This window comes from Pantoea allii (genome assembly GCF_046529425.1).
GTDB lineage: Bacteria > Pseudomonadota > Gammaproteobacteria > Enterobacterales > Enterobacteriaceae > Pantoea > Pantoea allii.
In genome coordinates this window covers 173015-230685 of the sequence record NZ_CP125959.1, presented here as the reverse complement: position 1 = coordinate 230685, position 57671 = coordinate 173015, and the positions used below count along the sequence as shown (strand labels likewise).

53 protein-coding genes (2 of these 53 running past the window's edge) are annotated in these 57671 nt (G+C 51.1%); 30 read left to right on the top strand and 23 right to left on the bottom strand.

The window, feature by feature from the left end; genetic code table 11:
• Positions 1-764, bottom strand: partial view of a DUF2534 family protein gene (locus QNH99_RS22420; RefSeq protein ID WP_283355767.1) — the 5' end (the start) only. The gene continues 979 nt to the left of window position 1, outside the view; only the first 764 of its 1743 coding nucleotides appear in the window; the start codon lies at positions 762-764; its stop codon lies off the left edge, out of view.
• 61 nt (positions 765-825) lie between these two features.
• A complete protein-coding gene (locus QNH99_RS22415; protein WP_063877032.1) occupies positions 826-1236 on the bottom strand; it encodes a DUF2946 domain-containing protein in 411 nt (136 codons plus the stop codon).
• 209 nt (positions 1237-1445) lie between these two features.
• Between QNH99_RS22415 and QNH99_RS22410 the strand changes: the two genes are divergently transcribed.
• Complete coding sequence (locus QNH99_RS22410; RefSeq protein WP_063877033.1) at positions 1446-2387, top strand: D-2-hydroxyacid dehydrogenase; 942 nt, start codon at positions 1446-1448, stop codon at positions 2385-2387.
• A 1-nt stretch (position 2388) separates the two neighbouring features.
• Here QNH99_RS22410 and glsB read toward each other — a convergent pair whose 3' ends face one another.
• Positions 2389-3309, bottom strand: a complete 921-nt coding sequence (glsB, locus tag QNH99_RS22405; RefSeq protein ID WP_109717735.1) for a glutaminase B — start codon at positions 3307-3309, stop codon at positions 2389-2391.
• A gap of 22 nt (positions 3310-3331) precedes the next feature.
• On the opposite strand from glsB, the gene QNH99_RS22400 reads away from it, so the two are divergent.
• Positions 3332-3475, top strand: a complete 144-nt coding sequence (locus tag QNH99_RS22400; protein WP_186440818.1) for a hypothetical protein — start codon at positions 3332-3334, stop codon at positions 3473-3475.
• A gap of 93 nt (positions 3476-3568) precedes the next feature.
• On the top strand, positions 3569-4987 hold the full coding sequence (gene clcA, locus QNH99_RS22395) for a H(+)/Cl(-) exchange transporter ClcA (RefSeq protein WP_372340340.1): 1419 nt from the start codon (positions 3569-3571) through the stop codon (positions 4985-4987).
• Between the two features lie 113 nt (positions 4988-5100).
• On the opposite strand, the gene QNH99_RS22390 is transcribed toward clcA, so the two are convergent.
• Together QNH99_RS22390 and QNH99_RS22385 are read right to left on the bottom strand one after the other, a co-directional pair.
• Positions 5101-6036, bottom strand: coding sequence for an Rpn family recombination-promoting nuclease/putative transposase (locus QNH99_RS22390; RefSeq protein ID WP_256852862.1), 936 nt, complete (start codon positions 6034-6036; stop codon positions 5101-5103).
• A 311-nt stretch (positions 6037-6347) separates the two neighbouring features.
• Positions 6348-6521 carry a GhoT/OrtT family toxin gene (locus QNH99_RS22385; RefSeq protein WP_074180956.1) on the bottom strand — a complete coding sequence of 58 codons (174 nt, stop codon included), beginning with the start codon at positions 6519-6521 and terminating at the stop codon, positions 6348-6350.
• Between the two features lie 363 nt (positions 6522-6884).
• Between QNH99_RS22385 and QNH99_RS22380 the strand changes: the two genes are divergently transcribed.
• Entirely contained in the window at positions 6885-7421 is a 537-nt protein-coding gene (locus tag QNH99_RS22380) for a YbhB/YbcL family Raf kinase inhibitor-like protein (protein ID WP_063877036.1), read from the top strand.
• A 65-nt stretch (positions 7422-7486) separates the two neighbouring features.
• Here QNH99_RS22380 and proP read toward each other — a convergent pair whose 3' ends face one another.
• The 4 genes from proP to QNH99_RS22360 form a co-directional block, all read right to left on the bottom strand.
• Positions 7487-8962, bottom strand: coding sequence for a glycine betaine/L-proline transporter ProP (proP, locus tag QNH99_RS22375; protein ID WP_410517725.1), 1476 nt, complete (start codon positions 8960-8962; stop codon positions 7487-7489).
• A 368-nt stretch (positions 8963-9330) separates the two neighbouring features.
• Complete coding sequence (locus QNH99_RS22370) at positions 9331-10533, bottom strand: MFS transporter (RefSeq protein ID WP_063877038.1); 1203 nt, start codon at positions 10531-10533, stop codon at positions 9331-9333.
• A 228-nt stretch (positions 10534-10761) separates the two neighbouring features.
• A complete protein-coding gene (locus QNH99_RS22365; RefSeq protein WP_063877039.1) occupies positions 10762-11586 on the bottom strand; it encodes a CDP-diacylglycerol diphosphatase in 825 nt (274 codons plus the stop codon).
• Positions 11587-11866: 280 nt separating this feature from the next.
• Positions 11867-12769 carry a LysR family transcriptional regulator gene (locus tag QNH99_RS22360; RefSeq protein WP_410517724.1) on the bottom strand — a complete coding sequence of 301 codons (903 nt, stop codon included), beginning with the start codon at positions 12767-12769 and terminating at the stop codon, positions 11867-11869.
• Positions 12770-12868: 99 nt separating this feature from the next.
• Between QNH99_RS22360 and QNH99_RS22355 the strand changes: the two genes are divergently transcribed.
• Both QNH99_RS22355 and QNH99_RS22350 read left to right on the top strand, forming a co-directional pair.
• The gene (locus tag QNH99_RS22355) at positions 12869-13936 is read left to right on the top strand and encodes an SDR family oxidoreductase (protein ID WP_096011708.1); all 1068 of its coding nucleotides are present in this window, start codon (positions 12869-12871) and stop codon (positions 13934-13936) included.
• 91 nt (positions 13937-14027) lie between these two features.
• A complete protein-coding gene (locus QNH99_RS22350) occupies positions 14028-14684 on the top strand; it encodes an SDR family oxidoreductase (protein ID WP_172896970.1) in 657 nt (218 codons plus the stop codon).
• Between the two features lie 50 nt (positions 14685-14734).
• Here the strand turns inward: QNH99_RS22350 and fumA are convergent, their stop codons facing one another.
• Both fumA and QNH99_RS22340 read right to left on the bottom strand, forming a co-directional pair.
• Complete coding sequence (fumA, locus tag QNH99_RS22345) at positions 14735-16381, bottom strand: class I fumarate hydratase FumA (protein WP_256852866.1); 1647 nt, start codon at positions 16379-16381, stop codon at positions 14735-14737.
• Positions 16382-16537: 156 nt separating this feature from the next.
• Complete coding sequence (locus QNH99_RS22340) at positions 16538-18046, bottom strand: DASS family sodium-coupled anion symporter (RefSeq protein WP_063877044.1); 1509 nt, start codon at positions 18044-18046, stop codon at positions 16538-16540.
• A 587-nt stretch (positions 18047-18633) separates the two neighbouring features.
• On the opposite strand from QNH99_RS22340, the gene QNH99_RS22335 reads away from it, so the two are divergent.
• Positions 18634-21411, top strand: a complete 2778-nt coding sequence (locus QNH99_RS22335) for a flavocytochrome c (RefSeq protein WP_410517723.1) — start codon at positions 18634-18636, stop codon at positions 21409-21411.
• 66 nt (positions 21412-21477) lie between these two features.
• Entirely contained in the window at positions 21478-22446 is a 969-nt protein-coding gene (locus QNH99_RS22330; RefSeq protein ID WP_063877046.1) for an FAD:protein FMN transferase, read from the top strand.
• Here QNH99_RS22330 and dcuR read toward each other — a convergent pair.
• Both dcuR and QNH99_RS22320 read right to left on the bottom strand, forming a co-directional pair.
• Complete coding sequence (gene dcuR / locus QNH99_RS22325) at positions 22440-23159, bottom strand: two-component system response regulator DcuR (protein WP_063877047.1); 720 nt, start codon at positions 23157-23159, stop codon at positions 22440-22442. The two genes, QNH99_RS22330 and dcuR, sit on opposite strands and share 7 nt — an antisense overlap.
• The gene (locus QNH99_RS22320) at positions 23156-24796 is read right to left on the bottom strand and encodes a sensor histidine kinase (RefSeq protein ID WP_371873637.1); all 1641 of its coding nucleotides are present in this window, start codon (positions 24794-24796) and stop codon (positions 23156-23158) included. Before QNH99_RS22320 ends, dcuR begins: the two co-directional genes overlap by 4 nt.
• Before the next feature lie 258 nt (positions 24797-25054).
• Between QNH99_RS22320 and QNH99_RS22315 the strand changes: the two genes are divergently transcribed.
• Together QNH99_RS22315 and mqo are read left to right on the top strand one after the other, a co-directional pair.
• A complete protein-coding gene (locus tag QNH99_RS22315) occupies positions 25055-25999 on the top strand; it encodes an Rpn family recombination-promoting nuclease/putative transposase (RefSeq protein WP_410517722.1) in 945 nt (314 codons plus the stop codon).
• 382 nt (positions 26000-26381) lie between these two features.
• Positions 26382-28037, top strand: a complete 1656-nt coding sequence (mqo, locus tag QNH99_RS22310; protein WP_218995544.1) for a malate dehydrogenase (quinone) — start codon at positions 26382-26384, stop codon at positions 28035-28037.
• Positions 28038-28117: 80 nt separating this feature from the next.
• On the opposite strand, the gene QNH99_RS22305 is transcribed toward mqo, so the two are convergent.
• The 5 genes from QNH99_RS22305 to QNH99_RS22285 all read right to left on the bottom strand — a co-directional run bounded on the left by QNH99_RS22305 (position 28118) and on the right by QNH99_RS22285 (position 33427).
• Positions 28118-28405 carry a VF530 family DNA-binding protein gene (locus QNH99_RS22305; RefSeq protein WP_063877050.1) on the bottom strand — a complete coding sequence of 96 codons (288 nt, stop codon included), beginning with the start codon at positions 28403-28405 and terminating at the stop codon, positions 28118-28120.
• Between the two features lie 121 nt (positions 28406-28526).
• Positions 28527-28997 carry a DUF1203 domain-containing protein gene (locus tag QNH99_RS22300; protein ID WP_410517721.1) on the bottom strand — a complete coding sequence of 157 codons (471 nt, stop codon included), beginning with the start codon at positions 28995-28997 and terminating at the stop codon, positions 28527-28529.
• 515 nt (positions 28998-29512) lie between these two features.
• Positions 29513-30979, bottom strand: a complete 1467-nt coding sequence (locus tag QNH99_RS22295) for a pyridoxal phosphate-dependent decarboxylase family protein (protein ID WP_145394326.1) — start codon at positions 30977-30979, stop codon at positions 29513-29515.
• Positions 30980-30993: 14 nt separating this feature from the next.
• Complete coding sequence (locus QNH99_RS22290; RefSeq protein WP_172896980.1) at positions 30994-32376, bottom strand: diaminobutyrate--2-oxoglutarate transaminase; 1383 nt, start codon at positions 32374-32376, stop codon at positions 30994-30996.
• A gap of 466 nt (positions 32377-32842) precedes the next feature.
• Entirely contained in the window at positions 32843-33427 is a 585-nt protein-coding gene (locus tag QNH99_RS22285) for a TetR/AcrR family transcriptional regulator (protein ID WP_096011547.1), read from the bottom strand.
• 94 nt (positions 33428-33521) lie between these two features.
• On the opposite strand from QNH99_RS22285, the gene QNH99_RS22280 reads away from it, so the two are divergent.
• Positions 33522-34412, top strand: coding sequence for an ABC transporter six-transmembrane domain-containing protein (locus QNH99_RS22280; RefSeq protein WP_283378511.1), 891 nt, complete (start codon positions 33522-33524; stop codon positions 34410-34412).
• A gap of 89 nt (positions 34413-34501) precedes the next feature.
• Here the strand turns inward: QNH99_RS22280 and QNH99_RS22275 are convergent, their stop codons facing one another.
• Positions 34502-35518 (bottom strand): lipoate--protein ligase A, encoded by a 1017-nt coding sequence (locus tag QNH99_RS22275; RefSeq protein ID WP_256852870.1) that lies wholly within the window; start codon positions 35516-35518, stop codon positions 34502-34504.
• Between the two features lie 492 nt (positions 35519-36010).
• Here QNH99_RS22275 and QNH99_RS22270 point away from each other — a divergent pair, with 492 nt between their 5' ends.
• The 4 genes from QNH99_RS22270 to QNH99_RS22255 all read left to right on the top strand — a co-directional run bounded on the left by QNH99_RS22270 (position 36011) and on the right by QNH99_RS22255 (position 41296).
• Positions 36011-36514 (top strand): sugar dehydrogenase complex small subunit, encoded by a 504-nt coding sequence (locus tag QNH99_RS22270; protein ID WP_063877058.1) that lies wholly within the window; start codon positions 36011-36013, stop codon positions 36512-36514.
• Between the two features lie 24 nt (positions 36515-36538).
• Entirely contained in the window at positions 36539-38143 is a 1605-nt protein-coding gene (locus tag QNH99_RS22265; RefSeq protein ID WP_410517720.1) for a GMC family oxidoreductase, read from the top strand.
• Positions 38136-39494 carry a c-type cytochrome gene (locus QNH99_RS22260; RefSeq protein WP_410517719.1) on the top strand — a complete coding sequence of 453 codons (1359 nt, stop codon included), beginning with the start codon at positions 38136-38138 and terminating at the stop codon, positions 39492-39494. The genes QNH99_RS22265 and QNH99_RS22260 overlap by 8 nt, the downstream gene beginning before the upstream one ends.
• A 260-nt stretch (positions 39495-39754) precedes the next feature.
• Entirely contained in the window at positions 39755-41296 is a 1542-nt protein-coding gene (locus QNH99_RS22255; RefSeq protein WP_063877061.1) for a sensor domain-containing diguanylate cyclase, read from the top strand.
• A 58-nt stretch (positions 41297-41354) separates the two neighbouring features.
• Here QNH99_RS22255 and QNH99_RS22250 read toward each other — a convergent pair whose 3' ends face one another.
• The gene (locus QNH99_RS22250; protein WP_410517718.1) at positions 41355-42095 is read right to left on the bottom strand and encodes a nitroreductase family protein; all 741 of its coding nucleotides are present in this window, start codon (positions 42093-42095) and stop codon (positions 41355-41357) included.
• A gap of 403 nt (positions 42096-42498) precedes the next feature.
• On the opposite strand from QNH99_RS22250, the gene QNH99_RS22245 reads away from it, so the two are divergent.
• Genes QNH99_RS22245 through QNH99_RS22225 form a run of 5 tightly spaced genes read left to right on the top strand, consistent with a single transcriptional unit; the run spans position 42499 to position 47582 of the window.
• Complete coding sequence (locus QNH99_RS22245; protein ID WP_145394332.1) at positions 42499-43602, top strand: ABC transporter ATP-binding protein; 1104 nt, start codon at positions 42499-42501, stop codon at positions 43600-43602.
• 25 nt (positions 43603-43627) lie between these two features.
• Complete coding sequence (locus QNH99_RS22240; RefSeq protein ID WP_241568072.1) at positions 43628-44905, top strand: ABC transporter substrate-binding protein; 1278 nt, start codon at positions 43628-43630, stop codon at positions 44903-44905.
• 10 nt (positions 44906-44915) lie between these two features.
• Positions 44916-45827, top strand: a complete 912-nt coding sequence (locus tag QNH99_RS22235) for a carbohydrate ABC transporter permease (RefSeq protein ID WP_145394434.1) — start codon at positions 44916-44918, stop codon at positions 45825-45827.
• Positions 45824-46642, top strand: coding sequence for a carbohydrate ABC transporter permease (locus QNH99_RS22230; protein ID WP_063877066.1), 819 nt, complete (start codon positions 45824-45826; stop codon positions 46640-46642). Before QNH99_RS22235 ends, QNH99_RS22230 begins: the two co-directional genes overlap by 4 nt.
• Before the next feature lie 10 nt (positions 46643-46652).
• Positions 46653-47582, top strand: coding sequence for a metallophosphoesterase (locus QNH99_RS22225; protein WP_241568073.1), 930 nt, complete (start codon positions 46653-46655; stop codon positions 47580-47582).
• Between the two features lie 395 nt (positions 47583-47977).
• Here QNH99_RS22225 and QNH99_RS22220 read toward each other — a convergent pair whose 3' ends face one another.
• Positions 47978-48865, bottom strand: a complete 888-nt coding sequence (locus QNH99_RS22220; protein WP_063877068.1) for a LysR substrate-binding domain-containing protein — start codon at positions 48863-48865, stop codon at positions 47978-47980.
• Between the two features lie 99 nt (positions 48866-48964).
• Between QNH99_RS22220 and QNH99_RS22215 the strand changes: the two genes are divergently transcribed.
• From QNH99_RS22215 to QNH99_RS22190, 6 genes are all read left to right on the top strand, one after another.
• A complete protein-coding gene (locus QNH99_RS22215; protein ID WP_241568074.1) occupies positions 48965-49279 on the top strand; it encodes a carboxymuconolactone decarboxylase family protein in 315 nt (104 codons plus the stop codon).
• Between the two features lie 9 nt (positions 49280-49288).
• A complete protein-coding gene (locus tag QNH99_RS22210; RefSeq protein ID WP_241568075.1) occupies positions 49289-49696 on the top strand; it encodes a tautomerase family protein in 408 nt (135 codons plus the stop codon).
• Between the two features lie 10 nt (positions 49697-49706).
• Positions 49707-50243: a DUF4865 family protein gene (locus QNH99_RS22205; protein WP_241568076.1), complete on the top strand. Its 537-nt coding sequence runs from the start codon at positions 49707-49709 to the stop codon at positions 50241-50243.
• Between the two features lie 220 nt (positions 50244-50463).
• On the top strand, positions 50464-51027 hold the full coding sequence (locus QNH99_RS22200) for a peroxiredoxin (protein ID WP_410517717.1): 564 nt from the start codon (positions 50464-50466) through the stop codon (positions 51025-51027).
• Positions 51028-51050: 23 nt separating this feature from the next.
• The gene (locus tag QNH99_RS22195; protein WP_109717764.1) at positions 51051-52286 is read left to right on the top strand and encodes a protein-disulfide reductase DsbD family protein; all 1236 of its coding nucleotides are present in this window, start codon (positions 51051-51053) and stop codon (positions 52284-52286) included.
• Positions 52287-52396: 110 nt separating this feature from the next.
• Entirely contained in the window at positions 52397-53089 is a 693-nt protein-coding gene (locus QNH99_RS22190) for an aspartate/glutamate racemase (protein WP_109717765.1), read from the top strand.
• 34 nt (positions 53090-53123) lie between these two features.
• Here QNH99_RS22190 and QNH99_RS22185 read toward each other — a convergent pair whose 3' ends face one another.
• On the bottom strand, positions 53124-53480 hold the full coding sequence (locus QNH99_RS22185) for a cupin domain-containing protein (protein WP_063877101.1): 357 nt from the start codon (positions 53478-53480) through the stop codon (positions 53124-53126).
• 538 nt (positions 53481-54018) lie between these two features.
• Between QNH99_RS22185 and QNH99_RS22180 the strand changes: the two genes are divergently transcribed.
• Together QNH99_RS22180 and QNH99_RS22175 are read left to right on the top strand one after the other, a co-directional pair.
• Positions 54019-54306: a hypothetical protein gene (locus QNH99_RS22180; RefSeq protein WP_410517716.1), complete on the top strand. Its 288-nt coding sequence runs from the start codon at positions 54019-54021 to the stop codon at positions 54304-54306.
• Positions 54307-54636: 330 nt separating this feature from the next.
• Positions 54637-54867 (top strand): hypothetical protein, encoded by a 231-nt coding sequence (locus QNH99_RS22175; RefSeq protein ID WP_096011561.1) that lies wholly within the window; start codon positions 54637-54639, stop codon positions 54865-54867.
• Between the two features lie 142 nt (positions 54868-55009).
• Here the strand turns inward: QNH99_RS22175 and QNH99_RS22170 are convergent, their stop codons facing one another.
• The gene (locus QNH99_RS22170; RefSeq protein WP_218995555.1) at positions 55010-55669 is read right to left on the bottom strand and encodes a DUF1345 domain-containing protein; all 660 of its coding nucleotides are present in this window, start codon (positions 55667-55669) and stop codon (positions 55010-55012) included.
• Positions 55670-56766: 1097 nt separating this feature from the next.
• Between QNH99_RS22170 and aepX the strand changes: the two genes are divergently transcribed.
• Together aepX and QNH99_RS22160 are read left to right on the top strand one after the other, a co-directional pair.
• Positions 56767-57621, top strand: a complete 855-nt coding sequence (aepX, locus tag QNH99_RS22165) for a phosphoenolpyruvate mutase (RefSeq protein ID WP_241568078.1) — start codon at positions 56767-56769, stop codon at positions 57619-57621.
• Between the two features lie 11 nt (positions 57622-57632).
• A protein-coding gene (locus tag QNH99_RS22160; RefSeq protein ID WP_410517715.1) for an LLM class flavin-dependent oxidoreductase crosses the window boundary here: on the top strand, positions 57633-57671 show its 5' portion. The gene runs 1290 nt beyond the window's last position; only the first 39 of its 1329 coding nucleotides appear in the window; its start codon is at positions 57633-57635; its stop codon lies beyond the right edge, outside the window.

Here is a 57671-nt window from a genome sequence, read left to right as displayed (position 1 = left end):
GCATCACCGTTTAACGCGGTTCTGACCTGAGGCGTCAACCAGCCAAAGTCGCTACGCATTTTATCGATATTATTGCCAGCCCATTGTGACCAGGTTAATCCCGTTACGGAGAAAAACACCAGACCCAGCGACAGCACTAAGCCAAGTGTGACGTGCCAGGAACGCGTTAAAGCAAAACCAGCACCTGTCTTTTTGACCTTACGACGGGGACGTGTGCCCAGCCACAATACGATGCCGCCCAATGCCGCTACCCATAACCACGACGCCGCCAGCTCACTGTAATTACGGCCGATATCACCCAGCAGCAAACCGCGATGAACCTGATCGAGCCACATGCGCAGTGGCAACACGCCGCTGGTGCCATAAACCGTCATATCGCCTTTCACACCAAGCGTATAAGGATCGATAAAAATCGAACGCGATTCTGAAGGGCCTAACTGCGGATCTGAGAATTGCACACGTGTTGTATCCTGTGCGCCAGGGGCAGGACGAACGGCATAGATCCGTAAATTACCCGCATAATGTCGTGCCGCATTAATTTGCGCAGAAAGGGGTTTGGCATGGCCCTGCGCCTGCGCGTCAGTGGTTAATGCGTCTTTATAAATAAAGTTCTCTAATTGCGGCGTTATGACATACAAGGTGCCGGTTAATGCGGCAATAAAAATAAATGGCGCAATAAACAGGCCAATATAAAAATGTAGACGACGAAGTACAGTCAGTACCGCCCCGCGAGGAGGTGGATTGTTTTCCCGTGAAAAGGTCATAGCTATTCCCTATTTTCAGAATACCGGGGTTTTCTTCCCGCACGCTGGCGTGAAAAAAAGATCACATAAAGGAGATAAACAATCGGGACAACGGGGGCGCGCGAGGCCGATAACTCCCCTTCAGGCGTGGCAACGCAAGGTGTACAATGTGTTGCGGCGGAGGGGCGCGGCTGATAAGGCACATTAGCCAGATGAAGGGAATAAACACCCACAACATTAACGGGACATGTACCAACAGATCACAATAACCGCAGGCGACGCCATCATCCATCATCATGCTGTGATCGGCCATCGCCCTGTCGCTGTGATGATCCATCATCGGCATATCCGCACTCATGCCCGACATGACCATGGCATCATGGTGTTCAACAAGATTTTTAGATACCACCGGTGCAATAAACAACAGCAGTACGGCCAGTATCGCAATACAGGCGCTCAGGCGTTGTCGTTTATAGCGGGTGGATTTCATCATCAAAACGAGGACAGTTATTTACAATTTAAGGGCGGCAGTGTAACGCGGCGTAGATAAAAGGGTTAAAAAAAATGGCACTTAAGACATAAAAATTAGCACCTTTTGAACACCTTCACCTTAATTAGCTTTGAGGTTAACTTTCTTGTTACTCATGTCGTACATTTAAATAACATTATTAATCTGTGTTGTTGTTATTTGAGAGGGACTTAATGAAAATTGTAACGCTGGATGGCGGCACGTTGCCCGTACCCCCACCGCAACCCACCTGGTGTAGTGACTGGCAATTTCGTCATGACACGGCAGAGGACGAGATTGTTATGGCGCTCAAGGGCGCGACCATTGCCATTACTAATAAGGTACCCTTGCGCGCAGCAACGCTGGCAGCGCTGCCTGAGCTACGCTACATCTGTGTGACGGCAACCGGCTATGACTGTATTGATATCGCGGCCTGCAAAGAACGCGGTATTGTGGTCAGCAACATTCCGGGCTATTCAACGCAGAGCGTTTCCGAGGGCGTGATCGCGTTCATTTTTGCCCTGCGACGCCAGATAGTGGAATACGCTAACAGCACGCGTCATTTATGGCCTGAATCCTCTCATTTTTGCCTGCACCAGACGCCGATACAAGATATCGCTGGCGCGACGTTGGGTATCGTGGGTAAGGGCGATATTGGCACCGCTGTAGGCAGGCTGGCACAGGCGCTGGGAATGCGAGTTGTTTATGCTGAACGCAAGGGCAGCAGCAAGGTACGTGACGGCTATGTAAGCTTTGACGAGATGCTGGCCTCCAGCGATATCATTTCATTGCACTGCCCTTTGAGTGAGCAAACCCGGCAACTGATCGATCGTGACACGCTGAGCAAAATGAAACCCCAGGCGCTACTGATCAATACTGCGCGAGGCGGTTTAATTCATGAAGCCCATCTGGCGGAGGCGCTACGAAATGGTACGCTTGCCGGTGCTGCACTGGATGTGCTCACCAGTGAACCGCCTGCAGCGGATCATCCCTTACTCCAGCCCGATATCCCGAATCTGATCCTGACGCCGCATGTTGCCTGGGCGAGTCATAGCGGTATGCATAACCTGCTACAGGGCATCATGGTCAATCTGGCTGGCTTCGAACAGAACCGTCCTGTCAATGTAGTAAGCTAAGTCAGAAAATCGAGCGTCCTAGTTTATCGGTCAGGCACTCCAGCGCGGCAGTGCCGGCTAATGAATTACCTGCATTGTCTAAACCCGGTGACCAGACAGCGATACTCATTTCACCGGGGATCACGGCAATGATGCCACCTCCTACGCCTGATTTAGCCGGCATTCCCACCCGCCAGGCAAATTCGCCTGCTCCGTCATACATACCACTGGTGATCATCAGTGCATTGATTTGTCGGGCCTGACGGGAGGTGATCAAGGCTGAACCCTCCAGCGTTTTTCCCTGGTTAGCCAAATAAATAAAACTGCGAGCCAGTTCAATACAGTTCATAGACAGCGAGCAATAGTGGAAGTAGGTCTGCATCACGCTGGTGACGTCGTTATTAAAATTCCCAAACGACTTCATCAGCCAGGCGATCGCCGCATTGCGGGCAGAGTGTTCATATTCTGAGCGGGCGACATGGCGATCATACTGAATATCGGGTTGCTGACTGAGTTGACGGATGATCTCAAGCATGCGCTGACGAGGCGCAGTCAGCCGTGTCTCCAGCAAATCGCAGATCACCAGTGCCCCAGCGTTAATAAAGGGGTTGCGCGGCTTTCCCTGCTCCAGTTCAAGTTGAACCAGTGAATTAAAAGGTTGGCCGGACGGTTCCTTACCCACGCGCTGCCATATCTCGGCATCGTCATAGCGTGTCAGAGCAACGCTCAAAGAGAGCACTTTGGAAATTGACTGGATCGAAAAACGTGTTTCAGCATCGCCTGCCTGAAAAACAGTGCCATCACGCAAACACACTGCTATACCCAGGTTATCCGCTGCGACGTCAGCCAGTGCCGGAATATAGTCGGCGACCTTACCTTGATGAACCAATGGACGAACCTGATCAAGAACGGCTTCCAGCAATGTATTACTAAGAGTGGTCACACACGTCTCTCCAGAAGAATGGATGATGGCGCAGGATGATGAGCGTCCTGAAGCCGCAAATCAATGGGTTGCCGGTAAAATTGCCAGACGACATCTGAAATCTATGCACAGGTTGCCATTGCGGCTCATCATTCATTTTGCCGTAGTGGGTTTGCTGATTTACTAAAATTCGGAAATAAATAAAAGCGAGGAATTATGGCGGAGATGCGATAACCTCTGGATTTAATTTGCTTTGTGGGTGCTGTTTAGCACGCTAATTTTGAGGTCAGGCATGCGCGCTTTTGTTTCAAATCGACCCGGAATCTTCCGTCCCCGTCGGTTGCGGTTGTTGCAATACCTTATACGACGTGACAAAACGCCGATCGCATTGCTGCTGCTGGCCGCGCTGGTGGGGGTACTGACGGGATTAACGGCAGTGGCATTTGATAAAGCGGTGAGCTGGGTCATTCATTCCCGTCTCAACTGGCTTAGCCAATTCGAGAATCAGGACATATTACTGGGATTGTACGCCTTTATTTTCTCTGCCGTCCTGGCGGCGATAGGGTATTTCCTCGTCAGACGCTTTGCCCCTGAAGCGGGAGGTTCAGGCATTCCCGAAATTGAAGGGGCGCTGGAAGAACTGCGACCGGTACGCTGGTGGCGGGTTCTACCGGTTAAATTTGTGGGTGGTTTGGGCGCGTTAGGGTCGGGAATGGTGCTGGGACGTGAAGGGCCGACGGTACAAATCGGTGGGAATATCGGTCGCATGTGTCTGGATATTTTTCGCATGCGCTCGTCTGAATCGCGCCATACTATTCTGGCGACCGGTGCCGCCTCTGGGCTGGCCGCCGCCTTCAATGCGCCACTGGCTGGCATTCTGTTCATCATCGAAGAAATGCGCCTGCAGTTTCGTTTTAGCCTGATATCCATCAAAGCCGTGTTTGTTGGCGTGATTACATCAAGTATCGTTTTTCGCACACTGAACGGTAACGAGCCCATTATTGATATCGGACAGCTGAAAGATGCGCCGATACAAACCCTCTGGTTATATTTACTGTTGGGGATTTTGTTTGGTGGCTGCGGTGTTGCCTTTAATCGCCTGATATTTACGCTTCAGGATCTGTTTCAAAAGCTACATAAGGGCCAGACGTCACGTTGGGTGCTGGGTGGCGCGGTGTTGGGGGGATTGTGCGGTTTGCTGGGGTTAATCCTGCCTCAGGCCGTCACTGGCGGTATTACGCTTATCCCTGATTTTTCAGCGGGTCATTACACATCAACGGCATTACTTTGCCTGTTTTTATTGCGAGCCTTAACCACCTTATTGTGTTTTGCGTCCGGAGCGCCCGGCGGCATCTTTGCACCCATGCTGACGCTTGGTACGTTACTTGGCATCAGCGTGGGTCAACTCTGTGTCGCGATGTTCCCAGAATATCACCTTGAAGCCGCAACCTTTGCGGTAGCGGGCATGGGGGCGTTATTTGCGGCCTCGGTACGCGCTCCGCTGACCGGCATTATTTTGGTGCTGGAAATGACCAATAATTACCAACTGATCCTGCCCATGATTATTACCTGCCTTGGCGCTACCTTGTCCGCACAATACTTCGGAGGAACGCCATTGTATTCCACCCTTCTTGCGCGGACGCTGGCTAAGCAGCAACAAAACGACCCAGAGGATAATACAAGGCGCGAGCGAGCCTGAGGGTTGCAGCGAAGGAGTATTTAAAAGCGAAACGGAAGATGTATTTAGGTGACAGCCTGGCTGCAGGTCTGGCTGTCCAGGTTAAGACAATCAGCCCTGACTGATAGACCGTCTTACAGCCCTGTTGACCCCTGGCATAGCTGGGCCAGCGCGTCTTCACTCAGACCCGTTGCTTCCCTAATAGCGTCATGTGGCATGCCCATGTTGAGCAGGCTACGGGCGACTTCACGCTTCCCTTCGTTCCTGCCAATCTGCACGCCTTGCTCAAGGCCTTTCTCAATACCTTTCTGCTCAAGCTGTTGGGCAATGGTCATTAGCGCATCTCCGTGCTGCGGCACGCGTTGTGCCAGTTCGCGAACAAAGGCTTCGGAGTCCGCTGACTCACCTGCCTGAACTAAATAGTGTACCAGTGTGGTTACCTGTGGTGAAGAAAGATGATTCGCCATTAAGAGCGTGACCAGGCGATCGGTCAGTGTCGCGATATCACGCCGGTGTATATGCTTTTGTAGCAACGTGAGTGCGGCCATGCTGCGATGGTGCATAATCTCGTCATCCGGTATTACCGTGACATCCACTAATGGAAATTCCCTGCTGTAGAATTTTCCCGCCAGCTCTGGATATTCAAATCCATCCAGCCATCGGGTGGAATAGGGATAGGGGCTGCGCTTCCCTGCATAAAAAAGTATCGGAATGACCAGCGGCAGTTTTTTATGCCCGGCGGCAAGATGGCGCTGCATTGCCGCTACCGCATAGCGTAACAATCTGAAGGCCATATGTTTGTCCGGGGTGGACTGATGCTCAATGAGCACATGGATATAACCCTCTCCGCCGGTCGTTGTTTTCATGCGATATAGCACATCGCTGAAATACTGACGCAGGTCGTCTTCAATGAACGATCCCGATTCAAGCTTTAATGAACTGAGGTCGCAAATCGCACGTAATCCCGCAGGAAGATGCAGTTCGATAAAATCTCGTGCAATCTCTGGCTGCGTCAGAAACTGGCGAAAGGTGGCATCGTGAGGCGTCGGTGTACTGTGCTTTTTTTTCACGGTTTATCGTCCTTAACCGGATACCCTAGGGTATGTCCCTTTGGCATCGCGTCATCAAACCTGGCGTGGTCTGAAAACCCGAAATAATCAGGCATGACGCGCGGCAACGATCCGTTCGCAAGGGCTGGAACCTGTGAGTCGTTGCGTTGAGGTGCCGGAGGTCAGTAAAAGGCGATTTAGTGTGGCTGTAAAGCCTGCAGATTTAGCGCTGTGCAACTTCACGCAAAATGGGTCGGGGAGTGCACCTCAGCGTGATAAGGGCGAAGCGCAAGAGGTGAATGGGCCCTGGAAAGGCTTAAAAATTAAGATGACTAAAATAATGCAAACATCAGCGCGACGGGGAAGCTCATAGGCCAGGTTGCGCCGACCAAAAGAGCACTCAGTAATTTTATGCTGAGTTTATCTTTGGCGATAAAGAAGGTAATTAATGCCGCTACCGAGGCAACAACGCCGTAGAAGACCAACATATGTTGATAAAGTGTCATTTTAGCCCCGCCGTCTGTTTCGTTGTCTGGTACAGATCATGCGGAATTTTGTGACTCAGATCAAGTATCCGGCCTTTTGTGTAAATAAAAAAATGGCAGCTTAGCTGGGGTGTTGTTGCCTGCCTGCTGGCCATCACTGGCGATTTCACCCTGAAACGTTGCCGTTTAACGCGGCTTTATCCCTGCTCGCAGGCCGATCCTCAATGCCGAGGTTGTCTGGCGAATGACAGGTTTTAACGTTCGCTAGCCCTCTGTTCCCTGAGTGCCTGTTACTATTACGGGGCCGATTTTGAGACATATACTGTTTCAACGCGGGGCTAACCTATCGTCGCCCCTCAGGTCTCGATAACACAGGAGTATCAGGTGAATAAACTTTCCTATCTGTTGTTAATCCTTTTATGTCCTTCGGCTTTTGCTTTGACGCTGCAATCAAAAGACTTCAGTGATAATGGTCTGTTAGACAAAAAGTTTGCGGGTGCCAATAAAAGTAACGCCGCCTGTACCGGTGATAACGTATCGCCTGAACTTAACTGGTCTGAAATACCGGCAGGCACCAAAAGCTTTGCTTTAGTGATGACCGATCCTGTCGGCGCTAAAGGATTGGGTGTAACCCATATGGTGGCCTATAACATTGCCGCCGATCGTACCGCTTTTGCCCAGGGTGAACTGACGCAAGGAAAGGGGTACACCGGAGGGAAAAACTCACCAGGCACTGCGCATTATTACGGACCTTGCCCACCTGTGGGCTCAGGTATGCATCATTATAATTTCGTGCTTATCGCTACCGATCTGGCGCCGTCGGTGCTTGAAGCCGGATTAACACAGGATCAGCTACTGAACAAACTTAAAGGCCATTCTCTTGGTGCGGCCAGCACGGTGGCCCGCTTTGGCAATGACTGAGTCTGTAAGTAGCGCATAAAAAAAAAACACCCTGCGGACAGGGTGTTTTTATCGAGATCGACAGCTTATTTCGCGTCAGCTGACGCTGGCTGACCGGGGTCAGGCTTTTTATCCAGTTTACTGATCAGGCTATGGGCTTCGGCTTCACTTGCCACGGCGGGAGAAGAGCCACTTAATGGTTTACGGGCCGTTTCCCGAACCGTCAGAATCGTCAGCAACCCAATAACGCCTGCGACCATCATGTAATAGGCGGGCATCATGGTGTTCTGCGTCGTATCAACCAGCCATGCGGTCAGTAAAGGTGTGGTACCACCAAACAGCGAGACCGAAAGATTAAAGCCAATCGCCAGAGCACTGTAACGAATATCAGTGGTAAAGAGCGCAGGGAGCGTTGAAGGCATGGTGCCACTAAAGCAGGTATGTAATATGCCCAATATCAGCAGCCCGGCAAAAACGGCCCACATGTTATGTGTACCGATCAATATAAAGCTTGGAATCGCGAGCAGGATCAGTCCTACCGCACCAAAACCAATCACAGGACGACGACCAATGCGATCGGTCCAGCGGCCCCACATGAGCGTCAGCGGCATCATGACAAACATCACCACCATCACCAGCAGCAGTCCGCTGAGTTCGGGTAAACCCAGTACGCCAGTAAGGTAGCTGGGCATGTATGAGGTCAGCATATAGTTTGAAACGTTAAACAACAGGACCAGCCCAATACACTTCATCATTGGCACGCGGTGCTTGCTTAACATCTTGAGGAGAGTCAGACGGGGTTTACTTTGCTCCAGCTCCTCCTGTTTTTGCATGTGTTGCTTGAAGGCCGGTGTTTCTTCGAGCTTCAGACGGACATACAGGCCGAACAAACCCAGTGGTGCGGCGATAAAGAAGGGCACGCGCCAGCCCCATGACATCATGGCTTCAGGCGAGATAACGGTCGTCATAACCGTCACCAAGCAGGCACCCAGCAGATAACCGCCTAAGGTCCCGAACTCCAGGAAGCTGCCCATGAAACCGCGGCGTTTATCAGTTGAATATTCAGCGATAAAGGTTGCTGCACCGCCATATTCTCCTCCTGTAGAAAATCCCTGAACAAGTCTTGCAACCAGCAGAAGGATTGGCGCCATGATACCGATTGAGGCATAGGACGGGATGATGCCGATGCAGAACGTGCCTATCGACATCATTATCATGGTTATCGCCAGCACTTTCTGGCGCCCGATGCGGTCGCCCAGGGGACCGAATACCATACCGCCCAGCGGTCGCACCAAAAAGGCTGCGGCAAAGGTACCAAACGTAGCGATTAACTGGATGGCCGTATTGGCATCGGGGAAGAAAACTTTGCCGATAATGACAGCCAGATAGCTGTAAACACCGAAGTCAAACCACTCCATGGCATTGCCTAATGCGGCTGCACCGACAGCACGTTTCAACATTCCGTTATCGATAACGGTGATGTCATCGAACGTGAGCTTTTTTGGTTTTTTATTCCAGAAATGTTTTTTAGGCCTGGGTGACGATGAACGATTGGTATCCATATTTTCCTCATACTACTTAAATGAAGACGACCTATAGCTTTCGCAGCCAGTCAGCGAGGTTAACGGAAAAAAAGGAAGTGAAAGCTATAAGAGGCCAGTTACATTAATGATAGAGCGTTCTTAACCGCAGCGAGAAAACATAGTACATGAATGTAATTTTTTGCAAGTAATCAGCAAAAAAGACTGTCTTATAAAAGAGATAGCCATACATTATTTTTTACTTTTGTTTACATATTGAGATGTTTTGGGCGGCGTAAATGCCTTTTTATGCACATCAATGCTGTCACAGAAGCACGGTGAGTCGCGGATAACATCCTTGGTAGGGGTTCATCGATCTGCCAGCACAGGTGCTGGCAGATCGATTTGATTTATGCTGGTTCTGCAGCTGGTGTTCGTCCGCTGCTCCACCACAGCAGTAACGCCACCAGGGCGATGCAACCTAATGCGCTAAAGGCAATGCTGTAGGAATAGCGCGCCACGATCAGTCCGGTCATCGCCGGGCTCATTGATGCGCCAACGCCTTGCATCAGCATCACCACGCTCTGACCGGCATTAACGTGCCCGCTTCCACGCAGCAGCGACACAATATAACCCGGGACGGCAACGCCGAGGATGCCGGCCGCAATACCATCGAGGATTTGCACAGGGATCACAAATAACGTCTCTGGAAACTCTGCCGCAATAAGCGCACGAAGCGGCATCATTAACAGGGCGGTCATAATTAAATGGCGATAGCCAATTTTATCCACGCGTCGTGAGACATAAATCGCTACCGGGATCATGACCAGTTGGGAAATCACCACGGTCGCCGCAGCGTATAAGCCGGGGTCAACCGCATGTGGTCCGGTAGAGGAAGCAACGCGCATACTCAGCATGGGCAGCAGGGCGGCGTTGGCCAGATGAAACAGCAATAAAGTCAGGCCGGTAATCAACAGTGCCGGTTTACGTGCCAGTATCCACAGGCTCAGAGTAGGCTTGTGCGACTGATTATCTTCTAATCCGCGCGCCACCTCATGATTGATATCCTGCCCCCGGATCGCCATCGTCGCGATAGCTGCAAAGACGGCCATGATCATCATTAAAATAAATACCGCCCCCAGCCCCCATTTCCAGGCTGCAAATCCTGCCAGGACAGCCGCCAGCGTGTTTCCTGCATGGTTGTAGGCCTCATTGCGGCCCATCTGGTGGTTAAATCCCTTTTGTCCGGTCAAACCCAGCGTTATTCCTGCTACGGTTGGGCCAATAAAGGCGGCAGCAATACCAGCAACGATTTGTGAAATGATCGCTGTCCAGGACTGATCGCTGTACCAGAGCAATAAAGTGGCAACGGTAATCACGATGCATCCGACCAGTATGACAAGTCGTTTATACCGCGTCGCATCCGCCACCACGCCAGCGGGTAAGGTTGACAGAAGTCCGGCGATGCCGCCCGACGTCATCACCAGGCCTATTTCATCCGGGCTCCAGTGGCGCTCTGTCAAAAAAATGCCTAAAAAGGGCCCCAGACCGTCTCTGACGTCGGCCAGAAAAAAACTCATCAGACACAGTGCCTGAAGTGACCGTTGTGACATGTGATTTTCCCTGTAGCAATAGTAAGGGTTGAGTGACCAACACATTTCAATAAGTAACCTGGTGAATCATGGCAGCAAAAACACGAAGTAACATAACGTTAAAGTTACAAAATGAAAAAATTCACTTTTTATGCAATTTGTTCTAACGACTTCCCGGATAAGTGCTGAGCGCCTGCGGCAGGATTGTGCCTCTTGAGGATTTACGCCGTCGTTAAGATGAAAGCCCGGTTAAGGTTTGGGGAAATCGTCAGTGCGACCCGATGATGGACTGACGCTGACCGCGGGCGGCAAAACAAGACCGCGCAGAATACGGCATTCCTTGTCCAGCAAAGACTCAACTGATGCTCTGTTGCCCTTATCCCAGCCGCGGCGGGTTGCCAGCAGGATAAAGCCTTTTTCACCCCAGAAGGTCGTTGGCACCAAGGCGATACCATATTCCGCCAGCATAGGAGGCGACAGGCGAAAGTGGCTGGCAACAGAGGCAATGGGGTAAATGCCCATGGCTGTGGGTTGCAGCACACGACGGGCGTAGTAGGTATGAGTGAGCAGCTTATCGGGCAGGGGATGCCACGCATCCTGAATATAGGGACGCTCGGCCTTCAACTGCCTGTAAACATCTTCTCGCAGGCAGGTGAGGTGGATGTGTAATTGATTCTGGCTGCGGCCCCAGGCTGAATTGATCGCCATCCCGAGCCTGTCTTCGGGCACCGGCCTGCCGTAAACCGACGTTAACTGATAACGCATCAGCCAGGCGTAGCCAAAATAGTCTGGTCGGTTACGCACCGACAGCAACGGGCTTTCAATACCGGACATCGGAATCGTGGGAACCAGAATGAAATGATAGGGATAGCGTGGGTTTTGAATCAGGGTAAAACCCTGCTGTTTTCCTTTTGGAATATAAACTTGCTGGCAAGGGGAGGGATGGCCGGTGTACTGATAGTTCACCATGCAAAGGTTGTCCGTCACCGCCCACAACGCATCTGAGCGAGCGCATCCCGCCAGCGTGAGCGCCATTCCAGCCAGTATCATCAGGCGACAGAGCAGCGTCAGCATAAACTTAGCCGTTCACAGCCAGGAATAACCTGTGGGGATCGGAAAAGCGTTCACTGCCTCTGCTACCTGTACCGCTCAATCCTTCCCATGCCATATCGCGTTTGTCCTTTCGTCTGAGCGGTCTGCTATCCCGTAAGTTAGCGCCACTCGGTAATGAACACCACTGGAAACGCCAGAAAAGACTGAAAAATGATGAGATAACGTGTTTTGTCCATTTCTGAAAGGGCCGGCATAAACCCGCCTGGCAAGGTGGCAACGGAGACATCGTGTGCTGACAGGATCAACGAATGGTCAACTGGGTTAATGCCGTTAATAACACATCCACTTTGGGCAGGAGCTGTTTACGTCGTGGCCAAATGACACTCAGCGGCAGACCATCAGGTTGCAGTTGCGGTAATACGATTTCCAGTTCACCGCGGGCGACGGCGCTCTCCACCAGCCACGATGGCATTTGCGCGACGCCCAACCCGGCAATGACTGCCTGAAGTTGCGCATCCACATCAGCCAGTGCCATGCGAAAAGGCACGTCGCGCCAGTAGGTATGTCCGTCTTTGCCGGTAAACAACCACGGCTTTGGCGTATTATCGGCACGTTCATACAGAATCGCCCGATGCTGCATCAGCGCCTGTTCGCTTTGCGGCCGCCCTTCGCGCGCCAGCCAGTCAGGCGAAGCACAAAACACCATTCGTTCACGTCCTATGTGACGACAACCCATTGAGGCAGGCAAATCGTCTGATCCCCCAATTCTGACCGCAACATCAATCCCTTCATCAAACAGATCGGTGAAGCGATCCGAAAAACGCATTCTCAACTCAAGTTCAGGATGTTGCTGACAAAACGGAATCAGCAACGGCATCACCTTCAGTCGACCATAAGTATGAGGTACCGCAAGCCGCAGACGTCCAGAAGGAATAATACGTTGCGCTGCCAGTACGGCTTCCGCTTCAGCCAGCTCTTCCATAATACGTAAGCAGGTCTGGTAATAGGCGCTGCCCGCATCGGTCAGTTGCAGTTTACGGGTTGTGCGTTCAAGCAGACGCGATCCCAGACGCGTCTCCAGCCGGCTGACGCTTTTGCTTACGGCTGAGCCGGTAACATGTAAACGCGCAGCGGCAGCGGTAAAACTTCCGCTTTCTACGCTGGCCACAAAAGGGACAATGTCCTTCAAACGTTGATCGTGCATGATTGATGAACTCAGGTTGATAATGGTGTGAATTATTACCCGAAATGGGAATGAAATTCTCTATTACCCTTAGCATTACGTAAAACGAGGAGAATTAACATGCAAAAACAGGCTTTGATTGTCGGCATTAGTGGCGTGATCGGTCGGGCGTTAGCTGAAAGACTACACAATGAGGGCTGGCAGGTCAGCGGACTGTCGCGCGGCCGCGGCGCAGTGCCCGAAGGCTGCAGCAGCTTAACGGCCGATCTCACCGATCCTGAAGCCGTACGGGCGGCACTAAAAGCGATCAAACCCGATGCGGTTTTCTTCAGCGTGTGGGCACGACAGGATACGGAAAAAGAGAATATTCGTGTTAATGGCGGCATGATTCGCAACGTTATCGAAGCACTCGGCGAACGACTGCAGGGTGCCCATGTGGCGCTGGTGACGGGCCTTAAGCACTATCTGGGGCCATTTGAAGCTTACGGAAAAGGTGCCGTTCCGGTAACACCTTTCCGTGAAGAACAAGGCCGTCAGCCGGTAGACAATTTCTATTATGCGCAAGAAGACGAAGTCTTTGCTGGCGCAGACAAGTATGGCTATCGCTGGAGCGTACATCGTCCACACACCATCATTGGTTATGCGCTGGGGAATGCCATGAACATGGGGCAAACCCTCGCCGTCTATGCGACGTTGTGTAAAGAGAAAGGCTGGCCGTTTATCTTCCCTGGCTCGCCTGAGCAGTGGAATGGCGTGGTTGACATGACCGACGCTGGCCTTCTGGCGGAGCAACTCGCGTGGGCCGCGACCAGCCCCGCTGCCGCTAACCAGGATTTTAATGCGGTGAATGGTGACGTTTTCCGCTGGAACTGGATGTGGCCAAAACTGGCTGAGTATTTTGGTGTAGAGGCCGCAGATTATCCGGCGAAGATGATGCCGCTTGACGGGCGCATGCAGGAGGCCGCCAGTGTATGGCAGGAACTTGCCCAGCGCGAGAACCTGCGTGAGAAAGATATTACCCGACTGGCTTCCTGGTGGCACACCGATGCCGATCTAGGCCGCCCAATGGAAGCCTTTACTGACATGAGCAAAAGTCGCAAAGCGGGCTTCACCGGCTACCGGAGTACTCTGGACGCGTTTATTCAGCTTTTCGATAAGCTGAAGCAAGAGAAAATCATTCCGTCATAACGCCTTACAGAGCGCCTTATCCGGCGCTCATTTATCGTTGTGCTTATGTCTATACTGATTGTCTGACTGATGTGAGATAAGGAGCAGAATGATGACGACATGTTTTATTATTGGCGCAGCTGGCAAAGTCGGCTCTCATCTGACGAAGCAGCTCAGTGCTAAGCAACATGCGGTTTCTGCACTGCATCGCAAACCCGAGCAGGCCGAAGCACTTAAGTTAGCGGGTGCTGTTCCTGTGGCTGGCGACATTCAGCAACTGACTGTGGATCAACTGGCGCAAAAAATGGCACATCATGAAGTGGTGATTTTTAGCGCGGGCGCGGGTGGCGCGGGCATTGAACTGACTAATGCCATTGATGGTGAGGGCCTGGCTCTCGCCGTCGACGCAGCAGAAAAAGCCCATGTGAAGCGCTTTATGCTGGTTTCGGCCTTCCCGGATGCCGGTCGTGGTGAAAAAACCTCCGAGGGATTCGAGAACTATATGCGCGTGAAGCGACTTGCCGATGTGCGTTTAGTTGAAAGCGCGCTTGACTGGGTTATTCTTCGGCCCGGTACGTTAACCGATGTTGCGGGCACGGGCAGGGTACGTGCAGATTTAGCTATCCCTTACGGGTCGGTCCCGCGCGAGGACGTAGCCGCCACGCTGGTGGCGCTGGTCGAAACACCGCAAATTTCACACAAAATTATCGAGCTGACCGAAGGTGATGAAAGGATAAGCGACGCAATGCATCGCCTGCAGCGCGATTAAAAAAAACGGCCCCGTAACAGGGGCCGTTTCGTATTGCTGCCTGCGTAAGTTTATTTCACACAGCGCGAGCAGTGTTCACGTTCAATATGCTGGAAGAAGTCATTTCCTTTGTCATCAACCAGAATGAAGGCCGGGAAATTCTCTACCTCAATTTTCCAGATGGCTTCCATTCCCAGCTCTGCATACTCCACGCACTCCAGACTCTTGATGCTCTGTTGCGCCAGAACGGCAGCGGGTCCACCAATACTGCCAAGATAGAAACCGCCATGTTTATGACAGGCATCGGTGACCTGCTGGCTACGGTTGCCTTTTGCCAGCATGACTTTGCTGCCGCCATTGGCCTGCAGAAGGTCGACATAGGAATCCATACGGCCTGCGGTGGTTGGGCCCAGTGAACCCGACGCATAGCCTTCCGGTGTTTTTGCCGGGCCAGCATAATAGACCGGGTGATCTTTAATGTACTGCGGCAGCCCTTCGCCGTTATCAATACGTTCTTTTAATTTGGCATGTGCAATGTCGCGGGCAACAATAATGGTGCCGGTCAGAGACAAACGCGTTGAAACCGGGTATTCCGAAAGCTGAGCAAGGATTTCATTCATTGGACGGTTCAGGTCGATATGAACCACTTCGCCTTCACCCTGCTTGCGCAATGCTTCAGGGATAAAGCGTCCCGGATTGGCTTCCAGTTTTTCAATCCAGATACCGTCGCGGTTGATTTTTGCTTTGATATTGCGGTCGGCGGAACATGAAACACCCATGCCAATGGGGCAGGATGCGCCGTGGCGAGGCAAGCGGACTACGCGGATGTCATGCGCAAAATATTTGCCGCCAAACTGTGCTCCCAGCCCAAGCTGCTGCGCCGCTTCCAGTAACTCCTGCTCAAGCTGAACATCGCGGAACGCCTGACCATGCTCGTTACCTTCTGTTGGCAAGCCATCGTAGTAATGGGTCGAGGCCAGCTTTACGGTTTTCAGCGTACTTTCAGCAGAGGTGCCACCTATCACAAAGGCGATATGATAAGGAGGACAAGCCGCCGTACCCAGCGTGCGCATTTTATCAACCAGATAATTTTTCAACTTGCCCGGGCTGAGCAGCGCTTTGGTTTCCTGATACAAATACGTTTTGTTCGCGGAACCGCCGCCTTTGGCAATACAAAGGAATTTGTATTCATCACCGTCCACGCTGTACAGGTCAATCTGCGCCGGAAGGTTGGTGCCGGTATTCACTTCTTTGTACATATCCAGCGCGGCGTTTTGCGAGTAACGCAGGTTATCTTCGATATAGGTATTGTAGATACCTTGTGACAGCGCCGCCTCATCACCCCCGCCGGTCCAGACTCGCTGGCCTTTTTTCCCCATAATGATGGCCGTGCCCGTGTCCTGACAGGTGGGCAATACACCTTTAGCCGCAATCTCTGAATTGCGTAAAAACTGCAGCGCAACGTACTTATCGTTATCGCTGGCTTCAGGATCGGCCAGAATTGACGCAACCTGCTGCTGGTGGGCGGGGCGCAACATAAAAGAGGCATCATGAAATGCCTGTTGTGCCAACAGGGTCAATGCCTGTGGGTCCACTTTTAAGATGGACTGGCCGTCAAACTCAGCAACGGAAACATAATCAGGGCTGAGCAGATAGTATTCGGTGTCCTCGTGGGTAAGAGGAAAGGGGTTCTGATAAAAAAAAGGTTTGTTCGACATAGTATCTCACTTAATGACGTGCTGGCTCCATTAAGGCAGGCTGACAGGAGCAACATCAAAGGCGAATGAGTTGTTTATTATGCTTGCCAGCCTTTAACACAGGCTGGCAAGTGTTGGCATGTTATCTTATGACGCGTCGAATTGCATTTGGCACCATCAGAACATCCACACCATCCAGGGATAGGCGATTAGCATCATAGCAATCAGGAAGATAGCGCCAAAGATGGTACCCAACCGCCAGTAATCCTTCGTTGGTAAGTAGCCGCTGCCGTAATAAATGGGGCTTGGGCCAGTACCGTAAGGTGTGATGATGCCCATGACACCCAGCGAAGTACACAGCATCAGGCAGAACACCGGCATATTGATACCTGGAATTGAGGCCGCAATGGTCAACATGGCAGGCAGCAACGCGGTAGTGTGCGCGGTGGTACTGGCAAACAGATAGTGCAAGAGGAAGAAGGCAATCAGCAGTACCACAGCGGATATTTGTGGGTCGTACCCTTGCAGCAACATTCCCCCTTCTTTGCCCAGCCAGGCGATAAAGCCTACACGGGCTAAACCATCAGCCAGGGCAACCAGCGTGGCAAACCAGGCAAAGGTGTTCCAGGCGGCTTTATTGCTGGTGATGTCATTCCAGTTGAGAACGCCGGTCCACAGCATCAGGATAATGACCAGCAGGGCTGCCATCGCCGGTTCGATCCAGGCGGTGGCAAAAATCCACATCAGCAGCGCACAGACCACAAACACCAGTAACAGAATTTCATTGCGGGTCAGCTTACCCAGTTTTTCCAGCTCAGCGATGGCCCAGCGAGGCACTTCATCATTCACTTTCACTTCCGGCGGGTAGAACCAGTACGCCAGCAGCGGCATCGTCAGAATCAGCAGCAGACCCAGTGGCAGAAAGGCAAGGAACCACATTCCCCATGAAATATCAAAACCAATAACGCTTTTGACTAACGCAAGGGCGAGCAGGTTGGGAGCCAGAGCAGACAGAAACATAGAGCTGGTGATACAGGCGGCAGTGATAGCAACCCACATCAGATAAGATCCAATTTTACGCGCACTGGGATCATTGGGTTTTGAACCATACAGCGGTGGCAGGTTAGCTATGATGGGATAAATGGTGCCGCCACTGCGCGCCGTATTAGACGGGGTGAAAGGGGCCAGCAGTAAGTCAGCGAAGGTAATGGCATAGCCCAGGGTTAAACTCCGGCGGCCCAGATATTTCACCAGAATCAGTGCCAGACGTCGACCAAACTGGGTTTTGTCATAGCCGGCGGCAAACATAAATGCGCCGAAAATCAGCCACACCGTTGAGTTACCAAAGCCACTCACTGCCCATTTGAATGACTCGGTGGCCAGCTTAAATTTGGGATTGGCCAGCTCTGCCGGGCTAAAAAGTAGAAACTGACTGAACAGGGCAATGACGACCACCCCGGTCAGGCCAATTACTGCGCCGGGTAACGGTTCAAAAATCAGCCCGACGATAACGCCAACGAAGATAGCAAAGAAGTGCCATGCATAAGGCTCAAGACCTGATGGCACGGGAACAAGTAATAAAAGCACGGCTACCACAATCGGTAGAATTAACATCAGCGCTTTATTTTTGCCCGCAGCTGCAGGGGCTGCTTTTGGGGGCTCTTTGACGTTTGAGAGTGTTTTCATAGTATTTTTCTACGTGTTAAGGATAATTCGATCTGCGTCCCGGCTATTCATCAATACTTGCCTTTTTATTCTTGTTTATGCGAATAAACCGTGATGCTTTATATTTTTTAAGCGTTTCCACGAGTGCGATGCAGAAACTTTAAGAGGTCATGTCGATATGATGCGATTTATTCCAAATAAAATATTGATCCAGATCAAGTAAGTTAAATTATATTTTTAATTTTTTAACAATCATATTTTTTATAACGTATAAATAGATTAAATATATTAATTAATAAAGTTTTTTGGCGTTTTTTTGAATGATGGCTAACAAAAATACTTTTTTAATATGTTGTTTTTATTGGTTATTTTTTAATTTTATGCTTTCAATTGATTTTAGTTAACTATTGGTTAACAATAAATATACATTACGATTTCGTTTTTCGCAAATAGCCAGGCAGAAATATTTAAAAGTTAAATAATTAAAATTATAGCTTATGAAACTAAAATAATTGGTATATTAGTGTCATGACATCGGACCACTTAATTATTAATAAAATAGCGTCCGCAAAAAATTCCCAGCTTTTGAAATTTTGGAGTTAATCGCAATGAATACACTCACCCCCATTCTCAATCCCATTACTTTGCCGCGGGGCGCGGTTTTAAAAAATCGCCTGATAATGGCACCGATGACAACCTGTACGGGATTTTATGACGGAACCGTCACCAGTGAACTGGTTGAATATTATCGTGCCCGTGCTGGCAGTATCGGAACGGTCATCGTTGAATGCTGCTTTATCGATCCGCATGGCCCCGCGTTTCCAGGTGCCATTGCTATCGACAGTGATAACAAAATACCGGGTTTAAAGAGAATCGCTGACGCCATCAAGCAAGAAGGATCGACGGCGATTTTACAGATCTATCATGGTGGTCGCATGGTTGAGCCTGAGCTTATAGGCGGTAAAACGCCTGTTGCTCCAAGCGCGATTGCCGCACCGCGGGAAGGCGCAACGACACCACGTGCATTAACGGCTGAGGAAGTCGAAACCATGATCACCAAGTTTGGTGATGCCGTTAACCGCGCCATCAAAGCCGGTTTTGATGGTGTGGAAATCCATGGTGCAAATACCTATCTGATTCAGCAGTTTTACTCCCCCAATTCAAACCAACGCGAGGATAAGTGGGGCGGCAGCCGCGATAACCGTGCCCGGTTTCCCTTAGAAGTCCTGGAAATCACCCATAAAATGGCCGCGCGATTTGCGCATAACGGATTTATTATCGGCTATCGCTTTTCCCCTGAAGAAATTGAAGTTCCGGGTATCCGCTTTGAGGATACCCTGTACTTACTGGAAAAGCTGGCGGCACGCGGGCTGGATTATGTTCACTTTTCCGTTGGACAGCTCATGCGCCCGTCAATCGTAGATACCCGCGATCCGACGCCGCTCATTGAAAAGTTCGTCGCCATGCGCTCCGCAACCCTGGCAAAAGTGCCGGTGATTGGTGTTGGCGGCGTGATAAACAAAGAAGATGCAGAGAAAGCGCTGGAAAAAGGCTACGACCTGGTTGCGATCGGGAAAGCCTGTATCGCTTATCCAGACTGGACAGACCGCATCATCAATAATGAGCACCTCGAACTCTATATCGACAGTAACAAACGTGAAGCGTTACTGATCCCTGAGCCGCTGTGGCGCTTCTCGCTGGTTGACGCGATGATTCGTGACATGAGCGAAACCGGACGTAAATACAAAGCCGGGGTTTATCAGGAGAAAGTGGAGGCCGAGGCGCTGAAGCTGAAAATCAACGTCACGCTGGATACCGACCGTATTACGGATATTTCTCTGGTGCCGGACGATACGCTCGACGTCGACTTCACCACCACGTTTGAAAGCCTGCGTAATCGTATTTTGGTGGCTAACAGCCCGCACGTGGATGCTATCACCGGTGCGACAACGCAGAGTGAGGCGCTGAAAAAAGCGGTTTCACGTGCGATGACCACATCAAACAAAGCCCATGTGATTGAGGAGGGAGGCAATCCGAACGCGCCGCAGCAGTATGATGTCGTGGTCGTGGGAAGTGGTGGTGCCGGGCTGGCTGCGGCTATTCAGGCTCATGATGAAGGCGCCAAAGTGGTTGTCATTGAAAAAATGCCCACTATCGGTGGCAACACCATTAAAGCGTCTGTCGGAATGAACGCGGCTGAAACGCGCTTTCAGAAACTAAAAGGGATTGAAGACAGTAAAGAACTGTTTTATGAAGAAACCCTCAAGGGCGGCAAATTTAAAAATAACCCAACTCTGTTGCGCGAATTTGTGGATTTGGCGCGCGAGGCGATTGACTGGCTGGCTGATCACGGTATTGAACTGAATGACATTACCATCACCGGTGGCATGAGTATTGACCGTACACACCGCCCTGCCGACCGCTCAGCGGTAGGGGGCTTCCTGATCAGTGGGCTGGTGAAAAATATCAATAACCGCAACATCGATGTGTTGCTGGAAACTGCCGTAGAGGAAATCCTGTTTGAAAATGGGGCTGTCAGCGGTGTGAAAGTGGTGGACGAATACAACGACAGCCGCATCCTCAACGCGAAAAGTGTCATCGTAGCAACGGGCGGTTTCAGCGCTAACCGGGAAATGGTGGTCAAATACCGTCCTGAGCTGGATGGCTTTGTTACCACTAACCATAAAGGTGCCACCGGCGCGGGCATCGCAATGTTGCAAAAAATCGGCGCAGATACCGTGGACATGGGTGAAATTCAGATTCACCCAACGGTTGAACAGACAACGTCCTATCTGGTTTCCGAGTCCATTCGTGGCGGTGGGGCCATTCTGGTCAGCCAGGCGGGACAGCGTTTCTGTAATGAAATGGAAACCCGCGATAAAGTCTCGGCACAGATTATTGCGCTGCCAGAGAAAAGCGCCTGGATTGTGTTTGACGAGCAGGTCCGTATGAATAACAAAGCGGCTGATGAGTATATTGCCAAAGGTTTTGTCATCAGTGCTCCCACCGTCGGTGAACTGGCAGTGAAACTGAATATGGAGCATCAGACGCTGGAAGACACATTGCAACGCTACAACGGGTTTGTTGTGCAACAGAAAGACGTCGATTTTGACCGACAGACGGCGCTGCGCCATCCGTTGAATGAAGGGCCTTTCCATGCCATTCGTATCGCCCCTGGCGTTCACCATACGATGGGCGGTGTCACCATCGATACCACCACGGCGGTGCTTGACAGTGAAAAACAGGCCATCAACGGTGCCTGGGCGTGCGGTGAAGTCGTCGGCGGTATTCACGGCGCAAACCGTATCGGCGGTAACGCCGTTGCGGATATCATCATCTTCGGTATTCTGGCCGGCGCAAACGCAGCGGCTTTTGCCAAACGTTAAGCCGTGACATCCGGCATCTGCCAGCACGCAGATGCCGGTTTTATTTCATTCAGGGCCGTGTCGCTTATGCAAACCGATTCGCAAGTTTATGCTTATTCTGCCGTCCTGATGGGATCGCCCATTCTGCTTAAGCTGTTTGATCATAACGAAAAGCTTGCCGCTCAGGCTTTCAGGTTAATTAAACAGTATGAGAATCTGCTGACGGTTAACCGGGTGCACTCCGAAGTGATGGCTGTTAACCATGCTGCAGGTCTGCATCCTGTGAGCGTCAGTCAACCCGTCTTTGATTTGATTCAGCGCGCATTAACGGTCAGCCTGTTGCCAGGCAGCAGTTTTAATCTGGCGATTGGTCCGCTGGTAAAATGTTGGAAGATTGGCTTTCAGGGCGACAGCGTTCCTGCGCGGAAGACCTTGCTGGCGACGTTGCCCTTAACCGATCCGGAGAACGTCGAGCTTGATGCTGACAGCCGGGCAGTCTTTCTGAAAAAAGCGGGGATGGAGATTGATTTAGGCGCGATCGCCAAAGGCTACATCGCCGATCGGGTGCAGGCATTTTTGCAGCAGCAGGGTGTGGACAGTGCCCTGATTAACCTTGGCGGCAACGTGCAGACGTTGGGCGCACCACGCGATGCGCCGCAGCAAGGATGGGCTATCGGTCTGAAAACTCCATTTGCAGCGCAGGATGCACTGATTGGCGTCATTCATGTGGTTAACAAATCAGTAGTGACGTCCGGCATCTATGAGCGGTACTTCGAACGGGACGGCGTCTGTTACCACCATATTCTTGACCGGCATACCGGCTATCCGCTGGATAATGAACTGCTTAGCGTGACCATTATTTCGGACCAGTCAATCGATGGTGATATTTTCACCACGCTGATTTATGGCATGGGCGTTGTAAAGGGCATCGACTATCTGAAAACCTTTCCTGACATTGAAGCCATCTTTGTGACGCGCGACAAGCAGGTCATTTGTTCGTCACAACGCCACTTCAGCTTCACCTTACTGGATAATAGCTATCAGCTTCATCACTGACAGTACTGGCGTAAAAGCGCGTGGTACTCAGGTTGCAGACGATAGCGATAAACCGGTCGACCCGTTACACCATAATGGATGCTGGTAAATAAAATATTGCTCTGAGCCAGCCAAATCAAATACTTACGACAGGATACGCGCGATATATTCACCTCGGTTGCCAGCTCATCGGTCGAGAACTCTGTACCGGGATGCGCATCAATCCATAAACAGAGGGTGCGCAGTGTCTGCGGCGTCAGCCCTTTTGGCAGACGTTTTGTCTCGTTGGCATTGGCCTGATTACCGTGCAACAGCTGATCGACATCGGCTTGCTGATAAAACTGATGATTATCCATCAATCGTTTTTTCTGGCGCCAGCCGGTCAGGGCTTCTTCGAAGCGCGAAAACTGAAACGGTTTAATCAGATAATCGACGACACCATAATTCAGAGACGTTTTGATCGTCGCCGCATCGGCAGCAGAAGAGATGATAATGACGTCAATCGGGCGACCTGCACTACGCAGCTCGGGTAACAGGTCCAGTCCGTTTTCCTGCTGCATATAAATATCCAGCAAAATAAGATCAACGGCCGGATCTGTCTTTAACAGTCGCTCTTTGGCTTGCAGTAAGGTGGACGCAGTGCCACAGCAGGTAAAACCGTCAATCTGCCCGATATAGCATCGGTTCAGCTCGGCCACCATGGCATCATCGTCTACAACTAACACATTGATCATTCGTTAATATTTCCTCTTTCCCACGGAAGCTGAACCAGGAACTGGGTGTACACGCCCGGCTCGGATTCAACGCTGACGTTACCGCCCAGGCTTTCCGTTTGTTGCTTGAGTAAAAACAGTCCAACGCCACGATCTTCACCTTTGGTAGAGACGCCGCGTTCGAAAATAGCGGCTATCTGATCGGCAGGAATCCCGGGGCCGTCGTCGCTGACCTCACATGACAGCCAGCCGTTTTGATAATGCAGCATGACATGGATTTCCCCTTCCACTTCCGGATCAAGCGCTTCAAGCGCGTTTTCAATCAGATTCCCCAGCACCGTGATTAATGCGGCGACTTGCTGCTCACTGCCGTTGTCGGGCAGATAGCTGGCTTCGCTCAGGATCAACTGATGGCCTTCATCGGTCACGCGGTTAATTTTGCTCAGCAGGAAGCCCGCAATGACAGGCGACTTAATCTTCTGCAGCAGCGAGCCAATCTCTGTCTGATAGTTATTGGCCGTTTTAAGAATGTACTCTTCCATCTGCGCATAGTTTTTCATATGCAGCAGCCCAAGGATCACATGGAGTTTGTTCATGAACTCATGGGAGCGTTCCCGCAGTGCATCGACATAGTTTACCATGCCATCAAGACGCTGCATCAGCTGACTGATTTCTGTTTTATCCCTGAAGGTACTTACCGCGCCGATAATGCTGTCGCGGCTCCGCACCGGCACGGTGTTACTGATCAGTATTTTGCCCCGTACGTTCAGTTCTTCGTCATACGAGGCCTTGCCATCATGCAATGCTTCGCGCAGGTGGGCCAGCATTTGTGCGTTTTCCGGCACGCGGTCGCCGCTCAGAAAGGCTTCGCGGGTGGTTTCTTTTAACAGCTGCTGAGCGGCCTGGTTGATAAGGCTGACGCGGGATTGATCGTCAACGGCAATCACGCCCTCTTTGATGGAATCGAGAATAGCCTGACGCTGTTCAAACAAGCTGGAGATCTCATAAGGTTCTAATCCCAGTAAGATGCGCTTCAGGCGTTTCACTAAGATTAAAATGCCGAGCATGCCAACCAGGCCACCAAACAGTACCGTCCAGAGGATATTCCAGCGGCTTTTGGCGATCTGCGCCGCGACATCGTTAACAGAAATCCCTATCGCCACCACACCAATTTGCTGATGCGCTTGATTAAAAACAGGCGTGAAGACTCTGAGTGCTTCAACCAGTACGCCATGATTGACCGCGACATTTTCCCTGCCACGCAGCGCCGGATTGATATCGTCCCCGACAAAGTGCTGATTAACCACTTCAGGGTTTGGGTGAGAAAAACGAATGCCGCGCATATCGGTTACCACGACGAACAGCAAATCGTTACGTTTACGCGTTGCCTGCGCAATGGGCTGGATGATAGCGCTGCCGTCAGGCCGGGTCAGCGCCTGCTGAATCTCAGGGCTGTCAGCCAGGGTCCGTGCCACTGCCAACGCTTTATCTTTCACATGCGAGCGTGTGAAATTATCGATTTGAATGTAGTAAAGCAGATGGACGCTGAGTAATACGGTCATCAGCACGGCTGCCATCATCAGTGACGATAATGTGCTGAGCTTCATCGGGCGCTTTTTTGACGAACGGTGTGGCCGGGATACATTCATAGTGTGCATCAGAAGTGTTAAGGGTCGCGGTGCAACATACGCGAAGTCGTGGCACCAGTACAGTTTGAGCCTGACATCCGGCAAATTAAGCCGGTTAGCGTGCTTTCAACCGCGTATGTCTGGCATGATGACGAGCAACGCTTGTGGCTCATACTGACAGCATGGCAGGTAAATCAGCGCGTGCTGTGCAAAATGTCTGTGTGAATGACAAATTCGGTTTCGCGCCCATTCCCTTTACGCCAGGTTGCGATTTCAGAGTCAGGAAAGATGAAGAAAAAAAACACGACGCCCACGCCTCACGATGCGACCTTCCGACAGTTTCTTACACAGCCAGAGATTGCGCGGGATTTTATGGAATTGCACCTGCCTGCGGAATTACGGGCGGTTTGCGACCTCAGCACGTTAAAACTCGAATCAGGATCATTCGTTGAAGATGACCTACGCCAATATTTCAGTGACGTGTTGTACAGCCTGAAAACCACCCATGGCGACGATGGCTACGTCCATGTGCTGATCGAACATCAGTCCTCATCTGATAAGCACATGGCATTCAGATTGCTGCGTTACGCTGTGGCCGCGATGCAGCGCCACCTTGAAGCCGGCCATAAAACATTACCGCTGGTGATTCCGGTCTTGTTCTATACCGGTAAACGTAGCCCGTATCCTTATTCCACGCGCTGGCTGGATGAGTTTTCCGTTCCAGTGCTGGCCAGCAGGCTATACGGCGAGGCGTTCCCGCTGGTGGATGTCACCATTATTCCTGACGAGGAGATTGCTGAGCACCGCAGTATGGCGGCACTAACCCTGCTGCAGAAGCATATTCACCAGCGTGATTTAGCGGAGTTGGTGGATAAGCTGGTCCCAGTATTGCTGGCGGGCTATCTTTCTTCATCACAGGTCATATCGCTGATACACTACATTGTGCAGGCGGGCGAAACCGCCGATGCTGAAGCGTTGGTAAGAGAACTGGCACATCGCGTGCCGCAACACGGAGATGCACTGATGACCATTGCACAACAGCTTGAACAAAAAGGGATTGAAAAAGGCATGGAAAAAGGCATCCAGCTGGGTCGCGAAGAAGGCCGCTGTGAAGGGGAACGCGAAGCGACACTGAAAATTGCCCGCACAATGCTGCAAAGCGGCCTTGATCGTGAGACGGTAATGAAAATGACCGGGCTGAACGAAGACGACCTCGCGCTGATCCGTCACTAAGCGGTGCCCGTAGCGGCAGGCTATTGCCAGACAATGTAAATAGCCATTCGGCGTTTATTCGCGAACAGTTGTAAAAGCCCTTCAGGCTCCGCTACGCTCGCCTGCCAGGCTAATAGTGACGCAGAGTAAGGCCGGATCTGCTCTTATCATTGTTTCTTAGCCTCACACAGAATATTTGTGTTAAGGCATTGAATATTGCGAAACGCCCGTTTATTGTGTGGTTAAAATATATCGATAACAAAGTTAACCTTTTGTAACTAAATTAACTACACCATCCTGCCTTTTAATTTTTTAACTATTTTCATATTAACTACGCAATAACAATATTTTAAAATTTCGGGACTTTTTTTAACCAGTTCTCCACAAAAATCGTAGATCCCGAATGATTAAATCAACTAAATTTGTACCTGCATTGTCGCTTGCAGCGTTACTCGTTTCTTCAGTTACCCACGCTGAAAATTCACCAGAAAAAACAGATGTCCTGCTGATTGGCGGCGGTATCATGAGCGCCTCTCTGGGCACGCTGCTGGAAGAGCTGCAGCCTGGCTGGAAACAGATCATGGTCGAGAAGCTTGATGGTGTTGCGCTGGAATCCTCTAATGGCTGGAATAATGCCGGCACCGGCCACTCTGCCAACATGGAGCTGAACTACACGCCCGAGCGTGCAGACGGTTCTATCGACGTGACCAAAGCACTGGAAATCAATGAAGCATTCATGATTTCTCGCCAGTTCTGGAGTTCTCAGGTTAAAGATGGCGTGTTAAATAACCCGCGCTCGTTCATTAACTCAACGCCGCATATGAGCTTCGTCTGGGGTGATAACGTTGATTACCTGACCAAACGCTATGCTGCGCTGCAGAAAACTGTGCTGTTCCAGGGCATGAAATTCTCAACCGATCACAAGCAGATTGAACAGTGGGCACCGCTGGTCATGGAAGGGCGCGATCCACAACAAAAAGTGGCAGCAACCTGGACGCCAGTGGGAACCGATGTTAACTACGGTGAAATTACCCGTCAGTTAATTGGTAGCCTGAAGAAGAACGATAATTTCCGTCTGGAAACCTCTTCAGAAGTGACCGATTTCAAACGTAACGGTGATAATTCCTGGCACGTTACCATCAAAGACGCCAAAAACGGCGGCGAACGTACTGTCGACGCGAAATATGTGTTTATTGGTGCAGGTGGTGGTGCGCTTAAGCTGCTGCAAAAAACCGGTATTCCGGAAGCCGACAACTATGCAGGTTTCCCGGTCGGGGGCTCTTTCCTGGTCACAGAGAACACTGCCATTGCCGATCGCCATTTAGCGAAAGTCTATGGCCAGGCGTCGGTAGGTGCACCACCGATGTCGGTTCCGCATCTGGATACCCGCTATCTTGATGGTAAACGTGTAGTGTTGTTTGGACCTTTTGCAACGTTCTCAACCAAGTTCCTGAAAAATGGTTCGCTGTTTGATTTACTGAGCACTACGACCACCAGCAACGTTATGCCGATGACGCACGTGGGCATGGATAACTTCGACCTGGTGAAATACCTGATCGGTCAGGTTATGCTGAGCGATGATGACCGTTTCGCCGCGCTGAAAGAGTACTATCCTGACGCGAAGAAAGAAGACTGGAAACTGATTCAGGCCGGTCAGCGCGTACAGATCATCAAGAAAGATGCGGAGAAAGGCGGCGTGCTGAAACTGGGTACGGAAATCGTGACCGATCAGCAGAAAACCGTTGCCGCCTTGTTGGGCGCATCGCCTGGCGCGTCGACCGCCGCGCCCATCGCGATCAATGTGATGCAGAAACTGTTCCCTGAACAATTCAAGTCAGCAGAATGGCAGGAAAAAATCCGTAAAATCGTTCCTGCCTATGGTCAGAAACTTAACGACAATCCTGCGCTCACGCAGCAGGTTTGGGATGAAACAGCAGCAACGCTGCAGCTGACCAAGCCACCGGTTATTCAGATGGGAAATCAGCCAACTGAAGCGCCTGCCGCTAACAGCGAAAAAGCACCTGCTCCAGCCTCGGCTAAGCACGATATGGCGCTGTAATGCTGTAATTGAGAAAAAACGAAGCCCGCGTCATTGATGACGCGGGCTTTTTTTACGTCTAAACAATGCGGTAAAAATTATCAGGTTTTATCGCCGCGCCAGTTAGCCCAGGGATCATCAGTGGCTGGGGGCGCAGAATCCGGCTCAGATTCACTCAATGAAGCCAGATAGAGCGCTTCCACTTCGGCACGCGCCCAGGGCGTTCGGCGCAAAAACTTCAGGCTGGACTTTACGCTGGGATCGCTTTTAAAACAGTTAATATTGATACGCTTGCTCAGTTCAGGCCAGCCATACTGTTCGACCAGGCTGTTGACCTGCATTTCAAGCGTAATGCCATGCAGGGGATCTTTAGAGGCGTGAACGTTCATCGTCTTTCCGCTTAATGCTGTCAAACCTTGATCCTGCGGGATGGCGTTGCATGGCGCAAGTGTTTACTGAACATAAACCCTGCTTGCCCTGAAGATCTGCTGCACGGATGCGGTAAAGAGGTTACGTAATGCGCTCAACCAGACAGGAATAACATCCCTGTTTTGCATTGTGCACCTGGATATAACAGACCGCCGGGTTGGCAAAAAAACGCATTATCATCTCGTCTGCGGCGCTTCCTTCACAGACGTCTGCTTGTGTCAGATAATCATGCGCATCAAAACCCCGTAACGAAAGCAGCCGGTGCGTCATGACCGCAGGTATTTCATCTGTGTAAATTCCCTGCTGGGTCCAGTTTTCCCAAAGATAGATCGCATGAGAACCAAAATAGGGCGTTTGGGCGGGCTGATAGAGATGATTAATCAGTAGCGCGGTTTCGCCTGCCGGGATATCGCGCAGGGAAATTCTGTCGGGATAGCCAGGATGACTATCGACCTTTTTTCTTATCACCCCATGTTGTTTTAAATAGCCTTCATCCTGTCCATAAAGATGGATAAAGGGATCGGCTTTCAGGCCTGAGATTCGGTATTTCATTTCATCCTCCGCTAATTAACAGACGGACAGTATCCTTTGTTGGTCGGAAGTACTCGCTGTTTTCGGCCACAGAGATCGCTGCGTGAAGTGGTTAGAGGATGGCGTTTTTTCGCAGTGCTATAACGTGCTTCCTGCGTTAACAGAACTGTTTCAGGTGCGTTTCAGAGATGATTGACGTCAGCGATGGTGAGCATTGACCTGGCGCGTTTTTCCCGATGGCAGGGCCTGGAAAGGAATACACATTATCGGCATCTTGCTGGCTCTTCGCTTTGAAAAAGACCGAGGGGAAGACGGTTTACCCTGCAGGACGTCCATGAGGGCTGCAATGCAGGATGAGCGTGTTGTCTCCTGAGCACACAGCAGACGACGCCACGGTTGTCAGCCAGTAAAATGGAACAGGTACCAGGGGAAATGCCACTTTAATATCGGCGACAGTTGGTAAGGCGATAATGGCAGTAGGCAGGTCTGGCAGAAAGCAACCGTCCGGTGACACTGTCACCGGATGGTTATCGCACTTAGCGCAATGACTCGGCGGTTTTCTCCAGCAGCGCCAGCAGGACAGTGATATCCTCCAGCGTGACCGTTGGATTCAACAACGTCATTTTCAAACAGGTCACACCGTTGTGCTCGGTTACGCCAACGTTGGCGCGACCCGATTCCAGCAACGCATCACCAATACGCTGATTGAACAGGGCAACGTCTGCATCGCTCCAGCCCGTTAGCGGCTGTGGACGATAACGGAACAGGACGCTCGCCAGCTGTGGTTTCATTACCAACTCCAGCGCATCTTGCTGTTCAATAAACTGAGCGACCTGCTGTGCCAGGGTTACGCCATGATCGATAATCTCGGCATACTGTTTCTGGCCGAGGGCTTCCAGCCCCATCCACAGTTTCAACGCATCGAAACGGCGGGTGGTCTGCAACGATTTTGAGACCAGATTTGGCACGCCCTGCGCTTCATCAAACTCAGAGTTCAGGTACGCAGCCTGATAGCGCATCAACTCGTAGTGACGGGCTTCTTTTAACAGGAACGCCCCGCAGCTGATGGTCTGGAAAAACTGTTTGTGGAAGTCCAGCGTCACGGAATCCACCAGGTCCAGGCCATCCAGATAATGACGATATTTCTCTGACAGCAGCAGCGCGCCGCCCCAGGCCGCGTCAACGTGCACCCAGATTTGTTGTTCTGCGGCCAGTTTGACGATATCACGCAGCGGATCGATGGCACCGGCATCGGTGGTGCCTGCCGTCGCGACAATGGCCAGCACCTGTTCGTTGTTGGCCCTGGCCTGTGCCAGTTTCTCCGCCAGATCGGTCATGTCCATGCGTGCAAACGCATCGCATTTCACCAACGTCACGGACTGGTAGCCTAAGCCGAGCAGCGCCATGTTCTTTTGCACTGAGAAGTGGGCATTCTCTGAACAAAAGACTTTGATCTTTCTGAGATCGCCAGTCAGACCGTCCTGCTGTACAGAATGACCCTGACGGGCAAAGAACGCGTCACGCGCCAGCATCAAACCCATCAGATTGCTTTGGGTTCCGCCGCTGGTGAACACGCCGGCATCGCCCGCCTGATAGCCAACCTGGGAACGCAGCCATTCGATCAGCTTCATTTCAATGAGGGTGGCAGAGGGTGCCTGATCCCACGAATCCATACTCTGGTTCGTGGCGTTAATCAGCACTTCAGCCGCCTGGCTAATCACCAGACTAGGGCAATGCAAATGCGCAACACACTGCGGATGATGCACCGACAGGCTGTCTTTCAGGAAATACTCAATCGCGCGTTCGATGGCGACCTGGTTGCCCAGGCCCTCTGGATTAAAGTCCAGCTTGATGCGTTCGCGCAGTTCTGCAACCGTTTTACCCTGATACATCTCAGGCTGTTCCAGCCACTTAACGACTGCCGCACTGCTTTGTGCGATAGCCTGCTGGTAAGCCTCAGTGCTTTGCACTGAGGACGCCAGAATTGGATTTGACCGTGACATCGACTTTACTCCACTCAAACTGCTTCGACGCCAGCGGCAAGCAGGGCGCTTTCAAATTTATCCAGGAAGACCTGCATTTCATCATGATTGATCAGCAGGGAAGGCAGCAGACGTAATACGCTGCCGTGGCGTCCACCGCGCTCAAGGATCAGGCCATTTTCGAAGCATTTTTTCTGAACGAGAGCGGATAAATCACCGTCAGCCGGGTAGCAGCCCATATGATCCTGCGCGTCGTTTGGCTTGACCATTTCAATACCGAGCATCAGGCCAAGACCACGCACGTTACCGATGGCCGGATAGCGTTGCTGCAGTTCGCCAAGTTTGCCTTTCAGCCACTCACCTTTTTTCGCGACGCTGTCAGCGATATTGTTTTCTTTCAGCAGCTTCAGCGTTGTCAGGCCCGTCGCCATCGCCAGCTGGTTGCCACGGAACGTGCCGGTATGATGGCCCGGTGACCAGGCATCAAACTGCTTTTTGATCCCCAGCACGGCTAACGGTAAACCGCCGCCTACCGCTTTTGACATCACGATAATATCGGGCTCAATGCCGGCATGCTCAAACGCGAAGAATTTACCGGTACGGGCAAATCCTGCCTGAACTTCATCCAGAATCAGCAGGATACCGTGCTCCTGCGTCACTTTACGGATGCGTTGCAGCCATTCAGCCGGTGCCGGATTCACGCCGCCTTCACCCTGAACCGCTTCGAGAATCACAGCAGCAGGTTTACGGACACCACTTTCAACATCGTTGATCAGGTTTTCGAAGTAGTAGGTCAGGGCTTTCACACCGGCGTCACCACCAATGCCCAGCGGGCAGCGGTACAGATGCGGGTAAGGCATAAACTGGACTTCTGGCATCATGCCATTGACGGCTTCTTTAGGTGACAGGTTGCCGGTAACAGCCAGTGCACCGTGCGTCATGCCGTGATAACCGCCGGAGAAGCTGATCACACCTGAACGGCCGGTGTGTTTCTTCGCCAGCTTGAGCGCCGCTTCGACCGCATCTGCGCCGGAAGGCCCGGTGAATTGCAGGCAATATTCTTTGCCCTGACCCGGTAACAGGGAGAGCAGATATTCTGAGAACGCATCTTTTAATGGCGTGGTCAGATCCAGAGTATGTAACGGCAAGCCGCTGGTAATGACATTTTGGATGCTTTGCAGTACGTCAGGGTGATTATGACCTAACGCAAGCGTTCCGGCACCGGCAAGACAGTCAAGATACTGTTTGTTCTCGACGTCTGTGATCCAGACACCATTAGCTTTCGCAATCGCTAACGGTAATTTACGCGGATAACTTCGAACATTTGATTCAAACTCGGCCTGGCGGGCCAGATAAGTCTCATTGTTACCGTTTAATGTATTCGCATTCAAACTATCAATACGGACTTTATCCGTCATCATATCTCTCCTACAACCGGGCGTGGCATCACGCTGCAGTTGGATAAGTGAATAAAATTTAGAGCTGGTGTTAAAAACGCGGCCAATATAGGGTTTTTTAACACAGGACTCAATGATTAATTTTATAAGGATTTGTGGATGTATTTACTTTATAAACCAGCGACTTAGCCCGAAAAGGGAAGCGAGGTAAACCGCTTATGTTAAAATGAGTAAACAATAAAGCGCCTAAAAACACCTGCTTACCGCATTCCCGTGAGAATCTGCCAGCGAAAAATAAAGTGTGTTAGCAAGCATTTCAGGACAGATAAGCGATAAAATTTGAGATTAATCAACCAACAAAATGTAAAACGCACGCCATCTGAATGACACACTAAAAAGCTAAGAATGAATATTCGTATAACTTCTATTTAACATTCCATTAAAGCCAATACGCGAGAAAAAGACGCTTTGCGTCCTTCCCGCTCCGTTAACGCATAAATTGTATAAAGTGATTAATGTCGGCCATGACCTGCTCAATTTTTTCTGGCGAAGATTTAATGCTCAACATATCAGCATAGCCATTAAGCATGGCATTGAGTTGGCGCGCGCTGCGCGCGACATCATCCGTATGAAAACAACCCTGTGCAACGCCAGCACGAATAATGTCACAGAGCAACGCATCCCAGCCCGCCGTAATCTTGTCGGCTAAGTCTGCATAATCGGCGTTATGCGCTGCCATCTGCCAGAAAGAAGCATAGAGCCGCCAGACCGAATCTGAAGTATCAGGTATATGGCCTTCAATCATACAGTGTAGTTGCTGCTCAGGTTCCAGGCCGGCCAGTTCAGCGGTAAATTCCTCTAACTCGCGCTGCATGAAGTGTTCCAGCGCGGTTAAGGTAAGCGTATGCCAGTCAGGGAAATAGTGATAAATATGGCTACGCGATATACCCAGCGATTCCGTTAATTCCCGCGTCGTGGCTTTCTCAATGCCTTTTTCGATAAAAAGCGCGACGGCGCCTGTGAGGATTTTTTCTTTCAAGGTTTCCCCAGATGTTGCCATTGGTGCTTTCATCATCACTCCCGAATTGACTTTGAGCAAACGCTCAAATACGATGCGCTGGCACTTGAGCATTCGCTCAATTCTAACCGTTTAAGAAAAGAAAATCATGTGTTCTTCCCGAACGACACCACCGGATCTCGCACCACCAAACGCTATCGCGACCTTAAAGAGGTTAGGTCGACGTCACAATAAAAAGCTCGCGCTCACTCTGCTTTTAGTCGTGGCAGAAAACGTCACCTACCTGCTTTATCCGCTATTAGCCGGGTTTGCCATAAACGCCATTGTCACCGGGCAGGCGCTCTATGCTGTGCTCTATGCGGTCATGGTATTTACGATGTGGGTCATCGGAGCCGCAAGACGCAGCGTCGATACCCGCACCTTCGCCCGTATTTATGCCGAACTGGCGGTGCCGGTTATCGTGGCGCAGCGTCACGAAAAGCATAATGCGTCAACGGTTGCCGCTCGTGTGACGTTGTCACGTGAGTTTGTTGATTTTTTCGAACTTCATCTGCCCATGCTGATCACTTCTCTGGCATCGATCAGCGGCGCAGCCATCATGCTGCTGGTGATTGAATTCTGGACCGGCGTGGGCTGTGTGATCATTTTGTTGGTTCTTGCCTGTTTTTTACCCGGCTTCTCACGCAAGAATGAGGCGTTGTTTGGTCGTCTGAATAACCGGCTTGAAAAAGAGGTGAGTCTGGTGACGATGGCGCAGGCACCCACACTGGCGAAGCACTACGCTGTGCTGGCGCGATTACGCATTGGACTCTCCGATCGTGAGGCGCTGGGTTTTTTGACCATCGGTACGGCTGCGGCGCTGCTGTTTGCCTTTACGATCCTCGCCATGACCCGAAAAGGGATTGGTGATGCAGGACATATCTATTCCGTGATGACCTATCTGTGGATGTTCGCAATGAGCCTGGATGACGGGCCGCGCCTGCTTGAAAAATACTCGCAACTCAAGGATATAGGTCAGCGCGTGAATACAGGAAGCTAAGCGCGAAAGGGGCAACGGCACGGCAGTAACGTCGCCTGTCGTTGCCCACATGCTGGCGGGCTTTGGCAAAGGCAGCCGCGCATCACCTGTTAACTGACGCTTGCCACCAGCCATGGCGTCAGTTCGTCCAGTTCATGTTGCTGCAGTGGGTATTCCGCTTTTAACGCTTCAATGTGCTGCGCCATCACATCAGGTTGATAGGCTGCCCCCTGTAAGCGCGAGGCCAGCATTTCCAGAGGCGCAGGATTCAGGCTGTCACTGAAAATCTGGCAGCGGCTAATCGTGCCGCGCTCAACGTCAAAATGGATTTCCACACCGCCCCAGACGAAACGATTATCCAGTACGTGTGAAAAGTCCGGCGCCTGACCAAAATTCCATTCCCAACTGCTTTGCCGGGCAAACTGTTGTTCAAAGCCGGGCAGGTCGGGCAGCCGGTCGGGTGAGATGTGCTCGGGTTCACAGCGCGTGGCAAAATGTTCAAAACAGGCTTCAGTGATAGCGTGGCAGATATGTTCGTAGCGAATATCGGGAACCAGGGTTTGCAGATTGGTTACGCGTGCACGTACCGAGGCGATCCCTTTAGCCTGTAATTTTTTGCTATCCGGATTGAGATAATTTGCCAGGCGTGACAGATCGGCATTCATCAGGATTGTGCCATGATGGAAGCCACGATCGGGAGTTTCACGATAAGCCGAACCGGAAATTTTGCGCACGCCTTCATCCGTATCGATCACCAGGTCGTTGCGTCCGGACGCCTGGGCATTCACGCCCAGCTTTGCCAGTGCCTGCAGGATGATGGCGGTTGAGACACTTTTGTCATACTCGGGTTTGCCCGCCATAAATGTAAAGCAGCAGTTTCCCAGGTCATGGAATACCGCTCCGCCCCCGCTGCTGCGCCGCGCCAGTTTGATGCCATCCTCTGCCATTCGACGCGTATTACACTCTTTCCACGGGTTTTGTGCCCGACCAATCACCACGGTTTCTGCATTTCGCCACAAAAACAGTACCCGCTGGCTTGCCGGCATCTGGCGAAAAATACACTCCTCCACCGCCAGGTTGAACCAGGGATCGTTCGATTCTGATAACAGTAAACGCAAAGGGGGCATTATCAACTCCGTTTCCTTGAGAAATTCTGCCGCTACAGTAGGACAGAAGAGCAGTTTACTTCAGCCAGCCCCAGAGGCAATTGCCTCAGGACAGGCTGACGGGCTAAGCGGAGATCGTGATGCCGTGCAGCATGGCCGGTCCTGCGGGTGAGTTCCGCTTTGTATCAAATTTGTTTAATATCGATTTAATATATTTATAACCCAAACAACTATCAGGTTTATCCTCTGCAGATTGTTATGATTTGGTTAATTACCAGTGGATTATTAAAAAAGAGACGTCCATGATTCGCAGGCATGGAGAGAATCGGATGACGTGATTCTGCAACCTCAGTTGATTTTCTCTTACGCGCAGGTTCAGGCGCGAACGCGTCAGGCTTTCGCTCTTAACCCCGGCGGCGACATGTCTGACATCATGGACACTACCCTCATCATAACCCTTATTCCGCAGACTGATTTGCTGCCAGCGACAGGCGGCTTTTACTGGAAGATATCATGAATCACTATTCACGCCGACGCGTGCTGAAGATGGTCGGACTGGTGGCTGTGACCAGCGCCGCCGGACATCTGCTCCCCCTGGCTCGCCTTAATGCCGCCCAACCGGACGCCCAGGCTGATGAGCTGGACGTTTTCATGCAGGTTTCTCAGCAACTCACACAGCGGGATGAGCTTAACGAAACCGTGGGCAGTGCGCTCTATGACACCTTAAGCCAGACGCAAAAGAATTTCTCGGCTGCACTGGTACATTTAAGTAACCTGCTGACGCGTCAGACCGATCTGTTGCAACAGGAACGTTTGCAGTTTGCCGAGAGCGATGCGGGCTGTGCGAAGCTGGCGGGCGCCATTCTTAGCGGTTGGTACACCGGGGTGGTGGGGAAAGGTAAAAATGCGCGATACATCACCTACATCAACACCCTTGCGAATCAGGTCGTCAATGACAAACTGGTTCCGCCGAGCTTCTCATATGGCGTCTGTGGCAGTTGGGCGAGTCAACCGTGATCCTTTTTAAGAGTAATGTCATCAATGAAGAAGAATGAGTCGGCTGATGTCGTCGTGATTGGCGCGGGCGTGAATGGCGCATTGCTGGCTACCCGATTGGCTAAAGCCGGTAAAACCGTTGTATTACTTGAGTCCGGGCCGAAAGTCGGCCGGGATGAGCTGGTCGAGCGCTTCCGTAGCTCCGCCTTTAAGTCTGACTTTATGTCGCCTTATCCCTTTTCGCCCATGGCGCCGCAGCCGCGATATACGCCTGAACCCAACGACTATCTGCAGCAATTAGGCCCGCAGGCGTTTAATGCACAGTACATCCGCATCTTTGGTGGCACCAGCTGGCACTGGGCTGCCCAACTGTGGCGCTTTGTGCCCAATGATTTCCAGCAATACACACGTTATGGCGTGGGAAAAGACTGGCCGATTGGCTATCAGGATCTGGAACCCTATTACTATGAGGCTGAAGTTATTGCTGGCGTCGGGGGATCGCCGGATAACGGATCGCCACGTAGCAAGCCTTTCCCGATGGAGCGCGTACCGGCGTCATGGCTACAGCAGCGTGTAACGGCACGGCTCGCGCCAGATTTCACCGTGCTGGATGACAGCACGGGGCGCAACAGCCGTAGTTATGATGGTCGACCAGCCTGCTGCGGCAACAATAACTGTATGCCGTTGTGCCCGATTGATGCGCAGTATCATGGTGGGCTGGCCGCCCAACAGGCAGAAGACAGCGGCGTCCAGGTCATTACCGAAGCGGTGGTTTATCAGCTTGTACACGATGCGCAGGGCAGGATTGTTGCCGCGAACTATTATGACTGGAATAAAACCAGCCATCGCATCACGGCGCAGACATTTGTCCTCGCGGCCAACGCGATTGAAACGCCGAAGCTGTTACTGATGTCCACCAGCGATAAATTTCCGCAGGGAATTGCCAATGCCCGGGATACTGTCGGGCGTCATCTCTGCGATCATCCCGCGATTGGCGTCACCTTCGACGTAGATGAGGAGATCTGGCCGGGACGTGGCCCTGTCAGCCCGTGCTCGATTGGTCAGTTCAGAGACGGCGAATTCCGCCGCGAACATGCGCCATTCCGTCTGGATATCTCCAATGCCTCGCAGGTGGCGGCGGTGACAAAAGAAGTGCTGGAAGAGGGATACTTTGGTAAAAAACTCCAGGAGCAAGTCCGTTTCCGTGCGGCACGCCGTCTTAGCATTAAAAATGCGCTGGAGCAGCTCCCCAATCCTGACAATCGCGTGACCTTAAGCCGCAATAAAGATGCATTGGGATTACCCACACCTGCGTTGTTCTGGGATGTGGATGACTATGTGCAGAAAGGCACAGAAAAAACGCGTGAGTGCTATGACGCGATAGCGGCCAGGCTTGGCGCAACCAATATCCAGCACAGCAAAAGCGGCAAATTCTCCAATCGCCAACATATCACCGGCACCCTGTCGATGGGGCACGATCCCGCCACCAGCGTAACTGATGCCTGGGGACGGGCGCACGATCATGAAAACCTGTTCATGGTCGGTACCGGCGTGATGCCAACGGTTGGTACCTGTAATGTTACGCTCACCGCCATGGCGCTTGCGCTGCGCACCGCTGACAAGATTTTGCAGGAGACACAGCATGGGTAAGCGATTAAGTCGGTTACTGCCTTTAGTGGTGCTCATGCTCACTGCAACCCAGGGCAGTGTGCAGGCAGAAAGCCAGACTGACCTTATAAAACGGGGTGAATACCTTGCTGTCGCCGGGGATTGTGCTGCCTGCCACACAGATGAAGGCAAGGCACCCTTTAGCGGCGGACATGCCATTAGTAGCCCGTTAGGGATCATTTTCAGCACCAATATTACGCCATCAAAAACGGCCGGCATAGGTGACTACAGCGAGAAACAGTTTGCCGATGCGCTACGCAGGGGCATGCGTGCCGATGGCAGCCATCTTTATCCCGCCATGCCTTACACTGCTTATGCCAAAGTGAGCGACAGCGATGTTTCGGCGCTTTATGCTTACTTTATGCATGGCGTCAAAGCCGTTGACACACAGCCGGAAAAAACCGCGCTGCCCTTTCCGTTCAACCTGCGTTTTAGTATGGCTGCATGGAATGTACTGTTCCTCGACACCAAACCCTTCAGGCCCGATCCCAGCCAGTCAGCAGAATGGAACCGTGGCGCTTATCTGGTCGAAGGATTAACCCACTGCAGCACCTGCCATACGCCGCGGAATTTTTTGATGGCGGAGCAACAGAGCAAATCGCTACAGGGTGCTTCTTTGAGAACCTGGTTTGCGCCGGATATCACGGCGAATACCTTACAGAGTGACGATCAGTGGTCACGAGAATCGCTGGCTGCCTACCTGGCGAGCGGTCACGCCGATAACGGGGCGACCGCAGCGGGGCCGATGCTTGAAGCCATCGATAAAAGCTTTTCCAGGATGACGCCGGAAGACCGGAATGCGATTGCGACCTATCTGATGCCTGTCGCCGAGCAGGAAGACAGCGATGCCGACACCGAGTCAGATGTACAGGAACCGGCCAGCGGACTCACACCAGTAACCGGTGATGATACGCCAGATATGTTATCGGACATGACGGATGGCGAGCGTGTTTACCGCAATAATTGTGCCTCGTGCCATAACCTGGAAGGACAGGGCTTAACAGGATTCCCCGCTCTGACTAAACATCCGGTATTAGAGAAACCTACGGCGGATAACGTTGCCATGGCTGTGCTTGGCGGTGTCTGGCCAGCGAAGGGGCAGGGTATGATTGGCTTTGCCCATACGCTGGATGATACGCAAATTGCTGACGTCACCAATTATGTTATGCAGGATATCGGTAACAGTGCGGTGCGCATTACCCCGGACCGGGTGAAATCACTGCGTCAGGGCGGCGAGCCATCACTACTCTTGCCGCTAGCCCGCGCAGGCATAGCGGTGGCTGTGCTGGCGGTCGTACTGCTGCTGTTTTGGTGGTGGCGTCGCCGACGCTAGTCGCTTTTTCTCCACGTCCCCGTGGACGTGGAGAATCGCCGTGACATCGGTGTGGTCCCCGGATAAGACCCGGCTGCTTATTACGGCAGTCAGCTACATGCCTTCTGAACACATTTCTGACCGCGCGCAACGCTATACTGAAGCCTCTCCTTTACTCTAAACTGAAAACAGCTGATATAAGTATTCCGTCAGGATGTGATTGATAACATGCTGTTTCTGATATTTTGCATTATCCCGTAGCGAGAGAATGGTAAACCGGCATGGAATTACGTCGAAAAAAAGATGTTGCAATGATGCGCATTTCGCCGCTGCTCAGAAGTATTACCCTGGCGGGGAGTTTATTAACGATTGGCGTGATTGTTGTTAATGTCTGGACGCTTCACCTGGACTGGCAAAGGACGGTTCGATTAGCTGAAGAGCGCGCGATCGATCTTTCTCTGGCACAGGCGCGCCAGGCAGAAGACACGTTTCTCCAGACAGAACTGTCACTGCGTGAAGTCCAGCGAGAAATTGAGTCCCAGACTGAGACCGGCGTGGATGTTTCAGCAATCAATAACATCATGCGCACCTTACAGAGCCGTCTGCCTCAGATGGATGGCATCTTTTATTACGACGCGCAGGGTAAATGGATAGCCAGTTCCTTAACGCAGACACCTTCAGCAAATAACGCCGATCGGGAATATTTTGCCTACCATCGCAACAATCCCCGTAACAGCGTGCACGTCGGGCCCGCTTTACGTAGCCGCAGTTCGGAACGCTACGTGATCCCTGTTTCTTTGCGCGTCAGCGATAACTACGGTGATTTCCGTGGTGTACTTCTTGCCACTGTGAGTGTCGATTACTTTCGCCATTATTATGATTATTTTGTCATTGGCCCCAAGGATTTACTGGCGCTGATGCTGGCAGACAGCACTGTGCTTTATGCTCGCCCTTTGCCAGACAGCTACATTGGTAAAAACCTCTCATCCAGCCCGCTTTTCCATCAGTTACTCGAAAATTCACAGCGCGGTAGTGGTCAGTGGAAGGCTGAAGTTGACGGTATAACGCGCATTTTTGGCTTCGCTAGCTCAAGCCGTTATCCTTTCGTCGTTGCCGCCGGCTTTGATAAACAAGGGCTTTTCGTGCACTGGGCTGAAAGCAGGGTGCAGGGCGTGGTACTGAGTCTGGTGTTACTGATGGCGATCATCCTGCTGTGGATGTTAATGCGGCATGAAGCCCGGCGCAGTTTACGCTACCAAATTGAATTAACCCATCTCAGGGATGAACTCACCGCCGCCAACCACTCGCTGGAAAATCTGGCCAACGCCGATGGGCTAACCGGACTGGCCAATCGTCGTTATTTTGACCACTTTCTGAAAAAAAGCCTGTTGCACGGACGCAGTAGCGGAGGACCGGTATCGTTGATACTTTTCGATATCGATTATTTCAAACGCTACAACGACACCTACGGTCACGTTGCAGGTGACGCCTGTTTACAACAGGTGGGCCGTGTGCTGAAAACGTTCGCACAGCGTCGGACCGATATTGCGGCCCGTTATGGCGGTGAAGAATTTGCCATCGTGCTAGCCGATACCCGTGCCGAGGATGCATTAAGGATGGCGCTGAGTGTGGTTGAGGCGGTCAGAGCGTTAGCTATACCGCATACTTCTACGGGGCTGGAGACGGGGTGCGTAACGTTAAGCGCCGGCGTGGCGTCTTCGGCGTCCGGGGAAGGACCGGAAAGCGCAGGATTGTTGATTAAACGCGCGGATGAAGCGCTCTATCGTGTCAAACACCAGGGACGAAACGGGGCCAGCATCTAGCTCACGTCGAGCCGATCTGGCAGGGAAACCGCCCGGGCATTGCCCGGGCAGGTAAAGATTATTTGTCGCTACCGAATCCCTGCTTGTGCAGCGCTGGCAGGACGTTGGGGAAATAGATGTGTTGATAATATCCGCTCACGCTGTCGCTCCAGCTTTCGCCGTCCGCACGCCCGGTTGCTTGCCAGTGCTGAACCATTTCAGCATTGTAAGCCGCGATTTGCTGCTCCAGACCTTCGGTGTGATAGCTTTCTTCATGACGGAAGGTTTGCATCGGCAGGCGTGGTTTCTGAAATGCGGGTTGATCGACATACCCAATCACGACGCCCGCCACCGGGAACGTATATTCTGGCAAATTAAGCAGTGAGATCATCGCGTCAGGATCGCGGCGAATCCCCCCAATGGGCACGATGCCTAAGCCTTCTGCCCGGGCTGCTGCCATGATACTTCCCAGCGCAATGCCGACATCGGTAGCGCCAGAATCAATACTCTCAATACTTTCCTGAGCAACCTGCTCTTTGCCTACTGCCGCCATTGCCATACGGGATTTATGCATGTCGAGCACCAGGGTAATAAACACCGGGGCCTTAGCAATCCACGGCTGTCCACCGGCAATCTGGGAGATCGCCTGACGTTTCCCGGCATCCCGCGTGACGACCAGTGAAACCTGCTGTGAATTAACAGAAGTCGGCGCGCGATAGGCGGTGCTGATGATGCGATCCAGGATGGCATCGTCGACGGGTTTGTCGGTAAAGCTGCGTTCACTTTTATGGCTGGTAAACAGGTTAATAATATCGCTCATCGTTGCTCCAAAACGTTAACCTAAAATTGAGTTGCCTGAGGATAACAAATTTATGCCAGCCACTCTTTAACCGCACTGGCCTTAACCTGTCGATTAATAACAAATTTAACGGGCAGGCCACCTGGAGACGTTAAGCATGACTAATGTGCCTGAGATAACACCCGGTTTGCGTTTTTACCACTCTGGTGAGTGGCATGCTGGCGGGAAGGGTGCGGCAGGCCTCGCCACCACACAGGAAAGGCGGATACCTGTCTGAAGGGATAAACAGGGTACGGGCAGCTGATGAAGGATAAGCCTGGATGATTAAAAGCAGGCTTATCATTTTTCTGTCATTTTTCAGCCATAAATCGTTCATTTTTCTCCGCTAGCTTACTGCAATTCTCATTTGCAAAGCGGCGCATGTATGAGCCATTTGGCGCTTCATAACATCACCAAACGCTGGGGCGAGAAAATCGCGCTGGATAATATCAATTTTGACGCCGCAGAAGGGACGTTTGTTGCACTGTTGGGCCCTTCAGGCTGCGGTAAATCGACCTTACTCCGCACCATTGCCGGGCTGGAGACGGCCGACAACGGATCGGTCAGTTTTAACCATCTGGACATCACCCACTTACCGCCCTCCCAACGCAAGCTTTCCATGGTGTTTCAGTCGTATGCGTTATTTCCTCATCTGAGCGTCAAAGAGAATTTGTTGTTTGGTTTAAAAGCCCGTGGCGAGGATAAACTCACGTTTGCCGATCGTCTGCGTCAGGTCAGTAAGCTGATGGAACTTGAGACGTTGCTGGATCGCTTACCGTCCCAACTGTCCGGTGGTCAACAACAGCGGGTGGCGTTAGGCCGTGCCGTTATCGCTAACAATACGCTGTGCCTGATGGATGAACCCCTTTCTAACCTTGATGCCAAACTGCGCCAAAGCATGCGTCGTGAAATTCGTGCCTTACAGAAAAAACTGGGGCTGACGATGCTCTACGTGACGCACGATCAGACAGAAGCGATGAGCATGGCCGACAGCATCATCTTGCTGAATGAGGGGCGAATTGAGCAGCATGACACGCCAGATAACCTCTATAACAATCCAGCCAGTGTGTTTGCGGCACAGTTTATAGGCGCACCGCCCATGAATATCTTACCGCTGACCTTTGACCACACGAATCACTACCTGAGCCCGCTTACGCAGCCCGTCGTTGAAGGTTTTAGCAATGGCGCGCTCAGCCTTGGGATCAGGGCAGAAGATATCCAGCTCATTAACGCCGATGGCGCGGCGCTGACGGCCAACGTCGTGAGTTATGAATATATGGGGGCGGACACCTTATTACAGTGCCAGCTTGCTCACAGCCATGCGTCGTTAACCGTCACGGTCCCGGGAATGAAACGGTTTATCGAGGGAAGTCTGACCGGGCTGCAATGGCCTGCCGATAAGCAATACCTGTTTTCAACTGATAGCGGTAAACGCTGTTTGCACGCTGAGCAGCTGATGTCTGTGTCATCCAAAAAATATGCGGTTTAACGGTCTTTTTACCTAAGGGAAAATCATGTCTGCCATTCGTCTGTCACATCTGCTTCCTGCATTGCTTATCGCAACGAGCGCGTCGGTATTTGCCGCCGATCCGGTTAAGTTGCAGATGTACTATCCCATCGCGGTGGGCGGAGAAATCAGCCACACCGTCGAAGCACTGGTCGCTGATTTCGAAAAAATTCATCCTGAAGTCAGTATTCAGCCGGTATATACCGGTGACTACGCCACGACGGTGACCAAAGCGTTGACTGCGTTTCGCGGCGGTAATGCACCGCAAATGGCGGTCATTGGTGATATCGAAGCCTATTCACTGATGGATGCGGGTGCCATTGTGGCGGCCAGCGACCTGGCAAAGGACGATGACGGTAAAAAATGGATCGACAGCTTCTATCCTGCTTTTTTGCGTCATATCAACGGTAAAGTGTGGGGCGTTCCTTTTCAGCGCTCGACGGTGGTGCTGTACTGGAATAAGCAGGCGTTTGAAAAAGCGGGTCTGGATGCGGATACACCGCCGGCGAACTGGCAGCAGGTGGTGGACTTTGGTAAAAAACTGGTCGTGAAAGACGGTGATAACGTCAGCCAGTGGGGCATTGAAATCCCGACTACGCCCAATGGCTACTGGGTGTTTCAGGGGTTTGCTGCGACAAACGGCGCGCATCTTGATAACGGCAAGGGCACCGCCGTCTATTTTAATACACCTAAAAATAGTGAAACGCTGCAATGGCTGGCCGATTTAGGCCAGAAAGAAGGCGTTTCACCGAAAGGCGCTATCGCCTGGGGCACGACGCCGCAGGATTTTCTCAGTGGCAAAACTGCGATGATGGTGACGACCACCGGGAACCTGAGTGTCGTGCGCAAAAATGCCAAATTCCCGTTTGGCATCGCAATGCTTCCTGAAAAAACCCAGCGCGGTAGCCCAACCGGCGGCGGAAATCTCTACGTCTTCAAAAATGCATCGGCAGCGCAGCAGAAAGCGGCAATGGAATTTATCCGTTGGGTCACCGCCCCTGAACAGGCCGCTCGCTGGAGTATTGCCACCGGCTACGTGGCGACCTCTCCCGCCGCATGGGAAACACCGGCAATGAAAGCGTATGTGAAACAGGTACCCCAGGCGCTGGTGGCTCGTGAGCAACTCAAATATGCCCAGCCAGAACTGTCGACCTACAACAGCGTACAAATTCAGGAGGCGCTGAACCACGCCATTGAAGCCGCCATTACCCAGGCTAAAACACCAGCAGAAGCTCTGGAAGCGGCGCAGAAACAGGCCGATCGTTTGCTGAAGGCTTACCAGTAACACTATGGCGATGCGCATTCTTACACCGGCAGCGTCAGCCTCTCGCTCTGGTGGCGGGTCATTACAGCTGTGTGGCTATCTGCTGATTTTACCGGCACTGGTTTTTTTGCTGCTCTTTACCCACTATCCTGCACTGGCGACGGTGTGGGAAAGTCTGTTCAGCGCCTCACGTAATGGTCATCCGGCCCAGTTTGTTGGGCTGGATAACTATGCTGCGCTGCTGGATGACGATGTGTTTATCCGCTCGTTGTGGAATAACCTGCTGTATGCCCTGATCACTATTCCGCTGGCGGTCACGCTGGCTTTACTGATGGCGCTGGCCGTTAACCGGCGGCTGGCAGGGAATGCGGTGGTTCGTGCGGCGTTTTTTATTCCTTCTCTGCTGCCAATGATTGCCATTGCCAACCTGTGGCTGTTTTTTTACACGCCGCAGCTTGGCCTGCTGAACAAGCTGCTGGCGCTGTTTTCCTTTGCCCCCATTAACTGGCTCGGGGAGCCAGGCACCTCGCTGTGGTGTCTGATGGCGGTCTCCGTCTGGCGTGAAGCCGGATTCTTTATGATCTTCTATCTGGCCGCTCTGCAGCAGATTGATCCGCGACTGAGTGAAGCGGCACAAATTGAAGGTGCATCTCACGGGTACTTCTTCCGGCGCGTCCAGTGGCCATTACTGATGCCGACCACGTTATTTGTGCTAATCAACGCATCAATGAACGCATTTCGCATTGTCGATCAGGTGATTGCCATGACCAATGGCGGCCCGGACAACAGCAGCAGCCTGTTACTGTTTTACATCTACCGCACCGCATTCAGTTACTGGGATTTACCGGCAGCGGCGGCAATGACCGTGGTGTTACTGCTGATTTTAGCGGCCATTGCTGTGGTTAAGTTTAGGTTACTGGACAAGCGAGCCCATTATCAATGAAGCCTCAATGTGCTGTTGGTCGCCTATGCCTGAATGCCGTTATCTGGCTGATGGCAGTGCTATGGTTACTTCCCATCCTGGTCGCGCTGTGGGTGGCGATACATCCCGCGGCAGAGCAGGGGAGCTTTACGCTCTTTGCTCCCCTGACGCTCCAGAACTTTATTGACGCCTGGCACGCTGCGCCCTTTGCCCGCTACTTTCTCAACACCATTTTGCTGGTGTTAATGATCGTCGTATGTCAGCTGGTGCTGGCCACCATGGCGGCTTACGCGTTGGTGCGTTTTCGCCTGAAGTATTCGGGGGTTTTGTTTGCGCTTATCCTGTTACAGCTGATGATCAGCCCCGATGTGTTGATCCTCAACAATTACCAAACGATTGGCGCGCTCGGGTTGCGCGATACCTTGACCGGCATTGCCTTACCCTATTTCGCCTCGGCCTTTGCCATCTTCCTGCTGCGCCAGACGTTTAAAAGCATTCCTGTGGTACTGGAAGAAGCGGCTGTCGTGGAAGGTGCCAGCCGGTTTTATATTTTACGTAAAATTTATATCCCGCTGGCCAGGCCGATTTATATCGCCTTTGCACTGGTATCTGTTAGCTTCCACTGGAATGATTTTCTCTGGCCACTGGTGATTACCGATTCTGTTAAAGTGCGGCCATTAACGGTCGGGCTGCAGTTATTTTCTTCGCCGGAGCAGGGCGTTCAGTGGGCGCTTATTGGGGCGGCGACGATCATGACAACGCTGCCGTTACTGCTGCTGTTTCTGATTTTCCAGCGCCAGTTTATCCAGTCGTTTATGCGTGCTGGCATACGTTAAGGTGTCCCGCATGTTAATGCCTCACTCGCTTAGTCTGCCACAACGCGCATTACTGGCGGAAGTCGCTCAGCTGTATCAACTGCCGTCGCTGCGAACTGTGGCGACAGGGGATAACAGGGTTTGTTTTGGTCTGATTGCCGATCCGCAATATGCGGATAGCGAGCCGGATATCGACAATAATCTCTATTATCGCAACGGACTACAAAAGCTACAGCGGGCCATCGGGGTGCTTAACGCGCAGCCGCTCGATTTTGTTGTCACGCTGGGCGATCTGGTCGATCGCGACTGGCAAAGCTATGCGGCGGTGCTGCCTGTGTATCAAGGCTTACAGCATCCTCATGCCGTGGTGCTGGGTAATCACGATGCGCAGACTATAGCCGCACGGCTTGAGGGAAAGCTTCCCTTACCTAAGAGCTATTACGCCTTCCGTTTCAACGGATGGCGTTTCATTGTCTACGATGGCAACGATATCAGTGTTTACTGCAATGCACTCAACGGCACAGACCGTGAACAGGCCGCGGCGTTGCTGGCCCGACTCCAGCGCCAGCAGCAGCCCCAGGCACAGCCCTGGAATGGCGCCGTGGGTAGACAGCAACTGGACTGGATTGAGCAGCAGTTACAGGCCGCCCAACAGTGCGGGGAAAGCGTCGTGGTATTGGGGCATTATCCGCTGGCACCCGAGAATACACATATGTTGATGAATGCCGGAGAGTTGGTGGATTTATTTACTCGCTATCGGGTACGCGCCTGTTTTGCCGGGCACGATCATCGTGGCGGCTATGCGCGTATCGAGCACACCGAGTTTTTCACTATGAAAGGAATGCTGGATGGTCCGTCAGATGCGCCCTTTGCGCGGGTGGAAATAGACGATAACACACTCAGGTTACATGGCTTTGAGGGAGAGGTAAGCCACTGCTCAAGGACATTAAATCGCGTTTAATCACCACCATTCCTAATCAGACCTCTTTTCCCCTCTTTTTAAAGATGATTTAGTTACATCATACTGTAAGTGGAATCATCAAGGTGCCCGAATCAGGCGCGGAGCGGCGGGTAAGTTGAGGCGTAATGGCGATGTAGAGAACGATGGCGCTTAGCTGAGACGGCGAACCCTGTTAAGCCAGCGTGCGCTAACGCCACCCGCTTAAACGTTCATCGATTAAATGAATGTGGTGTCATTCAGACCCTGGCTATGTATTTTCCGCCTGGCTCATCGTGCTATCAGCGGCTGGTGGGACAGAGATATGCTGTCGCGCTGAAATATAGTCTCTTGTTTTTATACTCATCAGGACAGCAGAAATAGTTATAACGGAGAGTAAAAAATAACGCCTTAATCTGTCAGCGCGCCTGAGCACCGGGAAAGTGTACTTTTATCATCTGACAGAGTGAAGCTGCTGCTGCAGATACGTTTTTTTCTGCGTAATGCAGCGTGACGCCAATGCTTCCTGCATCAGGCAATTTTTGCCCGGTAATAATCCCTAACGATGACGGCATGCCTGTTTCAGTGCGTAACGTAATGCCCAGCCCCGCTGCGGCTGCGGCCCATATACCGCTCAGGCTTCTGCTGGTAAACGCAATACGCCACGGGATATTCATGCTGTCCAGTGCGGCTGTCGCTGCGCTACGCATCATACAGGGTGCATCAAAAACCAGTAACGGCAACGGTCGGTTCTGCAAGAAAAATGTGCCGATATCCAGATCCTTTGCGCCTATCCAGCATAGCGGTAACGTGCCAAGCGACTGGCTATAAGCACTGCTCTCTTTACCCTGCCAACTCAGTGCGATATCGAGTTCATTTTGGCGAATAGCTTCTAACAGAGGTTTATTACGGGTGACCGTTGCTGATATCTGCACATCGGGATGCGCACGTGAAAATTGTCCAAGAATGGTGGGAAGGAGTGACTCTCCAAAGTCTTCCTGCAAACCCAGACGTAGCTCGCCACGGATACCAACGGCCTTAACGGCTGCATAAGCTTCATCGTTCAAACTCATGAGCCTGCGCGCGTAAGCAAGCATAATTTCACCCTGGGCTGTAAGAACCAGATGTCGCCCCGACTTTTGCACCAGCGCTGCACCTGCCTGTTGTTCGAGCTTTTTAAGTTGGGCGCTCACGGCCGATGTTGAACGACCTAAGCGTTCAGCGGCAGAAGCAAAGCTACCCAGCTCAATGCCGGTCACAAAAGTGCGTAAGGTTTCCGCATCGAACGTAACGGGTCTTTTAGCCATTATCTGTCCTGTTTTTTGGGATTAAGTGTCCCATTATTTCTGATTTTATAAATTATCAAGGCGTTTTATCTTTTTACCACATCCACCAGAGGAAGATAAATGAACGCTATAAACGTGACCCGAGAAAACATGGCTGAACTTGCCCCAAAGCTGGCATTGCTCAGTGAAGAGGTGTTGTTTGGCGATATCTGGCAGCGGGAAGCGCTTTCCCCGCGGGACAGAAGCTTAGTGACGGTCAGTGCACTTATTGCGCTGTCTCGAAATGAGCAACTGGACTGGCATCTTCAGTTCGCGCGTAAGAATGGGGTTTCTGATGAGGAAATAACGGAAGTGATAACGCATCTTGCCTTTTATTGCGGATGGCCAAATGCCGTTTCTGCGTTGACCGTCTTCAAAAATGCACAGCCTGAGTAAGGAGCCTGTATGCCTGTCACTCGTATCGCTATCTCAACACCGCGTTTCCAGCAGTGGCGAGAGGCTGTTTCTGATGCTTTACAGCAATCACTTGAAGCGTCGTTTGCCGTTCCACGCGGTGACTGCTTTCAGTTTTTTGATTGTTATGACGATCGTAGCCGCATTTTTGATCGGCACTATCTGTGTGACGGGGAAGCGGGCCGTAGCGATGACTTCCTTATGTTTACTGTTACCGCCGGTAAAGCGCGCAGCACTCAACAAAAGCAGGCTTTTTATCGCGATCTGATCGGGCGTCTTCAACAAGCGATTGGCATAAACCCCCGCGATGTCATGGTCATTATTCATTTCACACAATCTGAAGACTGGTCTTTCAGTCATGGGAAAATGTTTAGCCTGACGGCTATTCCACACGCTTAAGGAGAAAAGTATGCTTGCTATGCAATATCGGTTTGTTCTTCCTGCTGATTACGACATGACAATCATTAAACGCCGGATTAATGACCATGGGCATAAGATGGATGGCTTTCCGGGTCTCCTGTTTAAAGCCTGGCTTTATGCCTGCAAATCCAACAGCCCGACATACAGTGAAGAAAACAGCTATGCGCCATTTTATCTGTGGCAGAACGCAGAAAGCCTGCACCGTTTTCTGTCCGGGGCCGGTTTTAAAAAACTTACCGAAGATTTCGGCTGGCCACAGGTGCACACCTTTCCGGTCTTATCGGCTGACTTAGGGCCAGATATCGCGCATGCTGGCTTTGCATCCCTGGCGGTGAGTCGCGTTCCTGCTTACAGCGAACTTTCCGGGCTTACTCAGTGCCCAGATCAATCCGGAGCTGTAGCACGCGTCTCTGCTCTGGATACCTTTCACTGGCGGCGCATAGCATTTTGCCTGTGGACAAAAGCGCCTGCGCAAAATGTACTGCACACCCAACACTACGAGGTTGGTCGTCTCTCTTTTCCCTAAATGTGCCTTATTTACCGTCTGACACAAAATTATCGGTTAACCGGATATCTAAATGACCGGTTGTGTGGCTATCTTACAGTACATGCCAGACTATTTCGTATCACCACGCTGGCAACGCAGTCGCGTTATCACATGACGTTAATTTTTCCATTTTTAGCTAACGAACCTAGTATTAAAGTACAAGGGCACTTTTGCCTGCTTGTCGACGGAGAAAAAAATAATGCGTATCAAGAATCACCTGAAAATATTGACGACCGCAACGCTCCTGGCACTGAGCCTGCCGATGACCTCCGCATTTGCTGCATTACCGGTCGGTGCAAATGCGCCAGATTTCAAACTGGAAGCCGCACTGGCAGGTAAAGAAACAACCTTCTCCTTGCAGCAGGCGCTGCAAAAAGGCCCGGTCGTGCTTTATTTTTTCCCAGCGGCGTTTAGTGCCGGTTGTACGTTAGAAGCACACGCATTTGCTGAAGCCACAGATGAATTTAAAAAACAGGGTGCGACAGTTATCGGCGTGACCGCAGGTAACACCGACCAGATTGAGAAGTTCTCAAAGCTTGAATGCCGCGATAAATTCACCGTTGCCGCCGATCCGGGTGCCAAAGTGGCCGCGGAATATAAAAGTACCATGGAGATGAAAGGTAAAACGCTTTCCGATCGTACCTCCTATGTTATTGCGCCAGATGGCAAAATTTTACTGAGTTATACGGATAAAAACCCGGAATCCCATATCCAGAAAACGCTGGATGCCGTGAAAAAATACCGCGAGGCTAACCCGGCTTAATCTCAGATCTGGACAGATAAATCATGCTGACTGCTATCGCCGCCGCTTTTCTGGGTGGCATCATACTTAATCTTATGCCATGCGTGTTTCCGGTTATTTCGCTCAAAGCGTTGAGCCTGATACGGCATCACGCCCGGCCAGCCCATGCTCGCGCAGAAGGGCTCGCGTTTTTGGTTGGCGTTGTTGTCACCATGGTTTTACTGGTCAGTCTGTTATTGCTGGCGCGATTGGGTGGGGCATCCGTGGGCTGGGGCTTTCAACTGCAATCACCTCTGGTGATTGCAGTGTTAGTCCTGGTGATGCTGGCCTCGGCGCTCAATCTGTTCGGCCTGTTTGAAGTGGGATTATCACTTCAGCGGGTCGGCGAAGTCGGGGGCAGCCAGGGTGGGCTGATTGGTTCCGCGTTGACAGGGGCATTGGCCATCATTGTTGCCACTCCCTGCAGTGCGCCCTTCATGGCCAGTGCGGTAGGTTATGCGCTGACGCAGCCGCCCTTTATCAGTTTTATTATTTTCCTTTCGCTGGCGCTGGGCTTTGCCGCGCCTTTCACCTTGATTTCCTTTTTCCCCATCGTCGCCAGGATACTGCCATCGCCGGGCGCCTGGATGATCACCTTAAAACATGCCCTGGCATTTCCGATGTTAGGTGCGGCTGGCTGGTTAATCTGGGTGCTGGAGCGCCAGGCAGGCTCAACCGCGCTGGCGGCGATACTGACCTGCTGCCTGCTACTGAGTTTTGCCGCCTGGCTGTATGGACTGGCACAAAAGCGGCAGATGATGGGAAGGCGGCATTGGGCTTTACACATCGCTACGGCTGTCGTGATCGTTTTGCTGGTTCCCCCTTTAGTCACGCTTAAGGGCTCAACGGCGGCAGCGGATTCGTCAGATGTTGTTGCGGCGGCGGCGGTTGCGTGGTCACCTCAGAACGTTGATGCCATTAAAGGGCAGGGTAAACCGGTCCTGGTGAACTTTACCGCCTCCTGGTGCATTACCTGCCAGGTAAACGAACGCACCTCGCTGTCTACCCAGGCGGTAAAAACAGCCATGGCACGCACGAACACCATCTATATGATTGCAGACTCGACAAAGTACAATCCTGACGTTGAACAGGCGCTCAGTGACTTTGGTCGTGGTGGGTTGCCGCTTTATGTGGTTTATCCGGCTGATGGCGGAAAACCGGTGGTGTTGCCTCAGGTATTAACCCCCGGAACGGTAATTACTGCCTTGCAGCAGGCAAGTGAAAAAGGCAATAAATCTTAGTGGCAAAAGCAGAACGTGAATGCCTGATAAACGGCCATAGCCCGTTGGGCTAAGGCCGCTGTTATCAGCAGTTTCATGGCTTTTGTAGCAAAACTCTTCACAGGATAATGATGAAAACGATTGGGCTTATTGGCGGCATGAGCTGGGAATCGACAATCCCTTATTATCGTTTAATTAATGAGGGGATCAGGGCCCGGTTAGGTGGCCTGCATTCTGCAAAACTGCTTCTGCACAGCGTCGATTTCCATGAGATTGAAGCCTGCCAACGCAGTGGTCACTGGGATCGGGCAGGTGAGTTACTGACCGAGGCAGCACAAGGTCTGGCAATGGCCGGAGCTGATGCCATCGTGTTGTGCACCAATACCATGCATAAGGTTGCCGACGCGATTGAGTCCCGCTGTGATTTGCCGTTTTTACATATTGCCGACGCGACGGGCCGTGAGATAGTGAGCAAAGGAATGAACCGTGTTGCCTTGCTTGGCACACGATATACGATGGAACAGGATTTCTATCTGGGTCGCCTGACTAAGTCGTTCTCAATAAACACTGTCGTACCCGAAGCGGAGCAACGTGAGGTCATTAACCGCATCATTTTTGATGAACTGTGTATGGGGATATTTACGGACGCTTCCCGGCACTATTATCTTGACGTGATACAGCAACTGGCTACGCAAGGCGCACAAGGCATTATTTTTGGCTGCACGGAAATAGGCTTGCTGATTCCAGAACAGCAAAGTGCGTTACCGGTGTTCGATACCACCAAAATCCATGCCAGCGATGCGGTGAATTTCATGCTGTCCTGATTCACCCTTACAGAGTGAATCAGTGCACAGGCGTTTAAAGCGTGTCGAAGATAACGTAGAGCTTGCGCATGGTTGTGTCCATCACCCAGGTGCCTTCGGTATTGGCTTCGAAGAACAAGGTGTCACCGGGTTTAAAATGCTGCGGCGCTTCGCCATCTGCTGTAAACGACCCTGTTCCTGACAGGAAATGCATCATCTCTGCTTGCTTAACGCCACGACGATAACTTCCAGGCGTACATTCAAAAATGCCCATATCAATGCTTTCATGGCCCGGAATTACCTTTTGCAGTCCTGCCAGTGCGATTTCGGGTGAGCCAGGCAGACCTTCCACGGTTCCCCATGGCTCAAGCGTCTTGAGTGAAGCAGGTTGTTCAAGTTTTTGTACTTTCATTTTAGGCTTCCCGAGCCAGCCGCCACGAATGCGGCCTGATAGTGATTGATGCTTCAGGATAAACAAAAGCAGAAAAACAAAGCGCGTCTTTAACGTTTCCTCATGAAAGTTATGCGCAAATAAGATCGCCGTAAAAGCATGAAATTTCTGACAGCCTTGGGCACAGGGTTTACACGCACGCGGATGTTGGCATTACGGTTTGAAGCCACGTTTAAGACTGGAGCCAGGCGGGATCAACAGCCTTTTATTCTCCGTTGCTCTAATTGGGTTTGGTACGTTATTCGCGGTGCGTTACTGAGCGTCTTCGCAGCCAGGTTAAACGACATTAATCTGACTTATTTTATGATTTTATTGAATAATTTTAATTTAAACATGAGGTGAACAGGTCACGATCTGGCAAGGAATAATCTGATTTATCAGGTCCGTCTTACAATGGAAATATAAAGGATCTATTTTGCCACTGCTGAGGTTAGATACAGCACAGAGCAGAACAGCAGAGCGTTCTGTCATCCCAGGAGCAATCTCTTAAGGGTAAGCTATGAAAAATTCTCCCGTCAAAATGGCACTGAAAACAACGGTATTCTCGATCGCGACGTTTGTTACTTTTCAGAATGCAGCATTAGCGGCTCCCGACGCGCACCACTTATTTTCAATAAATGATCAACAGCCAGTTTCTTCTTTGTTCCAGAAAAACATGACGGATAATACGGGTAAAATTGAGCTTGCAGCACATCAAAAGCTGTCAAGCGGTCTGCGTATTAATACTGCCTGTGATGATACCGGTGAACCCTGCCCGCACGATGACACTCAGGATGACATGTCCTGAATTCGACCTGCCGCACTTCCTGATCTGAACACTGATGGTTCGATTGGATCTCAACCGCCGAAGGGCGGTTTTTTTATATTGTCCTGCGCAGTTCAAACGGTGTCTGCATCGCATCGCTACTGCCCATTTTTAACGCGGTTTGCCATCACATCTTTCCTTACCGGTTAACCGTTTCGCTTTAAAAATGAACGATCTGCGCCACGATAAATAAAATTCTTAACGGCGGTTAAACGGTTTGAAGATTTACTCACCCCGGCCAGCAGAAGTGTTCTGGTTAGCTATGCTCAGAAGACAGTAACGCGTTTTCGCTATTTATCAGGGAGTCATTCAATGAAAAAACTTTCACTTATTCTTGTTACCGCAGGTCTGCTTATGGCGATGAGTTCACAGGCAGAGGCAAAAGGCTGTCTGAAGGGCGCGGCCGTGGGCGGTGTGGCGGGTCACGTTAAACATCACGGCGTTGCCGGTGCAGCAGCAGGCTGCGCAGTTGGCCACCATATGGCCAAAAAGAAACAGAAAGAGGCTGACAGTAAACAGCAGGGGCAACAGCAGGGCGGTTAATCCTCCTGTTTATTCCTGCCCCTCTCTGAGAGGCGGCAGGAACGGGCTACACAGGTTTGGTTGCCCGCGCCTCTCTGTCCTGTCACACCCTGTTCAGCTCCTCCACGCATTGCTGCCCTCTTTCCTCCTTCTCCGCAGTACCTCAGCTCAGTAAGCTGGCTGCCACATTGACGGATAGCCCCAGAATAGCCAGATTAAAAATAAACGAGATAACCGACTGCAACAGCGCGAGTTTACGCATTTCCATCGTGCCCGTTGCCACATCAGCCGTCTGGGATGCCACCGCGATGGTAAATGAGAAGTACAGAAAATCCCAATAGGCGGGATTGGCAGGCTTTTCCGGGAAGATCAGCGGGATAACGCCATGGCTACGATGCAGGTAGTGCTGATGAGCATAGTGCATAGCAAATGAACTGGGCAGCAAGGCCCATGACGCAATAAGCGTCAATGCAGTCAGTAACATATGCAGGGCGCGCGGCGTACCCGTGAGACTTTTTAACGTTGGTAGCTCGCTCATGATCGCGACGATGCTGATCATACAGGCAACAATCACCATCCCCAGAACCAACGTGGCGCTTTGATCCTGCATCTGGGCGATGTGCTTGATTTGGTCTGCCTCCGTGCGCAGCATACGAAACCAGATAAACCACAGATAAAGCCATGCCAGCACGTTCCAGCCGATCAACAAACGCTGTAATTCCCCTAACTGCTCAGGCAAGAAGAAATAACAGATTACGCCTGCGGCGATGGAGATCAGCAGGCGCAGGCGTGCAAAGAGATGTGATGTCAGGGAAGAGGACATGGTAATCCTGTTTTGACTGAATATTGAATCAGTTAACTGTAGTTGATGACGAGGAGCATGGCACTTGAAGTATGCATTATGAAACATAATTCCCGCCATATTCTCACTTATTCTTAATCGCTATCAATGCACTGTCACTATCAGCTTCGCTTACTGACACCACGTGGGCCGTAAAGAAAAAACGTCAGAAAGGGAATTCCTGCTAAGCGAAAAAAAACACGGGAAATGTGTCACGCCGCCGAATGGAAAGATCGTAATCACTCGGTTGCTTTCAACGGTTATGCCACAAACGAATCATGTCACCAACGTTATCTGTCCCAAGATGCGGGTCTTACCACCCAAGAGGAAGTAGGGGATTCAGTAACAGTCAAAGCGAGGCGTGTGAGATTAATTTTTCCAATGTCTTAAGCAACATTCCAAAAAACATTATCGTGGATATATGCGGAAAGATAACTGATTTTAGATATAAGAAAAATCTTATTTATTTTAAAGGGTGCGAGTCTGGAAGAGCGCTTAAATATAAATAAATTAAAACAAATTTTATTAATAAAAGAAACAAATTGTTTCGTAAAAAAAGTTATATCAGAAAATACATAGGTTTAAAAAACTTGAATAAATTTCAACTGTTACATATTTTATGTGGTGACTATCATAAATGTAAAAGATCATTTTTTTCTAATGTTTAATGGCGATATATCTCTTCTAATTTTAATCTTAATAAAAAAGAAATAATTTAATTAATTGATAATTATGTGATTTTCATGAAATTGACAAAAATTTACACTTATATTAACAAATAGAAATATAAATTTAGTTGATAAGATTGTTGGCCGGTAGCTATAAGATACTTTACAGGCATAAGCGTGACGGCAGTGATAAACAACAGTTAGTGTTCAGATTTGCTAATGTAGATAAGCGTTTTCAGTGCCGAAATGCGCCAAATCAGACTGCCAGACTTTAAATGACGCATTGAATAAACTAACGACTTTTTCATATATTCTTATTGTTCATTTTTTCACCTCGGAAAGTAAAGCGTTTAGGCAGGCACTCTCTATGAGCGCCTTAATTTCTCATCTTTACGCATCAAAGGTGTTTATATGATCAAAAAACTTATTGCAGAAAAGGGTACTCTGATTTTTATTGAGGCCCATAATCCTCTCTCCGCATTAATTGCGTCTAAAGCAGAACAAACTAATTCAGAAGGGCGTATTGTCAAATTCGACGGTATATGGTCAAGCTCGTTAACGGACTCAGCATCTCGCGGTATTCCCGATAACGAAACACTGGCATTAAGCAGCAGGCTAGAAAATATTGCTGATATCCGAAATGTCACAGACATGCCCATCATCATGGACGCTGATACAGGGGGGCAACCAGAACATTTTAGTTATTACGTAAAAAGAATGATTAACAACGGTGTAAATGGCGTCATCATCGAAGATAAAACAGGATTAAAGAAAAATTCGTTGTTCGGCACTGAAGTAGAACAGACTCTCGCAGATATTAATGATTTTTCAGAGAAGATTAAAAGAGGAAAATCTGCAGTTTATATTGATGATTTTATGATCATAGCCAGACTTGAAAGTCTTATTGCAGGGTTCGACGTAGATCATGCACTCGAACGTGCCGACGCATACGTTGAAGCAGGTGCAGACGGAATTATGATTCACAGTTGTAAGAAGACACCGGATGAAGTTTTCTTATTCAGTACGAAATTTCGCAAAAAATATCCATCAGTGCCATTAATTTGTGTTCCTACTACCTATTCTGCAACCAGCAACAGAGAACTCAGTGAAGCAGGTTTTAATGTGATCATTTATGCAAACCATATGCTCAGGGCTGCTTATAAAGCAATGGAAAATGTTTCAAAAGAAATATTGAGATATGGCAGGACGGCAGAGGTAGAAAACTCTTGCATGAGTGTAAAGGAAATTATTTCACTGATTCCTTAAAGAGAATGACCATGAAAAGAAAAGAGATGAGAATAGGTGCCTATATATCG

What these genes read in the sequence shown, in the direction of transcription:
- QNH99_RS22415 (WP_063877032.1), bottom strand. Translation starts at nt 1,236, where the DNA reads ATGATGAAATCCACCCGCTATAAACGACAACGCCTGAGCGCCTGTATT.
- QNH99_RS22410 (WP_063877033.1), top strand. Translation starts at nt 1,446, where the DNA reads ATGAAAATTGTAACGCTGGATGGCGGCACGTTGCCCGTACCCCCACCG.
- QNH99_RS22400 (WP_186440818.1), top strand. Translation starts at nt 3,332, where the DNA reads ATGATGGCGCAGGATGATGAGCGTCCTGAAGCCGCAAATCAATGGGTT.
- QNH99_RS22385 (WP_074180956.1), bottom strand. Translation starts at nt 6,521, where the DNA reads ATGACACTTTATCAACATATGTTGGTCTTCTACGGCGTTGTTGCCTCG.
- proP (WP_410517725.1), bottom strand. Translation starts at nt 8,962, where the DNA reads ATGGATACCAATCGTTCATCGTCACCCAGGCCTAAAAAACATTTCTGG.
- QNH99_RS22370 (WP_063877038.1), bottom strand. Translation starts at nt 10,533, where the DNA reads ATGTCACAACGGTCACTTCAGGCACTGTGTCTGATGAGTTTTTTTCTG.
- QNH99_RS22365 (WP_063877039.1), bottom strand. Translation starts at nt 11,586, where the DNA reads ATGCTGACGCTGCTCTGTCGCCTGATGATACTGGCTGGAATGGCGCTC.
- QNH99_RS22360 (WP_410517724.1), bottom strand. Translation starts at nt 12,769, where the DNA reads ATGCACGATCAACGTTTGAAGGACATTGTCCCTTTTGTGGCCAGCGTA.
- QNH99_RS22355 (WP_096011708.1), top strand. Translation starts at nt 12,869, where the DNA reads ATGCAAAAACAGGCTTTGATTGTCGGCATTAGTGGCGTGATCGGTCGG.
- QNH99_RS22350 (WP_172896970.1), top strand. Translation starts at nt 14,028, where the DNA reads ATGACGACATGTTTTATTATTGGCGCAGCTGGCAAAGTCGGCTCTCAT.
- fumA (WP_256852866.1), bottom strand. Translation starts at nt 16,381, where the DNA reads ATGTCGAACAAACCTTTTTTTTATCAGAACCCCTTTCCTCTTACCCAC.
- QNH99_RS22340 (WP_063877044.1), bottom strand. Translation starts at nt 18,046, where the DNA reads ATGAAAACACTCTCAAACGTCAAAGAGCCCCCAAAAGCAGCCCCTGCA.
- QNH99_RS22335 (WP_410517723.1), top strand. Translation starts at nt 18,634, where the DNA reads ATGAATACACTCACCCCCATTCTCAATCCCATTACTTTGCCGCGGGGC.
- QNH99_RS22330 (WP_063877046.1), top strand. Translation starts at nt 21,478, where the DNA reads ATGCAAACCGATTCGCAAGTTTATGCTTATTCTGCCGTCCTGATGGGA.
- dcuR (WP_063877047.1), bottom strand. Translation starts at nt 23,159, where the DNA reads ATGATCAATGTGTTAGTTGTAGACGATGATGCCATGGTGGCCGAGCTG.
- QNH99_RS22320 (WP_371873637.1), bottom strand. Translation starts at nt 24,796, where the DNA reads ATGCACACTATGAATGTATCCCGGCCACACCGTTCGTCAAAAAAGCGC.
- QNH99_RS22315 (WP_410517722.1), top strand. Translation starts at nt 25,055, where the DNA reads ATGAAGAAAAAAAACACGACGCCCACGCCTCACGATGCGACCTTCCGA.
- mqo (WP_218995544.1), top strand. Translation starts at nt 26,382, where the DNA reads ATGATTAAATCAACTAAATTTGTACCTGCATTGTCGCTTGCAGCGTTA.
- QNH99_RS22305 (WP_063877050.1), bottom strand. Translation starts at nt 28,405, where the DNA reads ATGAACGTTCACGCCTCTAAAGATCCCCTGCATGGCATTACGCTTGAA.
- QNH99_RS22300 (WP_410517721.1), bottom strand. Translation starts at nt 28,997, where the DNA reads ATGAAATACCGAATCTCAGGCCTGAAAGCCGATCCCTTTATCCATCTT.
- QNH99_RS22295 (WP_145394326.1), bottom strand. Translation starts at nt 30,979, where the DNA reads ATGTCACGGTCAAATCCAATTCTGGCGTCCTCAGTGCAAAGCACTGAG.
- QNH99_RS22290 (WP_172896980.1), bottom strand. Translation starts at nt 32,376, where the DNA reads ATGACGGATAAAGTCCGTATTGATAGTTTGAATGCGAATACATTAAAC.
- QNH99_RS22285 (WP_096011547.1), bottom strand. Translation starts at nt 33,427, where the DNA reads ATGAAAGCACCAATGGCAACATCTGGGGAAACCTTGAAAGAAAAAATC.
- QNH99_RS22280 (WP_283378511.1), top strand. Translation starts at nt 33,522, where the DNA reads ATGTGTTCTTCCCGAACGACACCACCGGATCTCGCACCACCAAACGCT.
- QNH99_RS22275 (WP_256852870.1), bottom strand. Translation starts at nt 35,518, where the DNA reads ATGCCCCCTTTGCGTTTACTGTTATCAGAATCGAACGATCCCTGGTTC.
- QNH99_RS22270 (WP_063877058.1), top strand. Translation starts at nt 36,011, where the DNA reads ATGAATCACTATTCACGCCGACGCGTGCTGAAGATGGTCGGACTGGTG.
- QNH99_RS22265 (WP_410517720.1), top strand. Translation starts at nt 36,539, where the DNA reads ATGAAGAAGAATGAGTCGGCTGATGTCGTCGTGATTGGCGCGGGCGTG.
- QNH99_RS22260 (WP_410517719.1), top strand. Translation starts at nt 38,136, where the DNA reads ATGGGTAAGCGATTAAGTCGGTTACTGCCTTTAGTGGTGCTCATGCTC.
- QNH99_RS22255 (WP_063877061.1), top strand. Translation starts at nt 39,755, where the DNA reads ATGGAATTACGTCGAAAAAAAGATGTTGCAATGATGCGCATTTCGCCG.
- QNH99_RS22250 (WP_410517718.1), bottom strand. Translation starts at nt 42,095, where the DNA reads ATGAGCGATATTATTAACCTGTTTACCAGCCATAAAAGTGAACGCAGC.
- QNH99_RS22245 (WP_145394332.1), top strand. Translation starts at nt 42,499, where the DNA reads ATGAGCCATTTGGCGCTTCATAACATCACCAAACGCTGGGGCGAGAAA.
- QNH99_RS22240 (WP_241568072.1), top strand. Translation starts at nt 43,628, where the DNA reads ATGTCTGCCATTCGTCTGTCACATCTGCTTCCTGCATTGCTTATCGCA.
- QNH99_RS22235 (WP_145394434.1), top strand. Translation starts at nt 44,916, where the DNA reads ATGCGCATTCTTACACCGGCAGCGTCAGCCTCTCGCTCTGGTGGCGGG.
- QNH99_RS22230 (WP_063877066.1), top strand. Translation starts at nt 45,824, where the DNA reads ATGAAGCCTCAATGTGCTGTTGGTCGCCTATGCCTGAATGCCGTTATC.
- QNH99_RS22225 (WP_241568073.1), top strand. Translation starts at nt 46,653, where the DNA reads ATGTTAATGCCTCACTCGCTTAGTCTGCCACAACGCGCATTACTGGCG.
- QNH99_RS22220 (WP_063877068.1), bottom strand. Translation starts at nt 48,865, where the DNA reads ATGGCTAAAAGACCCGTTACGTTCGATGCGGAAACCTTACGCACTTTT.
- QNH99_RS22215 (WP_241568074.1), top strand. Translation starts at nt 48,965, where the DNA reads ATGAACGCTATAAACGTGACCCGAGAAAACATGGCTGAACTTGCCCCA.
- QNH99_RS22210 (WP_241568075.1), top strand. Translation starts at nt 49,289, where the DNA reads ATGCCTGTCACTCGTATCGCTATCTCAACACCGCGTTTCCAGCAGTGG.
- QNH99_RS22205 (WP_241568076.1), top strand. Translation starts at nt 49,707, where the DNA reads ATGCTTGCTATGCAATATCGGTTTGTTCTTCCTGCTGATTACGACATG.
- QNH99_RS22200 (WP_410517717.1), top strand. Translation starts at nt 50,464, where the DNA reads ATGCGTATCAAGAATCACCTGAAAATATTGACGACCGCAACGCTCCTG.
- QNH99_RS22195 (WP_109717764.1), top strand. Translation starts at nt 51,051, where the DNA reads ATGCTGACTGCTATCGCCGCCGCTTTTCTGGGTGGCATCATACTTAAT.
- QNH99_RS22190 (WP_109717765.1), top strand. Translation starts at nt 52,397, where the DNA reads ATGAAAACGATTGGGCTTATTGGCGGCATGAGCTGGGAATCGACAATC.
- QNH99_RS22185 (WP_063877101.1), bottom strand. Translation starts at nt 53,480, where the DNA reads ATGAAAGTACAAAAACTTGAACAACCTGCTTCACTCAAGACGCTTGAG.
- QNH99_RS22180 (WP_410517716.1), top strand. Translation starts at nt 54,019, where the DNA reads ATGAAAAATTCTCCCGTCAAAATGGCACTGAAAACAACGGTATTCTCG.
- QNH99_RS22175 (WP_096011561.1), top strand. Translation starts at nt 54,637, where the DNA reads ATGAAAAAACTTTCACTTATTCTTGTTACCGCAGGTCTGCTTATGGCG.
- QNH99_RS22170 (WP_218995555.1), bottom strand. Translation starts at nt 55,669, where the DNA reads ATGTCCTCTTCCCTGACATCACATCTCTTTGCACGCCTGCGCCTGCTG.
- aepX (WP_241568078.1), top strand. Translation starts at nt 56,767, where the DNA reads ATGATCAAAAAACTTATTGCAGAAAAGGGTACTCTGATTTTTATTGAG.